Origin of the sequence: Streptomyces sp. NPDC001532 (assembly GCF_040298625.1) — a bacterium.
Lineage (GTDB): Bacteria > Actinomycetota > Actinomycetes > Streptomycetales > Streptomycetaceae > Streptomyces.
The window spans coordinates 1-56,099 of record NZ_JBEPAL010000055.1 but is presented as its reverse complement, the minus strand read 5'-3'; the positions used below and the strand labels follow the sequence as shown (position 1 = coordinate 56,099).

Below are 56,099 nucleotides of genomic sequence, written 5' to 3'. Positions count from 1 at the left end.
CCGGCCGGGTGGGGTTCCTCTTGAGCGGAGGGGAACCCCACCCGGCCGGACCGTGGGTGCGGGCGGATCAGACGTCCTGCCCGTTGCCGCCACCGCCGGGGGCGGCCTTGATGCTGGCGACGACCTGGTCGATCAGGTTCGCCTTCTGGTCCGTGTCCAGGCCGAAGCGCATCACGACCATCTGCCCGCTGTCGGCGGGTGACGGGAAGGCGAGCGACTGCACATAGCCGTCGGCGCCCTTGCTGGTGACCGCCTTCCAGCGGACCAGGTAGCCCTTCTGCCCCGCCACCGTCACCGGCGCCGAGGCCAGCACCTCGTGGGAGGTGATCTTCCCGTAGGTGGTGCCGCCGTAGGACTCCTCGGCGTTCGCGGCGATGTCCGCCTTGGCGACCGCCTCCGCGGTGCTGCCCTCGGTGCCCAGCGCCTCGGCGGGCGCCGAGTACGCGCCCCCCTTGGTGCAGGTCTCGGAGGTGTCGCCGGGGCAGGCGTAGGTGTCGTCGGACGTCATCTGGGCGCCCACGCTCATCGCCTGGCCGGTCCAGCCCGTCGGCACCGTGAGGCTGATCCCGTTGACGGGGTCGGACAGCGTGCCGCCGCCCTCCACCTCGGGCGCCTCCGGCTGGTCCGGCTCGGCCGACTGGCCGCCGTCCTGGCCGCCCGGGCCGCCGTCGCCGAACGGGTCGTCCTGGCCGCCGGAGCCGTCGTCCCGGCCGTCCGGTCCCTGCTGGGAGTCCGCGCGGCTCGCCTCACCGCCGTCGTCCTTGGTCAGCGCGTACACGCCGACGCCGATGCTCGCCAGCACCGCGGCGGCCACCGCGACCGCGATGCCCGTCCGCAGGCCCCGGCGCCGCCCGGCCGGCGGCTGCACCGGATATCCGGGATACCCGGGGTGCGCCGGATAGCCCGGATACCCGGCCTGGCCCGCGACCGTGGGCGGACCCGGCTGGTCGTTCGGGGGGCCGAACCCCGGTCCCGCCCCGGGGGCCGGCGGGCCCGCCGGAGCGCCCCAGGCGGCGGCCGACCCCACGGGACGGATCTGGTCCGTCCATGCCTTGCCGTCCCACCAGCGTTCGGTGGCGGGACCGTCACTTGTCTGCCCGGGGTCGGGGTACCACCCGGGAGGAGTCACCTGCGTCATGTCCCCACCGTATGAGTTGACGGTGAAAGCCGGATGAGAGGGACCACCCACGGCCCGGCGACAACGGACACACCGTCACGTAACGCCCCCGCGACGCGTCTCCCGCCCACGCCGCCGCGAGCCGGCGCCCCCGCCGCCGACCGCGCGACCGCGACGGAGCCCGGCCGGCGGTGCCCGGCCGCCGCGACGATCCGAACCGCCCGCGGCCCGCGAGCAGTCGACCGCCACGGCCACCCGCCGACGCGACCCGGAAGCGCCGCCCGGACCCACGCCGCGCCGCCCCCGCATACCCGCTGTCACCCCTGACGACAAGAGGTCGTACGACCCTCCACCACCAGCGGGCCCGGACGGCTACGCTCGCCCTGTACGTCGTTCGGGCGACTTGGGGAGGTAGCGGGATGACGGAGGTACGGCCGACGACGGCCGCCTCGGCTTCCCTGTGGGAGCGCGACCAGGAGATCGACGCCATCCGGCGAGCCGTCGACGCCCTGTGCACGGACCGCTCGTCCACCGGCAGCCTGCTGGTCCTGCGCGGCGAGGCCGGACTCGGCAAGACCACCCTGCTCGCCGAGACCCGCCGCATCGCCGAGGAACGCGGCTGCACGGTGTGGTCGGCCCGCGGCGGCGAGACCCTCCGGTCCGTCCCCTTCAACGTGGTACGGCAACTGCTCCAGCCCGCGCTGGTGTCGATGCTGCCCGAGGAGGCCCGCGACTACCTCGGCGACTGGTACGACATCGCCGGACCCGCGCTCGGCATAGCGGACCCCGGCGAACGCCAGGCCGACCCGCAGGGCGTCTGCGACGGCCTGGTCGCCGCCGTCCGCCGGCTCGCCCGGCGCGACTGGCCGCTGGTACTGCTCATCGACGACGCCCACTGGGCCGACCAGGAGACCCTGCGCTGGCTCGCCGCCTTCGCCGAACGGCTGCACGACCTGTCCGTGCTGGTCGTCGTCGCGCGCCGCCCCGGCGACGTCACCGGCGAACGCGCCCGCCACCTCGACGCGGTCGCCGCCGCCGCGGCCCAGTCCGTCACCACGCTCAGCGCGCTCACCCCGGACGCCACCGCCGGACTCCCCCGGGCCACCGTCGGCGCGCACGCCGACGGCGCCTTCTGCCGCGAGGTGTGGGCGGTCACCGCGGGCAACCCGTACGACACCGTCGAACTCCTCGCCAAGGTGCTCGACAGCGAGATGGAGCCCACCGAGGCCTCGGCCGGCGAACTGCGCGCCCTCAACCGCTCGGCCCGCGGCGGCGGCCTCGTCGCCCGCCTCGAAGGCCTCGGCGTCGACGCCACCCGGTTCGCCTGGGCCGCCGCCATCCTCGGCACCGGCATCACCGTCGACCTGGTGGCCCGGCTCACCACCATGCACCCCGAACAGGCCGAGCGCTGCGCCCACCTGCTGGGCACCGCCCGCATCCTCACCGCCCCCGACCCCGCGGGCGGCCCGGTCCTCCCCGGCGACCTGGAGTTCGTCCACCCGCTGATCGCCTCCGCCGTCTACAACTCCATCCCCGACGCGCTGCGCCGCGCCATGCACGGCATCGCCGCGCGGATCGTCACCGACCTCGGGCTCGGCGCCGCCGCCGCCTCCCGGCACCTGCTCCAGGTCCACCCGGACGACGACGCCGAACTCGTCGAGCAGCTGCGCGAAGCCGCCCGCGAACACCTCGCCGTCGGCGCGCCCGACGCCGCCCGCCAGTGCCTGGAACGCGCCCTCCAGGAGCCGCCCCGGCCCGAGGCCCAGGCCCACGTCCACTACGAACTGGGCTGCGCCACCCTGCTCACCGCGCCCGCCAAGACCATCGACCACCTCCGGACCGCGCTCGCCATGCCCGGCCTCGACGGACCCGAGCGCGTCGACGCCGTCTTCCGCCTCTCCCAGGCCCTGCTCCACAACGACGAGCTGGAACAGGCCGTGCGCACCGTCGAGGCGGAGGCCGCCCGCCACGAGGACGGGCCCGCCAGGATGCGGCTGCGGGCCGTGCAGTACATGTGGGAGGGCATCTACGCCGGCGAGTCCGCCACCCCGGGCCGCTCCGCCCGCCTCGCCGACCTCGCCCGTACCTGCACCGGCCGCGACAACTCCGAACGCGCCCTGCTCATCCTGCGCGGCTTCGACGCCATGACCCACGGCGAGAACGCGGAGGAGGTCGTCGAGGTCTGCGACCGCGCCCTCGTCAACGGCCGCCTCGCACCCGGCCTCAGCTGGACCGACACCGAGTGGGGCATCGAACTGCTGATGATGCTCGGCAGCTCCTACGCCTACACCGACCGCCTCGACCGCGCCGAGAACCTGTTCGCCGAGGCCCTGCGCAGCTACACCTCGGCCGGCTGGAGCGGCGGCCACCTCGCCCTCGCCCACGCCTTCCTCGGCCTCGCCTTCCGCCGCCAGGGCCGGCTGAAGGACGCCGAGAAGGTGCTGCGGGACTCCCTGCGGATCGCCGAACGCGTCGGCCGCGGACTGCCGTTGTACTGGTCGGCGACGTGCGGACTGGTCGACACCCTGCTCGCCCGCGGCCATGTCGAGGAGGCCTGGACGATCGCCGAGCAGTACGGCTTCGCCCCGCCCTACCCGTCGACCATCGTGCTGCCCGACACCCGCTCGGTCCGCGGCCGGCTGCTGCTCGCCGTGGGCCGCGTCGAGGAGGGCGTCAACGAACTGGAGGCCGCGGAGAAGGCCGCCGCCGCGCGCGGCGGCCACAACCCGGTCCTGGCGCCCTGGACCGTCGACCTCGCCCGCGCCCTCGCCGCCGTGGACCCGGCCCGCGCCGCCCGGCTCGCCGCCGACGCCCGCCGGCAGGCCGAGCGGTTCGGTACCGACACCGCGATCGGTGAGGCGCTGCGCTGTGCCGCCGCTCTGGAGACCGGTCAGCGGCAGGTCCGGCTCGCCGCGCAGGCGGTCACCTATCTGGAGGCCTCGCCCTGCCAGTACGAACACGCCGCCGCCCGCGTCGAGTACGGACTCGCGGCCCGCTCCACGACCGAGCTGAACCGGGGCCTGACCCTGGCGCGGTCCTGCGGCGCCGACGGTCTGGCGCGCCGGGCCGAAAAGGCGCTGGCGGCGCTGACGGGCGACCTCGGCTAGCGGCGCGCCCCCGCCGGCCGGACGGACGCCGGGGTCAGCCGGAGGCGCCGTCCTCCTCGGCCAGCACCCGCTGGGCCGCCGCGAACGCCGAGTTCGCCGCCGGCACCCCGCAGTACACCGCCGTCTGGAGCAGCACCGCGCCGATCTCGTCCGGCGTCAGCCCGTTGCGGCGCGCCGCCCGGACGTGCATCGCGAGCTCCTCGTAGTGGCCGTGCGCCACCAGCGCGGTCAGGGTGATCATGCTGCGCTCGCGGCGGCTGAGCGTCGGGTCGGTCCAGATCTCGCCCCAGGCGTAGCGCGAGATGAAGTCCTGGAACCGCGCGGTGAACGGCGTCTGCCGGGACTGCGCCCGGTCCACGTGCGCGTCGCCCAGCACCTCGCGCCGCACCTCGATGCCCCGCCGGGCGGCCCCGCCGAAGTGGGCCCGCAGCGCGGTCAGCACGGCCTCCGGGCACTGCGCGGGCGCCAGATGCGAGGCGCCGGGGATCTCGACCAGCGCCGCGCCGGGCACGGCGTCGGCGATCTCCCGCAGATGCGCGGGCGGCGTCGCCGGGTCCTCCCGGCCCGCGATCAGCAGCGTCGGCACGCCGATCTTGCCCAGCCGGTCGCGTACGTCGAACGCGGCCAGCGCGTCACAGCAGGCGGCGTACGCCTCCGGGTCCGCCTCCCGGTGGTCCCGCACCAGCCGCGGCACGCTGAAACCGGAGGTGAACCAGCGGTCGTTCGCGCTCTCCGCCAGCCCCGACAGCCCCTCGCGGCGGACCAGCGCGGCCCGCTCCTGCCACGGCCGGGCGCCGTTGAAGTGCGCCGACGAGCAGATCACGGCCAGCGACGACACCCGCTCCGGGTGGTGCAGCGCGAGATGCAGCCCGACCGCACCGCCCAGCGACACCCCGGCGTAGGCGAACCGGGCCACGCCGAGCGAGTCGGCGAGCGCCAGGACCAGCTCGGCGAGATCACCGACGGTCGCCCCGGCCCGCAGCAGTTCCGGGGCCGAGCCGCCGTGCCCCGGCAGGTCCCAGCGGATCACCCGGTGGGCGGCGGACAGCTCGGGCGCGACCTTGTCCCACAGGGCGTAGGAGGTGCCCAGCGACGGCCCCAGCAGCAGCGGTGGAGCGGAGGGCGCCCCTTCGGCACGGTGGTTGAGCAGCTTGTCGGTCACTCTCGCTCCAGGGCACGGTCGGTGAGGGCTCCCGCGGAGCCGGTGTAGCGGGTGGGATCGGTCAGGTCGTCGAGGTCGAGGTCCTTCAACTCCGGCTGCTCGGCGAGCAGTTCGGAGAGCGGGCGGCCCTCCGTGTAGGTGCGGCGGGCCACTTCGGTGAGCAGTTCCCTGGCGCGTGCCCGGCCCAGCACCGGCGCGAGCGCGGCGGCCAGCCGCTCGGAGGTGACCAGGCCGTGCGTGAGGTCCAGATGGGCCCGCATGACCTCGGGGTGCACCCGCAGTCCCTCGGTCAGCTCCACGGCGTCCCGCGCCGCGCCGCCCACCAGCCGCAGCAGATCCCGCAGCGGCTCCCACTCCGCGTGCCAGGCCCCGGCCGGCCGCTCGTCCTCCGCCGCCAGCGAGCCGTAGAGCGTGGCCGCGAGCTGCGGGGCGCGCCGGGCCGCGGCCGCGATCAGCGTGGACCGCACCGGGTTCGCCTTGTGCGGCATGGCGGAGGAGCCGCCGCCGCTGCCCTCGGAGACCTCCGCGATCTCGGTCCGGGCCAGGGTGAGCACGTCGACGGCGATCTTGCCGAGGGCGCCCGCCGTGAACGCCAGCGCACCCGCCAGGTCCGCGACCGGGGTGCGCAGCGTGTGCCACGGCAACACGGGTGCGGCCAGGCCCAGTTCACGGGCGTAGGCGTCGACCAGGGCCGGCGCGTCCGCCGCCCCGAAGGCGCCGAAGGCCGCCAGGGTGCCCGCCGCGCCGCCGAGCTGTGCGGGCAGCGCGTCTCGTACCGCCCGCAGCCGGTCCCGGGCGTCCAGCACCAGCGACCGCCATCCGGCCGCCTTCAGCCCGAACGTCGTCGGCACGGCGTGCTGGGTGAGCGTCCGCCCCGGCATCGCCGTGTCCCGGTGCGCGGCGGCGATCGCGGCCAGCGCCCGCTGGGTGCGCTCCAGATCCGCGAGCACCGGGTCCAGTGCCCGCGCGGCGACCAGCATCGCCGCCGTGTCCAGGATGTCCTGGCTGGTCGCGCCGCGGTGCACATAGGGGCCGTACTCCGGTCCGACCGCCGCGGTCAGCTCGGCGACCAGCGGGATCACCGGGTTCCCGCCGCCCCGGGCGCGCTCGGCCGTCGCCCGGACGTCGGGCCGGGCGGCACCGGCGGCCTCGGTGACCGCCGTCGCCGCCTCGGCCGGGGCCAGCCCGAGCGCCGCCTGGGCGCGGGTCAGTGCCGCCTCCGCGTCGAGCAGCGCCCGCAGATACGCGGTGTCGCTCGTCGCGGACGCGGCGGCGGAGCCGGCCCACCCGGGGGCGAGCAGACCGGTGTCGGGTACGTCGGATGTCACTGGAACTCCAGGAAGACCGTCTCGCCCTCGCCCTGAAGGCGGATGTCGAAACGGTAGGTGCCCTTGCCGTCGTCCTCGGCGATCAGCGTGCCGCGGCGCGTGTCGTCGAGCCGGGCCAGCAGCGGGTCGGCGGCCAGCGCCGCCTCGTCGCCGGGCAGGTAGACGCGGGTGTACAGGTGCACCAGCAGTCCGCGTGCGAAGACGCACACGCTGAGGTACGGGGCGCTGGTGCCGCGCGCTCCGGGGCGCAGGGTCCGCGCGGACCAGTGGCCGCCTGCGTCGGTCTGGACGCGGCCCCAGCCGGTGAACTCCACGCCGTTGCGGCCGAGGAAGCCGCCGCTGGCCGGGTCGCGGCGCATCGAGCCGTCCGTGCGGGACACCTGGCCGTCGGGGTCGGCGCCCCACAGCTCCACGAAGGCGTCCGGCAGCGGGGCGCCCGCGCCGTCGTAGACGTATCCCTGGACGGCGATGGTGTCCGGGTGGCCGAGGGGCGCGATGTCGCCGCCGCCGGGGAAGGGCAGCGCGTGTCCGTAGAAGGGGCCCACCGTGTGCGACGGGGTGGGCAGCACGGTCTCCGGACGGCTGGTGTCGATCCTCGTCATGGTGTCAGCGCCCCTCTTCCATCCAGGTGGCCCGCGGGCCGTCGAGCACGATGTCCCAGTGGTAGCCCATCGAGAACTCCGGCACCGACAGGCTGTGGTCGTACGTCGCGATCAGCCGCTGCCGCGCGGCGTCGTCCGTCACCGACTGGATGATCGGGTCGTACGGGAAGAGCGGATCGCTGGGGAAGTACATCTGCGTCACCAGCCGCTGGGTGAACGCGGTGCCGAAGACGGAGAAGTGGATGTGCGCCGGCCGCCAGGCGTTGAGGTGCTGGCGCCACGGGTAGGGGCCGGGCTGGATGGTGGTGAAGCGGTAGTGCCCGTCGTCGTCGGTGAGGGTGCGGCCCACACCGGTGAAGTTGGGGTCGAGCGGGGCGTCGTGCTGCTCGCGCTGGTGGGCGTACCGGCCCGCCGAGTTGGCCTGCCAGATCTCGACGAGCTGACCGCGCACCGGCCGCCCGTCGCGGTCCAGCAGCCGCCCGGAGACGGTGATGCGCTCGCCGATCGGCTCCCCGGTGTGCTGCCGGGTCAGATCGTTGTCGATCTCGGTGATGTCCCGCTCGCCGAAGGCCGGGGAGGACAGCTCCACCAGCTCCGGGTCCTTGCTCACGTCGATGGTGACGGGCGGCTGCTTGGGGTGCCGCAGCAGCGAGGAGCGGTACGGCGCGTAGTCGCGCCGCGGGTGGTGCTCGACCGGCGCGCCGTCGGCGACCCGCTTCTCGTACGCGGCGTGCTCGGCCGCGATCTCCTGGTCGATGTCGTGCTGGGTGAGAGTCATGGGGAGTCCCTGGGGCTTCCTGGGTGCTTAACGTTCGAGGACGAGGGCGAGGCCCTGGCCGACGCCGATGCAGAGGGTGGCGACGCCGATTCCGGAGCCCTTGCGGGCGAGCTGGTGGGCGACGGTGCCGGCGAGACGGGCGCCGGAGGCGCCGAGCGGGTGGCCGAGGGCGATGGCGCCGCCCTGCGGGTTGAGGATCCCGGTGTCGAACTCGGGCCATTCGGCGACGCAGCCGAGGACCTGGGCGGCGAAGGCCTCGTTCAGTTCGAGGGTCGACAGGTCGGCGAAGGTCCGGCCGGCCTTGGCGAGGGCCCGGTTGACGGCTTCGACGGGGGCGAGGCCGAAGTAGTGCGGGTCCAGGGCGGAGACTCCGGTGGCGGAGATCCGGGCGAGGGGTTCGCGGCCGGTGGCCTTCAGGCCTTCCTCGTCGACCAGCAGGAGGGCGGCGGCGCCGTCGTTGAGCGGGGAGGCGTTGCCCGCGGTGACGGTGCCGTTCTCCGCGCGGAAGGACGGCTTGAGCTTGGCCATCGCCGCCAGTGAGGCGTCGTGCCGCACGCTCTCGTCGGCGGCGAACACGACCGGCTCGCCCTTGCGCCGCGGGACCGGCACGGGAGCGAGTTCGGCGTCGAACACTCCCTCGGCCTGCGCCTTCGCGGCCTTGTGGTGGCTGGCGAGGGCGAACTCGTCCTGCTGCTCGCGGCTGATCTTGTGCTTCTCGGCGATGAGTTCGGCGGACTCGCCCAGCGGGACGGTCCACTGGGGCTCCATCCTCGGGTTGACCATGCGCCAGCCGAGGGTGGTGGAGTACAGCTCGGCGTGTCCGGCCGGGAAGGGCTTGTCGGACTTGGGCAGGACGTAGGGGGCGCGGGTCATGGACTCGACGCCGCCGGCGAGCGCGACGGAGGCGTCTCCGAGGGCGATGGCGCGGGCGGCCTGGATGACGGCTTCGAGGCCGGAGGCGCACAGCCGGTTCACGGTCACGCCGGGCACGCTGGTGGGCAGACCGGCCAGGAGGGCGGCCATGCGGCCGACGTTGCGGTTCTCCTCGCCGGCGCCGTTGGCGTTGCCGAAGTACACGTCCTCGATGCGCGCCGGGTCGAGGTCCGGGGTGCGGGCGAGGAGTTCGCGGATGGCGTGCGCGGCGAGGTCGTCGGGGCGGACGCTCGCCAGGGCGCCGTTGTAGCGGCCGATCGGGGTGCGGACGGCATCGACGACGTAGACGTCCCTCATGACGTGGTCTCCTCGCTGATACGGACCTTGGCGGCGGTCTTCGCCGTGATCTCCTCGGTGCTGACGCCGGGCGCGGTCTCGACGAGGACGAGTCCGTCGTCGGTGACGTCCAGGACGCCGAGGTCGGTGATGACGCGGTTCACGCAGGCCTTGCCGGTGAGCGGCAGGACGCACTCCTCGACGATCTTGGGGCTGCCGTCCTTGGCGGTGTGGGTCATGACCACGATGACCGTGCGGGCGCCGTGGACCAGGTCCATCGCGCCGCCGATGCCGGTGACCATCTTCCCGGGCACGGCCCAGTTCGCCAGGTCCCCGCGGGCGGACACCTGCATCGCGCCGAGCACGGCGACGTCGATGTGGCCGCCGCGGATCATGCCGAAGGACAGCGCGGAGTCGAAGAACGACGCTCCCGGCAGGACGGTGACGGTCTCCTTGCCGGCGTTGATGAGGTCGGGGTCGACCTGGTCGTCGGTGGGGTAGGGGCCGGTGCCCAGGATGCCGTTCTCCGACTCGAGGATCACCTCCACCCCCTCGGGAAGGTGGTTCGGGATGAGCGTCGGCAGGCCGATGCCGAGGTTGACGTACTGGCCGTCCGTCAGCTCCCGGGCGGCCCGTGCGGCCATCTCTTCGCGTGTCCAGGCCATCAGTCGGTCACCGTCCGCCGCTCGATCTTCTTGTCGGCCGCCTGCTCGGGGGTCAGGGCTGTCACCCGCTGGACGAAGATGCCGGGCAGGTGCACCGCGTCCGGTTCGATCTCGCCGGGCTCCACGAGTTCCTCGACCTCGGCGATCGTGACCCGTCCGGCCATCGCCGCGAGCGGGTTGAAGTTGCGCGAGGACTTGTTGAACACCAGGTTGCCGTGCCGGTCGCCGCGGGCCGCCCGCACCAGCGCGAAGTCGGTGCGGATGCCGCGCTCCAGCACGTACTCGGTGCCGTCGAACTCCCGCACCTCCTTCGCGGGCGAGGCCAGCGCCACTTTGCCCCGGCCGTCGTAGCGCCAGGGCAGTCCGCCGTCGGCTACCTGGGTGCCGACACCGGCGGGGGTGTAGAAGGCGGGGATGCCGGCGCCGCCGGCCCGCAGGCGTTCGGCGAGGGTGCCCTGCGGGATCAGCTCGACCTCCAGCTCACCGGCCAGGTACTGGCGGGCGAACTCCTTGTTGGCGCCGATGTAGGAGCCGGTCACCCGCGCGATCCGCCCGGCGGCCAGCAGCACCGCCAGCCCCGACTCCATCGCCCCGCAGTTGTTCGAGACCACCGACAGACCGGTGACCTCCCGCTCGTGCAGGGCCTGGATCAGCACGTTCGGCACACCGCTGAGGCCGAAACCACCCACCGCCAGCGAGGCGCCGTCACCGACATCGGCCACCGCCTCCGCGGCCGTGGCCACCACCTTGTCCATCCGAGAAGTCCCATCTCTGCCGAGCGAACCAGCACCAGATTAATCAGGGCACTGACTATTTCCGCGAGCTTGGCCCACACGGTGCCATCGGAGGACTCACCCGTCAAGACCTGCGGTGATGGGGGGAGAGTAGGAGTGTGTGGTCTCGGGAGAAGGGGTTATCGCGCGGTATCGTTCAGTGCACCAACGAAAATGACGAACGCGGAACCGGGAGCGCACATGGCCGCGGTGGACCTCAGCACGCACCTCGGGCATCTGACCCGGCGACTCCAGCAGGCGCACCACCTGCTGTGGAACACGATGGTCTCCGAGGAGACCACCTCTCCGCAGTTCGCCGTCCTGAACACCCTCGTCACCGAGCCGGGCCTGGACCAGCGCACGGTGGGGGAGCGGGTGGGACTCGACCGGTCCACCATCGCCGAGGTCATCGGCCGGCTCGTCGGCCGGGGCCTGCTCGACAAGGTCCGCGATCCGCAGGACGGCCGGCGCTTCCTGCTGCGGCTGACCGACGAGGGTGCGCGCGCCCAGCGCAAGCTGGCGGTGCGCGCGGCCCGGATGAACCAGGTCTTCCTCGCCCCGCTCTCCGACGAGGAGCGCACCCAGTTCCTCGGCCTCATCCAGCGTGTCTCGGACGCGGCGGAAGGGCTCCGCAACCCCGCGGAGCCCGTCACCGCCCAGCGCTGAGCGCCGTCGGCGCAAGCGGTCGGGTGCCGACCGGCGGTCAGACGCCGATCGGCGGTCAGGTGCCGACGCGCGGTCAGATGCCGACCGGCGGTCAGGTGCCGACAAGTGGTCAGGTGCCGACGAACACCACCCACACCTGGCCCTCGGCGAAGTTCAGCGGTGCGCCGTCCGGCGTCGAGAACGTCGTCCCGTCGGTCGCCCGGACCCGCTCCCACACGGCGTCGTACGCCTTGCCGTCGCGCAGCACCTCAGCCCTGCCCGCGCCCACCGTCTCGGTGTACGGCGTGTTGTTGCCGCGGAAGTCGTAGAACTCCGACTCGCGCACCTTCACGTGCTGCACCACCACGGTCGCCGGGGCCATCGGGCCCGCGTCGGTGGTGGTGGCGGCCGTGCCGTCCATCGTCACCAGCCAGCGGTCCCGGCTCTCGGACCAGGTGAAGGTGAAGCGGGCCGCCGGGTACGCCACGGTCCGCGAGGCCTGAGGCGCGCCGCCCGCGGGCGCGGGGCCGTAGCGGAAGCCGGTGGTCAGCGCGTCCGCGCCGGACGCGGTGGCGATCAGCCGGTCGGGGCGCAGATACAGATTGTGCGGGGCGGGCCGGCCCTCGCCCCGGAGGTAGGCCCCGGACGTCCGGCCGGGCGGCTCCGCGTTCAGCGGGGCCCCCTCGATCAGCGGCAGCAGCTTGCTCTGCGCGCCGGAGAAGGCGAGCGTCGGCCGCTCGAACTGGCGCAGCAGCTCCAGATCGGCCTCCCGGGCGCTGCGCACCGGCCCGACGAGCTTGGGCAGCTCGGTCGCGTACACCGCCATCAGGCGGCTCATCCCGCCCTCGACCTGCTCGACGTAGACCACGTCCGCCGCGTTCAGACCCGTGTGCGGCCGGGCCCGGCGGGCGTTGTCGATCTTCACGGCGAGAACCGAGCCCTCGATCGCCGTGGTCGGCGGGTCCTCCGTGTCGCGTGTGTCGCGGGAGGTGCCGCGGCTGTCGTCGGACGGGGAGCCGCCGCCCGAGGTGCAGCCCGCCGTCAGCGAGACCGTCATCGCGGCGGCCAGAAGTGCCGCCGTCACACCGACGCGCCTCAGGCGCGCTCTTCGTCCTGTGCCCACCGTCGCCACCCGCCCAGTCCTGTGCCCTTGATTGTGCGCTTATAGGTTCAGCGCTGGCCATACCCGGTCACACCGGACGACGCGCGGCGAGTACGCCGATGGGCCCGCACGGAACACCCCGATGGGCGCACCTCGCGGATCTCGTCATGGTTCGGCGTATTGCGTCCGGGTACCCGGGCCGCGCCACCGCAGGACCAGCCCCGGTGCGACGGAGGGAGCGCGGGCGATGAGGGCAGTGACATGGCAGGGCAAGAGGGATGTGCGCGTGGAGAACGTGCCCGATCCACGGATCGAGGAGCCGACCGACGCGATCATCCGCATCACCTCCACGGGTTTGTGCGGCTCCGACCTGCACCTGTACGAGGTGCTCACCCCGTTCATGACGCCAGGCGACATCCTCGGCCACGAACCCATGGGGATCGTCGAGGAGGTCGGGCCCGGAGTGCCCGACCTGAAGGCCGGCGACCGGGTCGTCGTCCCGTTCCAGATCGCGTGCGGCAACTGCTGGATGTGCCTCAACGCGCTGCCCACCCAGTGCGAGACCACCCAGGTCCACGGCGAGGGCATGGGCGCCGCCCTGTTCGGCTACACCCGGCTCTACGGCGCGGTCCCGGGCGGCCAGGCCGAGTACCTGCGGGTCCCGCAGGCGCAGTTCGGCCCGATCAAGGTCCCCGAGGGCCCGCCCGACGACCGCTTCCTCTACCTCTCCGACGTCCTGCCCACCGCCTGGCAGGCCGTCGCCTATGCCGACATCCCGCCCGGCGGCAGCATCGCCGTCCTCGGCCTCGGGCCCATCGGCGACATGGCCTGCCGGGTCGCGCAGGTGCGCGGCGCCGGACGGGTGTTCGGCGTCGACCTGGTCCCGGACCGGCTGGAGCGGGCCCGGGCACGCGGCGTGGAGACGTACGACCTGAAGAGCTTCGACAGCGAGAAGGAACTGGTCGCCGCCATCCGCGACGAGACCGACGGGCGCGGCCCCGACGCCGTGATCGACGCGGTCGGCACCGAGGCGCACGGCAGCGTCGTCGCCAAGCTGACCCAGTCGGCCGCCGCCATGCTGCCGCGCTCGCTGAGCGGACCGCTCGCCGAACGCTTCAGCGTGGACCGGCTCGCCGCCCTGCACACCGCGATCGAGCTGGTCCGCCGCGGCGGCACGCTCTCGCTGGTCGGCGTCTACGGCGGCATGGCCGACCCGCTGCCGATGCTCACCCTGTTCGACAAGCAGCTCCAGATCCGCATGGGCCAGGCCAACGTGCGCCGCTGGAGCGACGACATCATCCCGTACCTGACCGAGGAGGACCCCCTCGGCGTCGAGGACTTCGCCACCCACCGGGTGCCGCTGGAGGAAGCCCCGCACGCGTACGAGATGTTCCAGCGCAAGCAGGACGGCGCGGTGAAGGTGCTGATGCGGCCCTGATCCGGCCCGCGCGGTTCGGCGGCCCGCCGCGGGACGGCGGCCGCCGGGCTCAGCCGCCGGGCTCAGCCGCCGGACTCGGCCGCCGGGCTCAGCCGCCGGGCTCAGCCGCCGGACTCGGCCGCCGGGCTCAGCCGCCCGTGCCGAGGATCTCCGCGAGGTCGTAGCGCACCGGCTCCTCCAGCTGGGCGTAGGTGCAGCTCTCCGGTGTGCGGTCCGGCCGCCAGCGGCGGAACCGGGCCGTGTGCCGGAAGCGGGCACCGTTCTCCATGTGGTCGTACGCCACCTCCACGACCCGCTCGGGCCGCAGCGGCACCCAGGACAGGTCCTTCTTGCCCGTCCAGCGGCTGGGCGCGCCGGGCAGCCGCGCCGTCTCGTGCGCGGCCTCCTGCGACCACGCCGCCCACGGATGCCCGGCGACGTCGTCCAGGCGCAGCGGCTCCAGCTCCTCGACCAGCTCGGCCCGCTTCTTCATGGAGAACGCGGCCGACACGCCCACGTGCTGGAGCACCCCCAGCTCGTCGTAGAGCCCGAGCAGCAGCGAGCCGACCACGGGGCCGCTCTTGTGGAGGCGGTAGCCGGCCACCACCACGTCCGCCGTCCGCTCGTGCTTGATCTTGAACATGGCGCGCTCGTCCTGGCGGTAGCGCAGCCCGCGCGGCTTGGCGATCACCCCGTCCAGCCCCGCCCCCTCGTACTGCTCGAACCACTGCCGCGCCACCTCGATGTCGGTGGTCGCGGGAGCCAGGTGCACCGGCGCCGTCACCCCGGACAGCGCCCTGACCAGCAGCTGCCGCCGGTCCTCCAGCGCCACCTCCAGCAGTGACTCGTCGCCGAGGGCCAGCAGGTCGAAGGCGACGAAGGAGGACGGCGTCCGCTCGGCGAGCATCCGCACCCGTGAGTCCGCCGGGTGGATCCGCTCGGTCAGCGCGTCGAAGTCCAGCCGTCCCTCCCGCGCGATCACGATCTCCCCGTCCAGCACGCACCGCTGCGGCACCCGCTCCCGCAGCGCCTCCACCAGCTCGGGAAAGTACCTGGTCAGCGGCTTTCCGGTGCGGCTGCCCAACTCCACCTCGGCCCCGTCCCGGAACACGATCGCCCGGAACCCGTCCCACTTCGCCTCGTACTGCATGTCGGGCGGGATCTTTGCCACCGACTTGGCGAGCATCGGCTTCACGGGGGGCATCACCGGCAGCTCCATGGTCCGACTCTACGAGCCGTCCCTGGCGTCCGCCTGTTGTGCGCCACGTCCGTCCGAATCCGTCCCACCTGGGCATTCGCCGCCGAGACGGGGTGAGACGCCCGGGACCGCGGCTGCCGGAGCTCAGGCCGCCGAGGCGCGGAAGGTGCTGGGGCTCAGACCCTTGTGGCGTTCGAACGCGGCACTGAAGCCGAAGGCGTCGGCATAGCCGACGGACCTGCCGATCTGGGCGATGCTCAGGTCGGTGTCGGTCAGCAGCGTCTCGGCCTCGTCCATACGGCACTCGGTGAGGAAGACGAGGGGCGGGCGGCCCATCAACCGGGTGAAGCGCTTGGCGAACAGCGCCAGGGAGACGCCCGCTCGCGCGGCCGGCGACGCCACCGTCCAGGACTCGGCGGGCCGGTCGGGGAAGGCCTCCAGGGCGGGGGCGAGCACCGGATCGGTGAGGCCCCGGTACCAGCTGGGCGCGTCGTCGCCGGCCTGGAGGGGATGCGGACCGTCCTGGAGACCAGTCTGAGCGACGGGATCGCCTACTACTGCGGCTTCTCGCAGTCCACCGTCGGCCTGCTCACCGACGCGGAGGAACGCCCGCAGCGCATCGAAGCCGAGGGCAACCTCCTGGTCGGCGACGCGGTCGCGGGCGCCGAGCGGGAGGCGCAGTACGCCGATCTCGACCGGCGCGCACAGGAGTTCGTGGAACGGCTCGTCGCCGAGGAACTCGCGGCGGCCTGACCGCCGGGGCGGCACGTGGGGGCGTGCCCGAGAGGCGTACCAGGGAGACGTACGGGGTCGTGGCGGCCTGTGAGCGGTGGTGTCCGGTATGCGAGGAACGGGCGGTACGCCTACCGTGGCTCGCATGGGAGAAGCGGTGGAACTCGAGGCGGGCGGCCGGACCGTGCGGCTGTCCAACCCCGGCAAGATCTTCTTCCCCGAGCGCGGATTCACCAAGCTGGACCTCGCCCGCTACTACCAGGCCGTCGGCCCCGGCATCCTGCGCGCCCTGCGCGACCGTCCCACCACCCTGGAGCGCTACCCCGACGGAGTGACGGGCGAGTGGTTCTACCAGAAGCGGGCGCCCAAGAGCATGCCCGACTGGATCCCCACCGCCCACATCACCTTCCCCAGCGGCCGCAGCGCCGACGAGATGTGCCCCACCGAGGAGGCCGCCGTGCTGTGGGCCACCCAGTACGGCACCCTCACCTTCCACCCCTGGCCGGTCCGCCGTGACGACGTCGACCGCCCCGACGAACTGCGCATCGACCTCGACCCGCAGCCCGGCACCGACTACGACGACGCCGTCCGGGCCGCCCACGAACTGCGCGCCGTGCTCGACGAGTTCGGCGGACTGCGCGGCTTCCCCAAGACCTCCGGCGGGCGCGGACTGCATGTCTTCGTGCCGATCGAGCCGCGCTGGACCTTCACCCAGGTCCGCCGCGCCGCCATCGCCGTCGGGCGCGAGATGGAGCGCCGGATGCCCGACCAGGTGACCATCAAGTGGTGGAAGGAGGAGCGGGGGCAGCGGATCTTCCTGGACTACAACCAGACGGCCCGGGACCGGACCATCGCCTCCGCCTACTCCGTACGGCCCCGCCCGCACGCCCCCGTCTCCGCGCCGCTGCGCTGGGAGGAGGTCGGCGAGGCGCACCCCCGTGACTTCGACCTCGCGACCATGCCCGCGCGCTTCGCCGAGGTCGGCGACGTGCACGCGGACATGGACGAGCACCGCTACTCCCTGGAGGCCCTGCTGGAGCTGGCCGCCCGGGACGAGCGCGACCACAGGCTCGGCGACCTGCCGTACCCGCCGGACCACCCCAAGATGCCCGGGGAGCCCAAGCGGGTACAGCCCAGCCGCGCCCGCAAGGAGCGGCCTACAACTCCCTGATCCGGATGTCCCGGTACGACACCACGTCCGTGGTGCCGTGCACCTGGAGCCCGAGGTAGCCGGAGGCGAAGCGCCGCCCGTCGGTGCCCGGGTCGTCGGCGCGGGGCGGGGAGAAGTCCTGGCCGCCGAAGTTGTCGAACTCGTTGATCAGCACACCGTTGCGGTAGACCGAGTAGTGCTGGTCGACCACGCGGATCTCGTAGTCGTTCCAGGTGCCCTTCTGCGTCACGCCCGCGCCGGCCAGGCCGACCCGGTCGAAGCCGTAGACCGACCCCGTCTTGTACATGTCGCCGTCGGGCCGGTCGAACACCTGCACCTCGTGGCCGTACTTGATGGCGACCCACTCCGGGCGCGGCTCCTCGGGGTGGTCGTGGACCCACGGGAAGCGCACGAAGACACCGGAGTTGGCGTTGCCGGTGCCCGGAGCGTCGTCGCGCCACTGCAGGCGCAGCGAGAAGTCGCCGTACTTGCGCTGCGGGAACCACAGCATGCCGAGGCCCGCCTTTGTCGTGCCGCTGGTCATCGACCCGTCGGCGTTCAGGGTGAAGGAACCGCCGCCGACGTGCTGCCAGTCGGCGAAGGAGTCCGCGGTGCCGTCGAAGATCGTGCGGTAGCCCTCGGTCTGGCCGGGCCTGCCGATGCCGGACTGGCGGGCCGCCCGCTGGATCGCGGTGTACTCCCGCTGGTCGACCACCCCTTCGCGCAGCAGCCGGTCGAGGACCGTCTTCACATGCTTGAGGAACAGGGCCTGCGAGGACCACTCCTTCTCGTCCTCGATCAGCTCGTTGATCCGGCACCGGTTGTCGGTGACCCGGTTGGGGACGCCCGAGTCGACCGTTCCGACGATGACCGTGCGGCGTTCGTCGTACTCCGGGCAGCCGGGGGCCGGGACCTGGCCGGAGACCACGGTGAAGCTCACCGTGCGGGCGGGGGAGGTGTTGCCGGCCTTGTCGGTCGCGCGGTAGGCGACGGTGTGGGCACCGGCCCGGTCGACGATGAGCGGTGTGGTGTATGCGATGTACGGTCCACTGTCGAGCGAATACTCGATCCGGTCGACGCCCGACCCACCCGTGTCCGTCGCGCTCACGGTCACGGTGGCCCGGCTGACGTACGCGCCGTCGGAGTTGCGGCTGCCGTCCACGGTCACACCGGTCACCGGTGCGGTGGTGTCCTCGGGCGGCGCGGCGGCCACCGTGAACTCCACGCTCTTCTCGGCGGCCATGTTGCCCGCCTTGTCGGTCGCCCGGTAGCGGACGGTGTGGGTGCCGGCCTGGTGCACCATCACCGGCGCGGTGTACGGCTGCCAGGCACCGGCCGCGCCGATCGCGTACTCGATGGTGTTCACCCCGGACCCGGTGTCCGAGGCGGTGACGGTGACCGTGGCCATGTCGACGTAGGTGCCGTCCGGGTTGCGGTCGCCGCTGACGGTGGCCGAGGTCTCCGGCGCGGTGGTGTCGTCCGACGGCGGCGCGACGACCGTGAACTCGACGCTCCGCTCCGTCGAGACGTTGCCCGCCTTGTCGTAGGCGCGGTAGCGGATCGTGTGGGTGCCGACCTGGTCGACGACGACGGGGGCGGTGTACGGGAGCCAGTCACCGCTGTCGCCGACCGCGTACTGCACACGGTCGACACCGGAGCCGTCGTCCGTCGCCCGGACGGCGACGCTCGCCGAACCGACGTACTGCCCCTGTGCGTTCCGCGTCCCGGAGACCTCCGCCGACGCCTCCGGCGGTGTCGTGTCCTCGCCGCCGCCCTCGCTCACCACGAGGATGCCCTGCATGGCCCCGTGGCCGGGGATCGTGCAGTGGTAGAAGTAGCGGCCGGGGGAGAGGGTGACCTCGGCGGTGTGCCGGCCGGCCGTGTCGTCGTTGGGGCTCGCCAGGATGTTCAGCGGGACGTCGCCGTTGAACTCCGGGTCGCTGGTGGCGAAGGTCAGCGTGTGCGGCATGCCGGTGGTGTTGCCGGTGGCCGCGCTGTTCTCGAAGACGATCGTCGCCGGACCCGCCACCGCGGTCGTGGGCGCCGAGGTGTACTTGGTGATGTCGTCGCCGGCCGTCCAGGTCAGCACCTGGGCGGCGGCGGGAGCGGGCGGTTCGCTCTGTCCTGCGGCCACCGGGGCGGTCCGCACGCCGAGCAGCAGGAGCAGCCCCGCCAGCAGGACGGCGACGGCTCGCGGCCGGCGTTCCACGATCCTCACGACTGGGACCCCCTCGCGAGCCGGTCGGCGGCCGGCGTGGGACCGCCGCCGGTGTACGTCACCCGCCACAGGGCGGACTTGGCGTCCGAGGTGAAGAAACCGCGGCCGTAGTCGAGCAGGTACAGCGCACCGTCCGGACCGAACTTCCAGTCCATGAGGTTCTTGATGCCGTCGTTGCCGATCGGCACGATCCGCTTCAGCGACTCCGAGTGCACCGGCAGTCCGCCGTCGCCCTGCGTCAGCGGGTCCATCAGCACCGCGTTGCGTGGCTGGTCGGCGTCGTAGAAGTCACCGACGAACCACTTGCCGTCCCAGTACCGCGGCCACGCCACCGCACTGGTGGGCGAGTCGTCGTCGTGGCGGTAGACCGGCCCGTTCATCGCGGCCTGCCCGCCGCCCTTCAGCCAGGGCAGCGCGTACATGGCCTGCTCCTGCCGGTAGGACGGCACTCCGTTCGCGTCACGCGGGAAGTCGGGCCCGCCACCCTGCGGGGAGTACCAGATGTTGTTGCCGGTGACCGGCGGCAGGTCGACCAGCCCGTCGTTGTTCGGCGACTCGTTGCGCGGGTGGTCGCAGTCGTACCAGCCGAGCGGCTGCGTCGGATCCGGCAGGTTCCGGTCCCGGTACGGCTGCTTGTTGCCCATGCAGTACGGCCAGCCCCGGTTGCCCGCCTCGGTGATCACGGCGAACGTGTCGTACTTGGCCGGACCCCACACCGGCGACGGCGCCGAGGCGTCCGGGCCGACCCAGCCCGCGTACAGGACGTCGGTGCTCTTGTCGACGAAGATCCGCGCCGGGTTGCGCACCCCCATCACATAGATCTCGCCGCGGGTCTTGCCGCCGCCCTCGTCGGTCTCCCGGCCGGTGAAGAGGTTGCCGTCGGGGAGGGTGTAGGTCCCGTCGGGCTCCGGGTGGATGCGCAGGATCTTGCCGTTGAGGTTGTTGGTGTTGCCGGCGGTGCGGCGCGCGTCGGCGAAGGACACGCCCCGGAAGTTCGGCTGCGGGTTGTTGCCCGAGTAACCACCGCTGAAGCCGCTGGAGTTGTTGTCGCCGGTGGCGATGTACAGATTGCCCTGGGAGTCCCAGGCCATCCCGCCGCCGGCGTGGCAGCAGCTGTGGATCTGCACCGGCCACTTCAGCAGCACCTTCTCGCTGCCGAGGTCCAGCTTGTCCGTCGCGCGGTCGAGGGTGAAGCGGGAGACGCGCCGCTCGGCCGTTCTGGTCGCGCGGTCGATCCCCGAGTGCGGGGTGTAGTGCAGGTACACCCAGCCGTTCTCCGCGAAGCGCGGGTCCAGCTCGATGCCGAGCAGGCCCTCCTCGACCTTGACCAGCTCGTCGCCGCCGCCCTTGTTGCCGAAGACGGTCAGCTCGCCCGCCAGGGTCACCTGTCCGGTCCTCGGGTCGTAGACGTGGATCTGGCCCTTGCCCTTGCCGATGTCCGGGTCGTTCCAGTCGGTGACCACCGGCCGGGAGGAGTCGGCGCCGCCGCGGCCGATGTAGAACACCCGCCCGTCAGGGGCGGTGACCAGGCCGTGCGGCTCACCGATCTGGTCGTTCTGCCCGGGCTGGTTGGGCCGGGTCAGGCGCTCGGCCTTGTAGTTGCCGCTGATGGTGGCCTTGCAGTCGGCGCGCACCAGCCGCGTGGTCCACAGCAGGGCGCCGCGCAGATGGGCGCGGAAGTCGGTCTCGTCGTAGGACGACACGGTGCCGCCCATGCCGGTGTAGAAGGACCGGCCGCCGTCGTAGTCACGGCACCAGCTGACCGGATGGTCCCAGCCGTTGGCGCTCGCCCCCGGCTGGTAGGTCGACTCCCTCACACGGGCGACCGTATGCACATCGCCCGAGGGGTTCTTCACCCAGTTCAGCCACCGGTCGGGGCGCTTCCACCGCACCGGCAGATCCTTGGTGGCCGGATGCCCGCGGTCGCCGACCTCGACCGTCGCCCGCTGCACCGCGGTGGGGCTGGAGGCGGCCGGCCGGGCGCCGATGAGCCCGGTGAACCAGTCCGAGTACGGCTCCGCGCGGGCCGCGTCATGGATGCCGACGAAACCGCCGCCGGCCTCCAGGTAGGTCTCCAGGCCCGCTTCCTGCTCCGGGTCGAGGACGTCACCGCCGCCGGTGAGGAACACGACGGCGTTGAACCGCCCGAGCCTCCTCCCGTCGGTGAAGACCGAGGCGTCGTCGGTGGCCGTGACCGTGAAACGCTGGTCGGCCGGACCTGACAGCCCGATCCGCTCGATCGCCTCGATCCCGGCGTTCACGAGCGGGGACTCGTCCCCGGCCGCCGCGGATCCGTAGAAGATCAGCACGCGTACATTCGCGCCGCCCGGCGGCGACTTGACGGACATCGTTGTCAGCGACGGTTCCGGCGCCGGCCGCGCACTCGCGGCGGAGCCGGAGAGCAGACCGGCGGTGACGAAACCGGCGGTCAGGACGGCCGTCACGGCCCGCCTGCCGGTCGTCGACCGTCGTAAGAACCTGGGTCGTTGGTGCGACGTGGACCGCACGTGGTCACCCACCCCTCCTCGGTCACAGCAACAGCGCCAAGGAAGCTAGACCTCTTTGCTCGGTTCGCCAATAGGTATGACCGGGATCGAACGAACTTTGTCCTGGGTGTGGATAAACACCGGAACCCCCGCTACCGTCTCGAATTCCGTACCGGAGTGGGGAGTTCGGCATGGACAGACGTGGCTTCAACCGGCGGATCCTCCTGGGCGGCGCGGCCGTCGCGACATCGTTGTCGTTGGCCTCCGAGGCCACCGGCGCGAGTGAGCCGGCGAGAACGGCCCCGGCCGGCGGCCAGGTGAGACGCATCCGGCTCTACGCCGAGAGGCTCGCCGACGGGCAGATGGGCTACGGCTTCGAGAAGGGCGGCGCGACGATCCCCGGGCCGCTGATCGAGCTCAACGAGGGCGACACCCTGCACATCGACTTCGAGAACACCATGGACGTGCCGGTGAGCCTGCACGCGCACGGCCTGGACTACGAGATCTCCAGCGACGGCACCAGGATGAACAAGAGCGACGTCGAACCCGGCGGCACCCGCACCTACACCTGGCGCACCCACGCCCCCGGCCGCCGCAAGGACGGCACCTGGCGGGCGGGCAGCGCGGGCTACTGGCACTACCACGACCATGTCGTCGGCACCGAGCACGGCACCGGCGGCATCCGCAAAGGCCTCTACGGGCCGGTGATCGTGCGCAGACAGGGCGACATCCTCCCGGACGCCACCCACACCATCGTCTTCAACGACATGCTGATCAACAACAAGCCGGCGCACAGCGGCCCGAACTTCGAGGCCACGGTGGGCGACCGCGTCGAGTTCGTGATGATCACGCACGGCGAGTACTACCACACCTTCCATATGCACGGGCATCGCTGGGCCGACAACCGCACCGGCATGCTGACCGGCCCCGACGACCCCAGCCAGGTCATCGACAACAAGATCGTCGGCCCGGCGGACTCCTTCGGCTTCCAGGTGATCGCGGGTGAGGGCGTCGGCGCCGGGGCCTGGATGTACCACTGCCATGTGCAGAGCCACTCCGACATGGGGATGGTGGGGCTGTTCCTGGTGAAGAAGGCGGACGGGACGATCCCGGGGTACGAGCCGCACGAGCCGCACACGACGTCGCGGGAACAGTCGTCCGCGTCCGGGGAGCCCCGCCAAGGCATGTCCCACTCCGGTATGTCCCACTCCGGGCACGAGCACTGACGCCGGTCACCGCACCGGACGTTGCGCCGGTCATCGCGCCGGACCTTGCGTCGGACGTTGCGCCGGTCATCGGGCCGGACGTTTTGCGCCGGTCATCGCGTCGGTCGGGAGGCCGGTCACGTCAGCCGATGTCCAGGACGCACCACTCGGTGGCCGGTTCCTCCTGGACGTAGAGGCGCGGTCCGCGTGAGACCACCCGGCGGCGGCCCAGCGGGTCGCCGTCCGGGCGGACCAGCCGGCTCTCGGCCAGCGGTTCCACGGCCGTGTCGGTGAGACGGGAGTCGACCAGGCGGTCGCGCTGCTCGCCGCGACGGCCGAACAGCACCACGCGTTCGGCGTGCACGGCGAACCCGACGACCGACCTTATGGGGTTCTCCCGCACCCGGACCCTGTGGTCGGCGCCGATCTCCAGCAGCGGGAAACGGGTGTACGGGCAGACCCAGGCGGTCCGCCCGGACACGTTCAGCGCGTAGCAGTCGGAGATCGCGTCCGCGCCGTCGGCGGGCCGGTACTCCCAGACGCTCTCGCCCGTGGCCGTCCAGTGCCGTACGCCGGGCGCGCTCAGCGGATCGCCGAAGACGCCCTCGTCGAAGTAGCCGACCCACAGGTCGCCCGCCCCGTCGGTGAGGAAGTGCTCGATGGCGTCGCCGACCCGGAACGTCCACGAGGGCCGGCCCAGCGCGTCGAACACCTGCACCTGCTGGTCGCCCCCGCGGGACCGCGCGTCCGCCACGGCGAAGCCGCCGTCCGGGAGAGCGGCGAGGTGGGGGAAGCGAGCGGTGACGGTACTCAACCGCGTCTCCCGGGGCTGCCCGTTCCCGACGGTGACCACCACGGCGTCGTAGGGATCGGCCGGGGCGCCCCGTGGTCTCCGCCGTCCGACGAGCCAGTGCGCGAGACCGTCCGCGTCCACCGTGCTGTGCAGCACGTCCCGGTCCCGGTAGGCGCGCGGCAGTCGTGCGTACGGTGCGAGCCGCGTCTCGGCGGGCCTACTCGGCATGGGCCTTTCTCTTCGTCATGCCGTGATCATCACCGGGTGCTGCCGTGGAGGCAATGGGTTTACGTGCGCGTCGGAGGTGCCCGTCGGGGGGTGTGCGTCGGCCGTGCCCGTCGGGGGTGCCGGTCGGTCGTGGCGGCGGGGGTGCCCGTCGGTTGTGCCTGCCGGCGGTGCTGGTCGGTCGTGGCTGTCGGGGGGCGCGTCGGGGGTGCTCGTCGGCAGTGCCGGTCGGTCGTGGCCGTCGGGGGGGGGGAGGAGGAGGAGGAGGAGGAGGGCGCGTCGGCCGTGCCCGCAGGCCGTGCTCGCCGATCGCAGCCGCCTCCGTGCCGGCCGGCCGTGGCCGCCGATCGCAGCCGCCGCAGTGCCGTAGACCATGCTCATCGACCGCGCCCGGTCGGCCCCGGTGGCCCGCGGCTATCCTGATCGGCAACCGCCCAGGAGGAGTCGTTCAGTGACCGAGGCAGCGTCCCGTCCCACGTTGGAGGCCGTGGCCGCGCGGGCGGGAGTGTCGCGGGCCACCGTCTCCCGGGTCGTCAACGGCGGGGACGGAGTGCGCGAACCCCTCGTCGAACGGGTCCGGCGGGCGGTCGAGGAACTGGGCTACGTCCCCAACCAGGCGGCCCGCAGCCTGGTGACCAGACGGCACGACGCGGTCGCCGTCGTCATCGCCGAACCGGAGGCCCGGGTCTTCGCCGACCCCTTCTTCGCGCTGCAACTGCGCGGCATCAGCAAGGAGTTGACGGCCCACGACAACCAGCTGGTGCTGCTGCTGACCGAGGGCCGCGACGACCACTCCCGCGTCGGCCGCTATCTCGCGGGCGGCCATGTCGACGGCGCCCTGGTGTTCTCCCTGCACCTCGACGACCCGCTGCCCGAGCTGATCCAGGGTGCCGGAGTACCGACCGTGTTCGGCGGGCGGCCCGGCTGGAGCGATGCCACGAAGCGGGCCGTGTACGTCGACAGCGACAACCGCGGCGGCGCCCGCGACGCCGTGCGCCACCTCGCCGGCCTCGGCCGTGGTCGTATCGCGCACATCACCGGGCCCCTCGACCAGACGTCGGCGGCGGACCGGCTGGACGGCTACCGGGACGTGGTGCCTGACGCCGATCCCCGGCTGATCGTCGAGAGCGACTTCACGCCGGCCGGCGGAGAGCGGGCCATGCGTGAACTCCTCGACCGCGTGCCCGATCTGGACGCGGTGTTCGCCGCGAACGACCTCACCGCGGCGGGCGCGCTGCGGGTCCTGCGGGAGCGGGGCCGCCGGGTGCCCGAGGACGTCGCCGTGATCGGCTTCGACGACATGCTGCCCGTGGCCGAGCAGACCGACCCGCCGCTGACGACGGTCCGTCAGGACATAGAGGAGATGGGCCGGTTGATGGCCCGCCTGTTGCTGCGCCGCCTCGACCGCCGCACCCCGGACGACGACAGCGCACCGGACCCCTCGACGGGCGTGGTACTGCCCACCACGCTGGTGCGGCGCGCCTCGGCGTGAGGCATGGCGCCGCGTGACGCAGGGCGCCGCGAGGCCCACGGCCCCGCCCGCTAACGGCGGCGCGCGGCCCACGGCCCCGCGTGATACGCGGTGCGCGTGGCCGGCGGCGCCGGCCTGATGCAGGGTGCCGCGTGACGCACAGCCCCGCGCGACCCGCAGCCCCCCGTTGCCCTGCCCGCGCCGCGTGACACTGCACGCCCGCCCAAGCCCCCGCCCCGCCTGACGCTCCGCCCCCGCCCAAGCCCCCACCCCGCCTGACACTCCGCGCCCGCCCGCCCGGCTCACCGGGCAGGCCCCGTTCACTGCTCCGACGGCAGGCTCTTGATCACCGCGAAGCGGGCGCCGTACGGATCGGCGAGCTTGGCGATGCGGCCCACGTCCTGGACGTCGGTGGCCGGCATCCGGACCGTGCCGCCCAGTTCCTCGGTCCGGGCGGCCGTGGTGTCGGCGTCGGCCACCTCGAAGTACGGGAGCCAGTAAGGGCCGGCCTCCGTCGGGTCGTCGATCAGCGGCACGATCCCGCCGAACATGGAGTCCTCGCCGCCGCCCGAGGGGTTCAGCGCGGTGTAGACGCCGCCGGGGAATTCGGTGCCGGAGGTCTCCAGGCCCAGCACCGCGTGGTAGAACGCGGCGGCCGCCGGCAGATCCGGGGTGTACAGCTCGACCCAGCACAGCGAGCCGGGCTCGCCCGCCACGTCGATGCCCTCCGTCCGCCCCGGCTGCCAGAGGCCGAACGGCACGCCCGCCTTGTCGGACAGGATCGCCATCTTGCCCTCGCCCATCACGTCCATGGGCCGCAGGAGCACCCCGCCGTGCGCCATCTCGGCCGCCTCCGTGGTGGCCTCCGCGTTCGAGCTGCGGAAGTACACCGTCCAGGCCGGCGGGCCCTGCTCCGGGGTGGTCCGCATCCCGCCGGCCGCGGTTCTGCCGTCCAGCTGGAAGAAGCCGTAACCTCCGGCCTCCGGCCCCGCCGACGCGAAGCGCCAGCCGAAGAGCGCGCCGTAGAAGGCGATCGCGCCCTCCATGTCGGGTGCGCCGACGTCGAGCCAGTTGGGAGCGCCGTCGACGAAACGAGTGGTGAGCATCTTCGCCCTCCTCGGAAGGGGCCAGTTGCCTCTTCTGCCGAGTCTCGCACCGCCCACTGACAACCGCCGCCGAAACCACCGCGCCGGTCACTCTCGGTCGCCGCAACGGTTCTCCCGGTTGCCGGACCGTTCCGCGCGCCGCCGTGCGCCGGGGCGGGCGGGCACGGCATCATCGGGGCGGCCCGGGGCCTGGAACGCCGCGTTGATCCGGCGTTGATCGAACGTTTTTCGCCGTCCGGCACGCTCATGGCCATGCACTTCGACACGATCACCCCGGCCTCTCCCACCTGGCAGTCGCAGGCCCTGTGCGCGCAGACCGGGGCGGACTTCTTCTTTCCCGAGCCCGGCAGCTCGGTGCGTGAGGCGAAGCGCATCTGCGGGATGTGCGACATGCGTGCCGCCTGCCTCGACTACGCCCTCGCCAACGACGAACGCTTCGGCGTCTGGGGCGGCCTGTCCGAGAAGGAACGCCTCCACCTGCGCCGCACCTCCTCCTGACCCCTCGCCGCCGCACCCGGTTAGGATCCTCGGGCGCCGCCCGGGACCTCCGGACGGGGCGGGGCCCTGGGGAGCAGCGGCGGACTCGCCGCCTTCCCGAGGCGGTCACGCCGGTCCGCACCCGGCCGGGGCCCGAACGGATCCGGGGGGTGGGGCGGATGACGGACGCGGTCACGGAGGAGGAGCTGGCGGCTTTCCACCGGGTGGTGGGCAAGCTGCGGGCCCTGCCCGTGGACGATCCCGTACGGCTGCGCACCGAGCAGGTCGCCGCCTCCTACGCCCGGGACGGCCGGCTGCGGCGCCGCAAGGCCCGCGATGCCGAGGCCTCCGCCGCCGACGCCTCGGTGATGGCCGCGACCGCGACCGGCGCCCTGGACCGGCGCGAGGACGCGCCGCTGGCCGCCCGGGACGCGCCCGGCTCCGGGGGCGTCCTCGCCAGGCCGCGCGGCTGCTACGTCTGCAAGGCGCCCTACCGTGAGGTCGGCTCCTTCTACCACCGGCTGTGTCCGCGCTGTGCCGCCGACAACACCGCCCGCCGTGCCCTGGCCACCGACCTCCGAGGCCGCCGGGCCCTGCTGACCGGCGGCCGGGTGAAGATCGGCTTCCAGCTGGCGCTGATGATGCTGCGGGACGGCGCGGAGGTCCTCGTCACCTCCCGTTTCCCGCACGACGTGCGGCGCTTCCGGGCCGCGCCGGGCAGCGGACGGTGGCTGGACCGGCTCACCGTCCTCGCCGTGGACCTGCGCGACCCCCGCCAGGTGCTGGGCCTGTGCGAGGAGTTGCGGCAGGAGGGCCGGCCACTGGACATCCTCGTCAACAACGCAGCGCAGACCGTGCGGCGCCCGCCGGAGTCGTACGCGCTGCTGGCCGCCGGTGAGCGCGACGCACTGCCCGAAGGCGCCCGGCCCGCGCCGGGGTTCACGCCGATGCGGATGATCGAGGGCGGCGCCGCGGCCCTGCCGGTGGTGCTGCGGGAGGCCGACGAGGCCGGACTGCTGCCCGACCCGGCCCCGGAGAACTCCTGGTCGGCGCGGCTCGGCGCGCTCGACCCGGCCGAGGTCCTGGAGGCCCAGCTCGTCAACGCCCTCGCCCCGGCGCTGCTCTGCGACCGCCTGCTGCCGCTGCTGCTCGCCTCCGCGCATCCGCGCCGCTACGTCGTCAACGTGACCGCCGTCGAGGGCCGGTTCGCGGTGCGGAACAAGACGGCGGGGCATCCGCACACCAACATGGCCAAGGCCGCGCTGAACATGCTCACCCGCACCAGCGCCGCCGAACTCGCCGGTCACGGCGTGCACATGTGCGCCGTCGACACCGGCTGGATCACCGACGAGAACCCGGCCCCGAAGAAGGCCCGCATGGCCGGCGCCGGGTTCCGCACCCCGCTCGACGTGGTGGACGGCGCGGCCCGCGTCTACGACCCGATCGTCCGCGGCGAGGCCGGCGACCCGGTGTCCGGGGTGTTCCTGAAGGACTACCGCGAGGCCGCGTGGTGAGCGGCGGCCGGCGCTCGGGCGTCGCCCCGCCTCCTCCCGGTGCCGCTGTGGGTCCGGGAGGGGGCGGGGGCGGCTGTCAGGCTCCCGCGCGGGCGGCCATCCGGGCCTTGCGGGCCGCGAGCTTCTCGTCGAACTTCGCGGCCTCGGCGTCGAGGCCGCCCATGTACAGGCCCAGTTCCTCCTGCGCCTGCATGCCCTCCGGGCCGAGGCCGTCGATCTCCATGATCTTCAGGAAGCGCAGCACGGGCTGGAGGACGTCGTCGTGGTGGATGCGCAGGTTGTAGACCTCGCCGATCGCCATCTGCGCGGCGGCCCGCTCGAAGCCGGGGATGCCGTGGCCCGGCATGCGGAAGTTCACCACGACGTCGCGGACCGCCATCATGGTGAGGTCGGGGGCGAGTTCGAAGGCCGCCTTGAGCAGGTTCCGGTAGAAGACCATGTGCAGGTTCTCGTCGGTCGCGATGCGCGCCAGCATGCGGTCGCAGACCGGGTCACCGGACTGGTGACCGGTGTTGCGGTGCGAGATGCGGGTGGCGAGCTCCTGGAAGGCGACGTACGCGACCGAGTGCAGCATCGAGTGCCGGTTGTCGGACTCGAAGCCCTCGCTCATGTGGGACATGCGGAACTGCTCCAGCTTGTCCGGGTCCACCGCGCGCGAGGTGAGCAGGTAGTCGCGCATCACGATGCCGTGCCGGCCCTCCTCCGCCGTCCAGCGGTGCACCCAGGTGCCCCAGGCGCCGTCACGGCCGAAGAGGCTCGCGATCTCGTGGTGGTAGCTGGGCAGGTTGTCCTCGGTCAGCAGGTTCACCACCAGCGCGATCCGGCCGATCTCGGTGACCTTGGAGTGCTCCTTCTCCCAGGCCTCGCCGTCCTCGAAGAAACCGGGGAAGTTGCGGCCGTCGCTCCACGGCACGTACTCGTGCGGCATCCAGTCCTTGGCGACCGCCAGATGCCGGTTCAGTTCCTTCTCGACCACTTCCTCCAAGGCGTACAGCAGCCGTGCGTCGGTCCAGACGGAAGAGCTGCCGAGGTGGGAAGAGGTGATCGTCACGGGTACTCCAGGGGGACGGGCTTCGACGTACGGGTGCCCCGGCGGGCGGCGCCGGAACCTACGGGATCGTAGGCTACGAACCCGTAGGTTACGAAGCCGTAGGTTAAGTTCACCGTAAAGATCGCTGATCAGGCACTCTTCCCCGGGTGTCCCCGGTGTGCCGCGCGGCCCCGGGACTCGCAGGTCCCGAGGCCGAACCGGTGACGGGCACGCCCGTCAGGCGTACAGCTCCCGCAGCCGCACCGAGAGACATGTCACACAGCCTTCCAGCTTCTCGAACTCCCCGATGTCCACCAGGACCGGCTCGTAACCGAGGTCGGCGAACAGCTCCGCGGTCTTCGGCGCACTCGCCGCCATGAGCAGCTTGTACCCGCCGAGCAGCACCACATGTGCCCCGGACTCCTCCGGCACGTGCAGGAAGCGCCCGAACAGCGACGGCGCGTCCATCAACGGGATGCGCCCGATCACCGTCCCGTCGGGCAGCGCGGTGACCGCCGACTTCAGATGCAGCACCTTGCTCACCGGGACGGCCACCACACGCGCGCCCAGCGGCTCGAAGGCCGCCCGCAACTGCTGCACGCCGGCCGCGTTGGTACGGCCGCCGCGGCCCACGTAGATCGTGTCGCCGATCTTCAGGACGTCACCGCCGTCCAGCGTGCCCGGCTCCCAGATCCAGTTCACCGAGCAGCCGAGGCTCGCGACGACCTCCTCCACGCCGGCGGTCTCGGGGCGGCGCGAGTCGGCGCCGGGGCGGGTGATGAGGGCGACGTTCCGGTACATGACCACGGTGTCCTCGACGAACACCGAGTCCGGGCAGTCGTCGGCCGGGTCGACCTCGACGGTCTCCCAGCCGTGGGTGCGCAGCGCCTCGGCGTACGCCTCCCACTGCTCGACCGCGCGGTCGAGGTCGACCTCCGTCCGTGCGACGTGCGTGACGAGGCCTTCGGCCAGGCGAGGGCTCGGGCGGCGGATGAGGGCCTTCTTGCTGGGCACGAGGGTCTCCGAATCGGATGGGTGTTCCTGGTCGTGGCCGCGACCTGTCGAGGGGCCGGCGCACATCACGCAGACCATTGTCGACATGTCGCGCCGACCCATTGTCGACAAGGACGGCCCGGCGTGGCGGGTACGACCGCGCCGGGCACGGGATCACCGCCGGACCGTCACATCGCCGGACCGCCACCCCGCCGCCCGCGCCGTCAGGCGGGGTCCCCGACGGCCTCCGGCGTGGTCTCCGTGAGCTCCCCGTCCAGCCGCAGCCAGCGGGTGATGCCGATGGACTCCAGGAACGGCAGGTCGTGACTGGCCACGATCAACGCCCCCTCGTACGACTCCAGGGCCGTGGTGAGCTGCCGCACGCTCGCCATGTCCAGGTTGTTCGTCGGCTCGTCCAGCATCAGCAGCTGCGGGGCCGGCTCGGCCAGCATCAGCGCGGCCAGCGCCGCCCGGAACCGCTCGCCGCCGGACAGGGTGTCCGCCTTCTGGTCGGCCCGCGCGCCCCGGAACAGGAAGCGGGCCAGCCGCGCCCGGATCCGGTTGTTGCCGGCGCCCGGCGCGAACCGGGCCACGTTCTCGGCGACGGTCAGCTCGCCGTCGAGGACGTCGAGGCGCTGCGGCAGGAACCGCAGCGGCACATGGGCCGTCGCCTCGCCCGCCACCGGCGCCAGTTCCCCGGCGACGGTGCGCAGCAGCGTCGTCTTGCCCGCGCCGTTGCGCCCGATCAGCGCGATCCGCTCCGGCCCGTGCAGATCGAGACCGCCCGCCACCCGCGCGCCGTACGCCAGTTCCAGCTCCCGCAGGGTCAGCACGGCGCGGCCCGGCGGCACGGCCGTGAACGGCAGGTCGACGCGGATCTCGTCGTCGTCCCGGACCGCCTCCACCGCCTCGTCGAGCCGTTCCCTGGCCTCCGCCAGCTTCTCCTCGTGCATGATGCGGTGCTTGCCGGCGGACTCCTGCGCGGAGCGTTTGCGCGCCCCCATGACGATCTTCGGCTCGCGTTTGCTGTCCCACATCTTCTGGCCGTACCGCTTGCGGCGGGCCAGCTTCATATGGGCGTCGGCCAGTTCCCGCTTCTGCTTGCGGAAGTCGGCCTCGGCGACCCGCACCATTCGCTCGGCCGCCTCCTGTTCGACGGCGAGCGCCTCCTCGTAGGCGGACAGGTTCCCGCCGTACCAGGTGATCTCCCCGGAGCGCAGATCGGCGATCTGGTCGACGCGTTCGAGGAGTTCGCGGTCGTGGCTGACCACGACCATGACACCCGGCCAGGGGTCCACGGCCGCGTACAGCCGCCGGCGGGCGAACAGGTCGAGGTTGTTGGTCGGCTCGTCCAGCAGCAGCACGTCCGGGCGGGCGAGCAGCAGCGCGGCCAGCCGCAGCAGCACCGACTCGCCGCCGGAGACCTCGCCGATGGTGCGGTCCAGGCCGATGTGGCCGAGGCCGAGCTCGCCGAGGGTCGCGAGCGCGCGCTCCTCCACGTCCCAGTCGTCGCCGAGCGTCTCGAAGTGCGCCTCGGAGGCGTCACCGGCCTCGATGGCGTGCAGCGCGGCCCGGCGGCCGGCGATGCCCAGCGCCTCGTCGACCCGCAGGGCGGTGTCGAGGGTGACGTTCTGCGGCAGGTAGCCGACCTCGCCCGCCACCCGCACGGTGCCGTCGGCGGGGGCGAGTTCAGCGGCGATCAGCTTCAGCAGGGTCGACTTCCCGGAGCCGTTGACGCCCACGAGCCCGGTGCGGCCGGGGCCGAAGGCGGCGTCGAGGCCCTCGAAGACCGAGGTGCCGTCGGGCCAGGTGAAGGACAGGGAGGTGCAGGTGATCGAAGTATGCATACGGGCCTCGCGGTTGCGTGATGCGGTCAGGGCAACGCGTGTCGAGACACCGAAGGGCGGCGACCAGCACGGAATCGGCGAGGGCACGGGAAAAGCCCTGTTCCGCAGGGACGGCTCGAATGCCGAGGTCGCACGCAGCGCACACACGGGTGGTGTGTGACGTGGTGTCTCAGGACCTCAGACGAGCAACGTCCTTCTCCAATCGGCGGCAACAGGACCGCCATCGACGGTACGAGGGGCCGTGAAGGGTGTCAACGCAATTACCGCGCGAGGCACGCCACGTCCCGGCCGCCCCGACCATGATCATGTCCGTCTTCCGGCCGCCATGGCCATGTCGGATTCCTGCCGGACCGGGCACCGCCCCGGCTGGTTGAGTGAGCCGTATGACCCACCACACCACGCTCCGCGACCGAGCCCTGGCCTTCCGCTCCCTGCACGTCCCCGGCCGGCCGCTGGTCCTGCCGAACGCCTGGGACCTCCCCAGCGCCCGACTGGTCGAGGAGGCCGGTGCCGCCGCCGTGGCCACCACCAGCGCCGGCCTCGCCTGGGAGCTGGGCGCGCCCGACGGCGACCGGCTCGACCGCGACCGGGCCCTCGCCGCCGTCGCAGGGATCGCCGGAGCGGTCGGCGTGCCGGTGAGCGCGGACGTCGAGAGCGGCTACGCGGCGGACCCGGCGGGTGTCGCCGACACCGTCCGCGCGGTGCTCGCGGCGGGGGCCGTCGGGATCAACATCGAGGACGCGCTGTACGAGCCGGGCGAAGAACCGCTGCGGCCGGTCGCCGAGCAGGCCGAGCGGATCGCCGCCGCCCGCGCCGCGGCCGACGAGGCGGGGGTGCCGCTGTTCCTCAACGCGCGCGTGGACACCTTTCTGCGAGGTGCCGGGGGAGTGGACGCCACCCTGGAGCGGGCCGCCGTGTTCCGGGCCGCGGGCGCCGACGGGATCTTCGTCCCCGGGGCCGTCGACCCGGGGACGGTGAAACTGCTCGTCGACGGCGTCGACGGACCGCTGAACGTGATGGCGGGCCCCGGCGCGCCGACCGTCGCCGAGCTGGCCGCGCTCGGCGTCGCACGGGTCAGCGTGGGTGCCGGCCTCGCCCAGGCCGCGCACGCCCTGGTCCGCCGCGCCGCGCGGGAGCTGCTGGACGCGGGGACGTACGACGCGCTGGCCGAGGGAGTGGACTATGGCGAGCTGAACGAGCTGCTGGGGCGGTAGGCCCCGTCGTTCGGATCAGGCCCCGTCGTTACGATCGGCCGTCGTCGTTCGGATCAGCCGTCGTCGTTCGGATCGGCCCGGCCGTGGCCAGGGGGCGGGCGCGGGTCAGCAGGCGTCCCGCATCAGCACCGCCAGATCGTGGTCCAGGTCGAGATGCGCGTGCTCCAGGCCCTCGGGGACCAGGTGGCGGGTGGCCTCCAGGAACCGGCGCACCTCGCCCGAGCGGACGTGCACGACGGCGGTGCCCTCGGGGGCGTGGAACTCCAGGACGGTGCGGTCGTAGCCGTACGGCCGCACCCGGACGTCCCCGTGGCCCTCGGGGGCCTCCAGGCCGGCGGCGAGGAGTTCGCGGGAGAAGGTCCAGCAGACCTCCACACCCTCCAGCGTGGCCTGGGCAGGGAAGGTCATCCGGACCGCGAACGGATCGCGCCGGTCGTAGTACAGCGTGGCCGGGATGCTCGGCATCCGCGGCGCGGCGGCGACGAGGCGGGCCTCGACGGGCTGCTCGATGACGGTGGACAACGCCTTGCTCCCTTGTGACGGCGGCCGGACGGACTTCCGGGACGAGGCCGGGCACTGGGAGAGACGTCGGAATCGGCGGGTCCGTGCACCCCCGTGCCGAGTGACCTCCGTCACCGTGTTCCATCACGGCCGTGATTCAGTCATGCGAATGTGCCGCAAGACGGCTCATGTGGTGCGTTACGTTCCGCGCTTGCCGGTGCGCACGGCCTCTGGACGGCCCTCGGGAGGTCCGCTGGCTTCGCCCGCCATGAGGCGCTTGGGGAGCACGCGAGGGACGGCACCGGCGGCACAGGAGGCAGGGGCGGGACGGCAGCGACGGCAGCGACGGCCTGGACGGCCGGGTCGGGCCGGGCGGGCGCTGCGGGTGATCGCCGCCGCGGCGGCGCTGGCCGCGCTGACGGCCCTCCCCGCGCGGGCGCACGACACGGCGCCCCGGACCCCGCACTGGGAGCTGAAGGACACCGGCACCACCGACGTGCGCTTCCGCGGGCTCGCCGCCGTCGGCCGGGACGTCGCCTGGGTCTCCGGCACCGGCGGCACCGTCCTGCGCACCACCGACGGCGGGGCGAGCTGACGGAACGTCTCGCCGCCGGGTGCGGACGAGCTCCAGTTCCGGGACATCGAGGCCTTCGACGCCCGCCGCGCGGTGGTGCTGGCCATCGGCGAGGGCGAGGCGTCCCGGGTGTACCGCACCGACGACGGCGGCGCGAGCTGGACGGAGACCTTCCGCAACACCGACGCCCGCGCCTTCTACGACTGCATGGCCTTCTTCGACCACCGCCACGGCCTGGCCATGAGCGACCCCGTGGACGGCAGGTTCCGCATCCTGTCCACCGGCGACGGCGGCCGCTCCTGGACCGTGCTGCCCGACTCGGGCATGCCACCGGCCCTGGACGGCGAGGCCGGGTTCGCGGCGAGCGGGCAGTGCCTGGTCACCGCCGGGCCCCGTGACGTCTGGCTGGCCACCGGCGGGGCCGCACGCGCGCGGGTGCTGCACTCCGCCGACCGCGGGCACACCTGGACGACCGCCGACACCCCGATCCCGGCCGGCGACCCGGCCCGCGGCGTCTTCGCGCTCGCCTTCCGCGACCGCGCCCACGGCCTCGCGGTCGGCGGTGACTACCGGCCCGACCGGATCTCGCCCCACGCCGGCGCCCGCACCACCGACGGCGGCCGCGACTGGCTGCCCGCCGCCACGCCCCCGCCCGCCTACCGCTCCGGAGTCGTCTGGCTCCCCGGCCGCCGCGCCGCCGCCCTGGCCGTCGGTCCCACGGGCACCGACCTCACCATCGACGGCGGCCGCAGCTGGCGCACGGTCGACACGGGCTCGTACGACACCGTGGACTGCGCGCCCGGCCGCGGCTGCTGGGCCGCCGGGGAGAAGGGCCGGGTGGCCCGCCTGGCGCACTGATCGCGCGCGGCACGTGGTGTACCCCACGATGTGGGTACTCGCTCACGCACCGTGAGACGGAAGGAGCGGACATGCCACGCGGTTCGAGCCCCAAGCGGGAGCGCCAGTACGAGCACATCAAGGAGAGCGCGGAGGAGCGGGGCGAGAGCACCGGACGCGCCAAGGAGATCGCGGCGCGCACCGTGAACAAGGAACGCGCCCGCTCCGGCGAGTCCAAGACCGCCAGCCGCACCTCCACCGAGGACATGTCGTCCGGCAAGCGAGGCGGGCAGCGGTCGGGAAAGGGCTCCCAGGGGCCTACGTACGACCAGCTGTACCAGGAGGCCAAGAAGCGCAACATCCATGGCCGTTCGGACATGAACAAGCAGCAGTTGCAGCGCGCGCTCGGCAAGTGAGAGGTACCGCGTACGCTCGTTGCCACGATGACGACGACCGTACGCATTCCGGCGGGCTGGCCCGCGACCGAGGAAGAGGCCCGTGCCGTCCAGGACGAGCTGCGGGCACGAGTGGTGCTGGACGAACCCGGGCCGCCGCCCGGCACGGGACACGTCACGGGCGTCGACGTCGCCTACGACGACGCGCGTGACGTGGTCGCGGCGGCGGCCGTCGTCCTGGACGCGCAGACCCTTGAGACGGTCGCGCAGGCCACGGCGGTGGGCCGGATCTCGTTCCCGTACGTGCCGGGCCTGCTCGCCTTCCGCGAGATACCCACCGTCCTGGCCGCCCTCGACGCCCTGCCGTGCCCGCCCGGCCTGGTCGTCTGCGACGGCTACGGCCTCGCCCACCCCCGCCGCTTCGGCCTCGCCAGCCACCTCGGCGTCCTCACCGGCCTGCCCACCATCGGCGTCGCCAAGAACCCCTTCACCTTCACCTACGACGAACCGGCCGCCCCGCGCGGCTCGTCGGCCCCGCTCCGCGCGGACACCGGGGAGGAGGTCGGCCGCGCCCTGCGCACCCGCGCCTCCGTCAAACCGGTCTTCGTCTCCGTGGGCCACCGGGTGACCCTCCCCGACGCCTGCGCCCACACCCTCGCCCTCACCCCCGAATTCCGCCTCCCGGAAACCACCCGCAGAGCGGACGCCCTGTGCCGCCGGGCCCTGCGAGAGGCGACGGAGGAGCCGGCGGCGAGCCTCGGACCGACGGGTACCTGAGTACGGCGACTGAGTACCCGTACGGATGTTCCCGGGGCGTCGGGGTCGGCAAGGTGGGGGCATGACCTCGCATCGTGCTCCCAAGCCCCTCGCCGACCCCGAGCGTCCCGTCGAGCGGGCGGTGAACGCCGCGCTGGTGCTGGCCGTGGTCGCGGGGCTCGGGTGGATCGTCGGGATGATCTACACCGTGGTGCAGTGGCCGCTGTAGGGCGGCCGGTTCAGCGGCGGGCGGCCACCCGGAAGGTGATGCCCGCCGCGCGCAGGCGCTCGGTGAGCGCGTCGCCCATCGCGACCGCCGTGGTGACCTGTCCGGCCGTCGCGGGCAGGTCGTCGAAGGCGAGGGAGAGCGCCGCCTCGGCGAACATCTTGGCCGTCTCGTCGTAGCCGGGATCGCCGCCCGCGACCTCCGTGTACACCCGGCGGCCGCCGCCCTCGCCGACGAACCGCAGCGAGAACCAGCTCCGCGCCCGCTTCTGCGCGCTCGGCCCGTCGCCGGGCTTGAGCCGGCCGGACAGCCAGCGCCGCGCGGGCGGCACCTGGGCCGCCACGGCGAGCGCGGAGACGGCGGCGACCCCGCCCACGGCGAACGGCAGCCGGCGGACGGCGGCGTAGTGCCGGTAGCGGAAGTCGGGGCCGTAGCGCTCCAGCGCCCGCGCCGAGCGGCGCACGATCTGCGGGTCGATGGTGGGCAGCGGCAGCGCCCACGCGCCGACCTCGGGCGCGAACCGCGGACCGCCCACCGGGGCCGTGGCCCGGCGGGCAACCAGCCGGGGTTCGTGCCGGCGGCGGTCCCGCGCGGCGGCCGCCAGCTGCGGTCCGCGCGCGAACTGGTTCAGCGCGGAGGCGAACGTGCCGCCGGAGAACGCCGCGTCCACGGTCACGAACCCGTCCACCGTCAGCGGCACGCCCTCGGGCAGCTGCCGGACCGTGAAGTACACGCCGAGGTCGTGCGGCATGGAGTCGAAGCCGCAGGCGTGCACCAGCCGCGCCCCGGTCTCCCGCGCGCGGGCGTCGTGCCGGACGTACATCAGGTCCACGAACTCCGGCTCGCCGGTGAGGTCGAGGTAGTCGGCGCCGGTGTCCGCGCAGGCCGCGACCAGTTCCTCGCCGTAGGTCACGTACGGGCCCACCGTCGTGGCCACCACCCGCGCCTGTTCCGCGAGTCGCCGCAGCGAGGCGGGGTCGGCGACGTCGGCGCGCAGCACGCCGATGCCCGCGCCGCCGGGCAGCCGCTCGCGCAGCCGGTGCAGCTTCTCCTCGCCGCGGCCCGCGATCGCCCAGCGCAGCCCCTCGGGCGCGTGCGCGGCCAGGTACTCCGCGGTGAGCGTCCCGACGAAGCCGGTCGCCCCGAAGAGCACGATGTCGTACGGACGGTCCGCCTTGTTCAGCCTGCTCATGACACCTCTCGCTCGTCGTCGAGCCCTCGCAGCCCGCGCCGCTGTCGGTGGCTGAGGCTAGCGTGAAGGATGCGGAGCCCGACGACGAGCCCGGAGGTGGACGATGGCGGTGGCCGCGAGCGCCCTGAAGAAGTGGGAGAAAGTACGCGACTTCGCCCTGGGGCTGCCGGGTGCCGTCGAGGAGTTCCCGTGGGGCGAGTCCGTCGCGAAGGTCAACAAGAAGGTGTTCGTCTTCTTCGGCGTGGACGACGGCAGCCATCCGCTGGGCGTCACCGTCAAGCTCCGCGACGACACCGCCCACGCGCACGCGCTGACCTTTCCGGGCGCCGCGCCCGCTGGGTACGGCCTCGGCAGGTCCGGCTGGGTGAGCCTCCCGCTGGAGGAGAGGGGCGCCCCCTCGGCGGAGCTGCTGCGCGACTGGGTCGAGGAGAGCTACCGCGCGATCGCCCCGAAGCGCCTGATAGCGGACCTGGACGCGCGCTGACGGCGGACCCGGACGCGCGCTGAGCCCGCGCCGCCGCGGTGCCGCGTGCCCATAATGGGCTAAGCGCTTGCTCTTTCAGGTCTTGTGTCGACTGAAACGTGTTCTTACCATCACCGGTGTTACATCAGTTGTGTCACAGTGAGGGGGCTGGATGGCCACGGCCAGGACGTCAGCGCACGGACCGCTCTCCGGCGTCCGCGTGGTCGAGCTGGCCGGCATCGGCCCCGGACCCTTCGCCGCCATGTTCCTCGCCGATCTCGGCGCCGACGTGGTCCGCGTCGACCGCCCCGGCGGCCCCGCCCTCGGCATCGACCCGGCCTTCGACATCACCAACCGCAACAAGCGCTCCGTGATCGTCGACCTCAAGGCCCCCGACGGCCCCGGCCTGGTGCTCGACCTCGCCGCCCGCGCCGACGTCCTCATCGAGGGCTACCGCCCCGGTGTCGCCGAACGGCTCGGCGTCGGCCCGGACCCCTGCCACGCCCGCAACCCGCGGCTCGTCTACGCGCGGATGACCGGCTGGGGCCAGCAGGGCCCGCTCGCCGACCGCGCCGGCCACGACATCGGGTACATCGCGCTCACCGGCACCCTCGGCATCATCGGCGCCCCCGGCGAGCCCCCGGCCGTCCCCGCCAACCTGCTCGGCGACTACGCGGGCGGCTCCCTCTACCTGGTCGTCGGCGTCCTCGCCGCCCTCCACCACGCCCGCGCCACCGGCACCGGCCAGGTCGTCGACGCCGCCATCGTCGACGGCGCCGCCCACCTCTCCACGATGATCCACGGCATGCTCGCCGCCGGCAGCTGGCAGGACCACCGCGGCGCCAACCTCCTCGACGGCGGCTGCCCCTTCTACGGCACCTACGAGACGGCCGACGGCCGGTACATGGCCGTCGGCGCCCTGGAGCCGCAGTTCTACGACCGGTTCACCGAACTGCTCGGCCTCGACGACCAGGCCCCGCCCCGCCACGACATCACCCGCTGGGACGAACTGCGCGACCTCGTCGCGGCCCGCTTCAAGTCCCGCACCAGGGACGAGTGGACGGCCGTCTTCGAGGGCTCCGACGCCTGCGTGGCGCCCGTGCTGTCGCTGCGCGAGGCCCCGCACCACCCGCACCTCGCCGCCCGCGGCACCTTCACCGACCACGGCGGCATCCCCCAGCCCGCCCCCGCGCCCCGCTTCTCCGCGACCCCCACCGCCGTCCGCACCGGCCCGGCCCGGCCCGGCGCCGACACCGAAACCGTGGCCCGCGAGTGGGACGTGCCCCGACTCGGCTCGCCGGCGGCGGCCGCCGAGCCCCGGAACCCGCAGTGACCACACACCCTCAGTGAAAGGCCTCCTCGTGACCACCGAAGCGTACGTGTACGACGCGATCCGCACCCCGCGCGGACGCGGCAAGGCGAACGGCGCCCTGCACGGCACGAAGCCCATCGACCTGGTCGTCGGACTCATCCACGAGATCCGCGCCCGGTTCCCCGGCCTCGACCCGGCCGCCGTCGACGACATCGTCCTCGGCGTGGTCGGCCCGGTCGGCGACCAGGGCTCCGACATCGCCCGGATCGCCGCCATTGCCGCGGGCCTGCCCGACACGGTCGCCGGAGTGCAGGAGAACCGCTTCTGTGCCTCGGGCCTGGAGGCCGTCAACCTGGCCGCCGCCAAGGTCCGTTCGGGCTGGGAGGACCTGGTCCTCGCCGGCGGTGTCGAGTCGATGTCCCGGGTGCCGATGGCCTCCGACGGCGGCGCCTGGTTCAACGACCCGATGACGAACCTCGCGGTGAACTTCGTGCCGCAGGGCATCGGCGCCGACCTGATCGCCACCATCGAGGGCTTCTCCCGCCGGGACGTCGACGAGTACGCGGCCCTGTCCCAGGAGCGGGCGGCCGCCGCCTGGAAGGACGGCCGCTTCGAGCGGTCCGTCGTCCCCGTGAAGGACCGCAGCGGCCTGGTCGTCCTCGACCACGACGAGCACCTGCGCCCCGGCACCACCGCCGACTCGCTCGCCAAGCTGAAGCCGTCCTTCGCGGACATCGGCGACCTGGGCGGCTTCGACGCCGTCGCGCTCCAGAAGTACCACTGGGTGGAGAAGATCGACCACGTCCACCACGCGGGCAACTCCTCCGGCATCGTGGACGGCGCCGCCCTCGTCGCCATCGGCTCCAAGGAGGTCGGCGAGCGCTACGGCCTCACCCCGCGCGCGCGGATCGTCTCCGCCGCCGTCTCCGGCTCCGAGCCCACCATCATGCTCACCGGTCCCGCCCCCGCCACCCGCAAGGCGCTCGCCAAGGCCGGCCTGACCATCGACGACATCGACCTCGTCGAGATCAACGAGGCGTTCGCGGCGGTCGTGCTGCGCTTCGTGAAGGACATGGGCCTGTCCCTGGACAAGGTCAACGTCAACGGCGGCGCCATTGCGCTCGGCCACCCGCTGGGCGCCACCGGCGCGATGATCCTCGGCACCCTCGTCGACGAACTGGAGCGCCAGGACAAGCGGTACGGCCTCGCCACCCTCTGCGTCGGCGGCGGCATGGGCGTCGCCACCGTCGTCGAGCGCATCTGAATCCCCGGCGGAACCCACAGACTTCTACGGAGACATCTGTCATGACCGAGAGCACCACGATCCGCTGGGAACAGGACGACACCGGTGTCGTCACCCTCGTCCTCGACGACCCCGACCAGTCCGCGAACACCATGAACAAGGCCTTCCGGGCCTCGCTCGCCGCGGTCACCGACCGCCTGGAGGCCGAGAAGGACTCCATCCGCGGCATCGTCCTCACCTCCGCCAAGAAGACCTTCTTCGCCGGCGGCGACCTGCGCGACCTGATCCGCGTCACCCCCGAGACGGCCCAGGAGCTGTTCGACGGCGGCATGGCGATCAAGCGCGACCTGCGCCGCATCGAGACGCTGGGCAAGCCGGTCGTCGCCGCGATCAACGGCGCCGCCCTGGGCGGCGGCTTCGAGATCGCCCTCGCCTGCCACCACCGGATCGCCCTCGACGCGCCCGGCTCCAAGCTCGGCTGCCCCGAGGTGACCCTCGGCCTGCTCCCCGGCGGCGGCGGTGTCGTCCGCACGGTCCGTCTGCTCGGCATCGCCGACGCCCTGCTGAAGGTGCTGCTCCAGGGCACCCAGTACACCCCGCGGCGCGCCCTGGAGAACGGCCTGGTGCACGAGGTGGCCGAGACCCGCGAGGAGCTGCTCGCCAAGGCCCGCGCCTTCATCGACGCCCACCCCGAGTCGCAGCAGCCCTGGGACCGGCCCGGCTACCGCATCCCCGGCGGCACCCCCGCCAACCCCAAGTTCGCGGCCAACCTGCCCGCCTTCCCGGCCAACCTGCGCAAGCAGACCGGCGGCGCGCCCTACCCGGCCCCGCGCAACATCCTCGCGGCGGCCGTCGAGGGCTCCCAGGTCGACTTCGAGACCGCCCAGGTCATCGAGGCCCGCTACTTCGTGGAGCTGGCCGCCGGCCAGACCTCGAAGAACATGATCCAGGCGTTCTTCTTCGACCTCCAGGCCGTCAACTCCGGCGCCAACCGCCCGCGGGGCGTCGAGCCGCGCCAGGTCCGCAAGGTCGCCGTGCTCGGCGCCGGGATGATGGGCGCGGGCATCGCCTACTCGTGCGCCCGCGCGGGCATCGACGTCGTCCTGAAGGACGTCTCCCTGGAGGCCGCCCTCAAGGGCAAGGGCTACTCCGAGAAGCTGTGCGCCAAGGCCGTCTCCCGCGGCCGTACGACGCAGGAGAAGGCGGACGCGCTGCTCGCCCGCATCACGCCCACCGCCGAGGCGCAGGACCTGGCCGGCTGCGACGCGGTCATCGAGGCCGTCTTCGAGGACACCGCCCTCAAGCACAAGGTGTTCCAGGAGATCCAGCACGTCGTCGAGCCGGACGCGCTGCTGTGCTCCAACACCTCCACCCTGCCGATCACCGCGCTCGCCGAGGGCGTCGAGCGCCAGGCCGACTTCATCGGGCTGCACTTCTTCTCCCCGGTGGACAAGATGCCGCTCGTCGAGATCATCAAGGGCGAGCGCACCGGCGACGAGGCGCTGGCCCGCGCCTTCGACCTGGTCCGGCAGATCAAGAAGACGCCGATCGTGGTCAACGACTCGCGCGGCTTCTTCACCTCCCGCGTGATCGGCCACTTCATCAACGAGGGCGTGGCGATGGTCGGCGAGGGCATCGAGCCCGCGTCGGTGGAGCAGGCCGCCGCCCAGGCCGGCTACCCGGCCAAGGTGCTGTCGCTGATGGACGAGCTGACGCTGACCCTGCCGCGCAAGATCCGCAACGAGACCCGGCGGGCCGTGGAGGAGGCGGGTGGCACCTGGACCGCGCACCCCGCCGAGGCGGTCATCGACCGCATGGTCGACGAGTTCGACCGCCCGGGCCGCAGCGGTGGCGCCGGGTTCTACGACTACGACGAGAACGGCAGGCGCGCCGGTCTGTGGCCGGGGCTGCGCGAGCACTTCACCGAGCCGGGCCGCACGATCCCGTTCGAGGACATGCAGGAGCGCATGCTCTTCGCGGAGGCGCTGGACACCGTCCGGCTCCTCGAGGAGGGCGTCCTGACCTCCGTCGCCGACGCCAACATCGGCTCGATCTTCGGCATCGGCTTCCCCGGCTGGACCGGCGGCGTGCTCCAGTACATCAACGGCTACGACGGCCACGCCGGGGCAGGTGTCGGGCTGCCCGGCTTCGTGGCCCGCGCGCGGGAGCTCGCCGAGCGCTACGGCGAGCGGTTCACGCCCCCGGCGCTGCTGGTGGAGAAGGCCGGGCGCTCAGAGCGGTTCAGCGACTCAGACCGCGTCTGACCGGGAGATCGACTCGCCCAGCTCCTCCCGGAGCGAGCGCTGGAAGGTCGTCAGCAGCGCCTGGACGACCAGCGGGTGCATGTGCGCCGACAGGGACCGCGCGTCCCGGGCGTCACGCTCCGACAGCTCGCCCCGGAAGAGCTGGGACAGCTCGTGGGCGGCGGCGCGCGAGTGCTCGATGAGCACCTTGCGCGCCGCCAGGATCGCCTCCTGGGACACCGGCGCGTCCAGCAGCCGGACACCGAGCCGCAGCAGGCCCAGATCGACGCGGTACCCGTCGGGGTCCGGCCGCACCACATCCATGGCGACCAGCCGGTCCAGCTCCTCGTCGGCCAGCGCCCGGCCCGCCCGCCGCTCCAGCTCCGCCCGCTCCACCGTCTCCACGGTGTCCGGCGCCCAGGAGGCCACCACCGCGCGGTGGACGGCCAGATCGTGCGCGCTCAGGTCCGGCGGGAGCTGCCGCAGGTACCGCTCGATCGCGGCCAGGGTCATCCCCTGGTGCTGGAGCTCCTCGATGAGCGCCAGCCGGTCCAGATGCCGCCTGCCGTAGTGCCCCACCCGCCGCGGGCCGATCACCGGCGGCGGCAGCAGCCCCCGGGTGCTGTAGAACCGGACCGTCCGCACCGTGACACCGGCCCGCGCGGCCAGCTCGTCGACGGTGAGGGTCGGGTCCTCGGCGTGGCTTGTCATGTGCAGCAGTATCGCTGTCTCACCAGTCGTGTGAAACCCGTGATCGACCGTGATCGTCCGTGATCATCTTGTGAGAAGTCACGCTCTGTGACGTGAACCACCGCATACCGCTCCGGCCTCGTGGGAAGGTGCTGCCTCGGTCTGTGCCGCGACACCCAGGGTGGTGCGGGCCGAGTCAGGTACGCACACCCGGGCGGCACACCGGCCGGGCGCACCAGGAAGTGGAACCACCCGTGAGCAAGGACGTTGTGGACACGGCACGGATCGCCGCACCCCCGAAGGCGGACCAGGCGCCCGCGGACGCGGGCGACGCCGGTTACAGCAAGGACCTCAAGGCCCGCCACGTCAACATGATCGCCATCGGCGGCGCGATCGGCACCGGACTCTTCCTCGGCGCCGGCGGCCGCCTGCACAACGCGGGCCCCGCGCTCGCGCTGGCCTACCTCGTCTGCGGCGTCTTCGCCTTCTTCGTGGTCCGGGCCCTCGGCGAGCTGGTCCTCTACCGGCCCTCGTCGGGCTCCTTCGTGTCGTACGCGCGCGAGTTCCTCGGCGAGAAGGGCGCGTACGTCGCCGGCTGGATGTATTTCCTGAACTGGTCGACGACCGGTATCGCCGACATCACCGCCATCGCGCTCTACACGCACTACTGGAGCCTGTTCACCGACATCCCGCAGTGGGTGCTCGCGCTGGCCGCGCTGGCCGTGGTGCTCGCGGTGAACCTGATCTCGGTGAAGATCTTCGGCGAGATGGAGTTCTGGTTCGCGATCATCAAGGTTGCCACCCTCGTCGGCTTCATGCTGATCGGCATCTTCCTGCTGGCCACCCAGCACGAGGTCGGCGGCCGGACCCCCGGCATCAGCGTGATCACCGACAACGGCGGGATCCTGCCGCACGGCCTGATGCCGGTGGTCCTGGTGATGCAGGGCGTGATCTTCGCGTACGCCGCGCTGGAGCTGGTCGGTGTCGCCGCCGGCGAGACCGCCGAGCCGGAGAAGGTCGTCCCGCGCGCGGTGAACTCGATCATGTGGCGGGTCGGCCTGTTCTACGTCGGCTCGGTCGTCCTGCTGGCCCTGCTGCTGCCCGGCTCGGTGTACTCCGCCGACCAGAGCCCCTTCGTCACCGTCCTGTCGAAGATCGGCGTCCCGGCCGCCGACGACGTGATGAACCTGGTGGTCCTCACCGCCGCGATGTCCTCGCTGAACTCCGGCCTGTACTCGACGGGGCGCATCCTGCGCTCCATGGCCATGGCGGGCTCCGCGCCGAAGTTCACCGCCCGGATGAACCGCAGCCAGGTGCCCTACGGCGGCATCCTGCTGACCTGCGCGGTGTGCGTCCTCGGCGTCGGCCTGAACTTCGTCGTGCCCAGCCAGGCCTTCGAGATCGTGCTGAACGTCGCCTCCCTCGGCATCATCAGCACCTGGGTGATCATCATGATCTGCCACCTGGTCTTCGTCCGCCGCGCGGAGGCGGGCCTGGTCCGGCGGCCGTCCTTCCGGCTGCCCGCCAGCCCGGTCACCGAGATCGCCACGATCGTTTTCCTCTTGGCCTGCCTCGGCATGATGGGGAACGACCCCGAGGTCGGCCGCAAGACCCTGCTGCTCATCCCGCTCATCGCCCTCGCGCTGATCGGCGGCTGGTTCGGCGTCCGCCGCCGGGTGTCCCAGGGCGCCGCGCAGGAGCCGGGCGGGCTCAGCGAGTAAACCGAGGGCCGCTGTCAGTGGCGGCGCCTACGGTGGCGTCATGTCGGAGATCGCGTATGTCCGGGGTGACGCCACCGCGCCGTCGGTGAAGGGCGTCAAGCTGATCGCCCATGTCTGCAACGACATCGGCGGCTGGGGCAAGGGCTTCGTCGTGGCCGTGTCACGGCGCTGGCCCGGGCCGGAGGCCGCCTACCGCGCCTGGCACCGCGACCGCGCGGCGAACGGCTTCGGCCTCGGCGCCGTCCAGTTCGTCCAGGTCGAGCCGTACATCTGGGTGGCCAACATGGTCGGCCAGCGCGGCATCCGCACGGGCAGCAAGGGCGTCCCCGTGCGGTACGAGGCGATCGACACCGCCCTCGGCCGGCTCGCGGAGAAGGCCCTCGAACTCGGCGCCTCCGTACACATGCCCCGCATAGGGTGCGGTCTGGCCGGCGGCAGGTGGTCCCGCGTGGAACCGCTGATCACCGAGCGCCTGGTGCGCCGCGGCGTCCCGGTGACGGTGTACGACCACGGCGAGGGCCGGAGCTGAACGAGCGGCCGGGTGGGGTGGCTGAAGCGAGCGGCGGGCCGGGATGGTTGAACCGAGCGGCCGGGCGGGGTGGCCGAACCCAGCGGCGGGTTGGGGCGGCCGAAGCGAGCGACCCGCAGGGGCGGTTGAACCGAGTGGCCGGGCAGGGTGGCCGAACCGAGCGGCGGGTCGGCGGAGCCGAACCCAGCGGCCGGCCGGAGGAACCGAACCTAGCGACCCGCCCGGGTGGCTGAACCGAGCGACCCGGGCGGGGTGGCCGAACCCTGCGGTCGGCCGGGCGGCGCCGCCGCGCCCCCGGCCGGCCGCAGGGCCGTCTAGTGGTCCGACCCGTGCTCGTGCACGTCGTTCGTCGCCGCGATCTTCTTCCACGACCGCGGCTGCGCGGGCGCCTTCGCGGTCCGTGCGATCGAGGCGTCCCGCGCCGCCGGAGCGGCCGGCTTCGACGGCTGGTACAGCCAGGTGTCGAAGAGCGCCGCCAGCGGCTTGCCGGAGACCTCCTCCGCGTACCGCTGGAAGTCGGCGACGGTCGCGTTGCCGTACGCGTGCCGCTGCGGCCAGCCCTTCAGCAGCGCGAAGAAGTCCTCGTCGCCGATCTCGTTGCGCAGCGCCTGGAGCGCCAGCGCGCCCCGGTCGTACACGGCGATGTGGAACTGGTTCTCCGGCCCGGGGTCACCCGGCTTCACCGTCCAGAACGGGTCGTCGGCCGCCCGGGAGGCGTACACGTAGTCGGCGATCTCCTGCGCCGTCCCCTCGCCCTCGTGCTCGGACCACAGCCACTGCGCGTACCGGGCGAAGCCCTCGTTGATCCAGATGTCCTTCCACCCGGCCACGGACACCGAGTCGCCGTACCACTGGTGGGCCAGCTCGTGCACCACGACCGAGGTGTTGGAGCCGCCCGCGAACTGCCGCGGGCTGTAGAACGGCCGGGTCTGCGTCTCCAGCGCGTACCCGGTGTTCGTGTTCGGCACGTACCCGCCGAGGGCGTTGAACGGATACGGCCCGAAGTAGCCGGTCAGCCAGTCGGCGATCTCACCGGTGCGCTCGATGCTCGCCCGCGCGGCGCCGTAGTGGCCGCCGAGGTCCTTGCTGTAGGCGTTGACGACCGGGATGCCGCTCTCGGTGGTGCCGGTCGTGACGTCGAACCGGCCGACGGCCAGCGTGGCGAGATAGGTCGCCTGCGGCTTGTCGGAGCGCCAGTTCCAGCGGGTCCAGCCGAGGCGTGAACTCGTCGACTGGAGCGTGCCGTTGGAGATGGCCTGGGTGCCGTCCGGCACCTGTACCGACACGTCGTAGGTGGCCTTGTCCAGCGGGTGGTCGTTGCTGGGGAACCACCACCAGGCGGCCTCGGGCTCGTTCGCCGCGACACCGCCGTCCGGGGTGCGGTGCCAGCTGGTGAAGCCGTACGCCTGCTCGGCCGACGGCACGCCGCTGTAGCGGACCACGACGGTGACGGCCGTGCCCTTGTCCAGCGCCTTCTTCGGGGTGATCTCCAGCTCGTGCTCGCCGGAGGCACGGAACGCCGCGACGCCGCCGTTGACCCGTACCTCGCTCACGTCGAGCAGGAAGTCCAGGTTGAACTTCGACAGGTCCCGGGTGGTGCGGGCGAGCAGCGTCGCCGTGCCCTCCAGGCGGTCGGTGGCCGGCTGGTACTTCAGCCGCAGGTCGTAGTGGGAGACGTCGTAGCCGCCGTTGCCGTACGCCGGGTAGTAGGGGTCGCCGATACCCGGAGCGCCGGGGGAGTGGCTCGCGGCCGATGCCGGGATCGCCAGCAGGAGGGAGGCCGCGGCCAGCGCGCCCGGCGCGGTGATTCTGCGGTGCACGTCAGCTCCAAGTCCTAGGGGTGGAAGAACTGTTCGGAGCCTATTCAGTCCCTGTGGCCCCGCAGGTGTCCACGGCCGCTCCTGTCACACGATCGCCATTCGGCCGTCACGATCGGCCCCGGACCAGGGGCGGATTCCGGCCACGGAGCCGCCCGGTGACCGTCATCCGCCCCCTTCTGCACGAGAGTTGACCCATGTACCGTCCGCGGCATGCCGATACGCACGCGCTTCACGATCTGGAGACCGCTCGCGACCGCGGCCACCGCCGCCCTGATGGCAGGCTTCCTCACCCCCGCCACGGCCCAGGCGGAACCCCGCGCCAGCCGGCCCGTCTACTCCTACGACGACGCCGTCCGCGAGGCCGTCTGGGTGGACACCGGCCTCGACGGCGACGGCGACGGGCGCACCGACCGCGTCGCCGTGGACATCGTCCGCCCGCGCGAGGCCGCCGCACAGGGCCGCCGGGTCCCCGTCATCATGGACGCCAGCCCGTACTACTCCTGCTGCGGGCGCGGCAACGAGAGCCAGCGCAAGACCTACGACGCGGACGGCCGCGTCGTGCAGATGCCGCTGTTCTACGACAACTACTTCGTCCCGCGCGGCTACGCCTTCGTCGGCGTCGACCTCGCCGGCACCAACCGCTCCGACGGCTGCGTGGACGTCGGCGGCCGCTCCGACATCCAGTCCGCCAAGGCCGTCGTCGACTGGCTGAACGGCCGCGCCAAGGCGTACACCACCCGCACCGGCACCGCCCGCGCCAAGGCGAACTGGACCAACGGCCGCACCGGCATGATCGGCAAGAGCTACGACGGCACCATCGCCAACGGCGTCGCCGCCACCGGCGTCGAGGGCCTGGAGACGATCGTCCCGATCGGCGCCATCTCCTCCTGGTACGACTACTACTTCGCGAAGGGCGCCCCGCTCTACGACTCCGGCCCCGACTGGCTGTCGAACTACGTCGAGAGCCCCGACGCCCGCGCCCGCTGCGCCGCCGTCCAGCAGCGCCTCGTCGACGGCGCCCCGCGCACCGGCGACCGGACGCCGCTGTGGACCGAGCGCGACTACGTCAAGGACGCCGCGAAGGTGGACGCCAGCGTGTTCGTCATCCACGGCATGCAGGACCTCAACGTCCGCGCCAAGCACTTCGGCCAGTGGTGGGACGCGCTCGCCCGCAACGGCGTCGAGCGCAAGATCTGGCTCTCCCAGACCGGCCACGTCGACCCCTTCGACTTCCGGCGCGCCACCTGGGTCGACACCCTGCACCGCTGGTTCGACCACGAACTCCTCGGCTACGACAACGGCATCGACGACGAGCCGATGGCCGACCTCGAACGCGCGCCCGACCAGTGGGTCACCTCCACGGTCTGGCCGCCCGCGGCCACCGCCACGACCACCCTCAAGCCCGCCGCCGGCGACCGGCCGGGCGTCGGCACCCTCGGTCTGCGCACCGGAACCGGCACCGAGACCTTCACCGACGACCCGCGGCTCGACGAGACCGACTGGGCCGCCCACGTCGACCAGCCGACCCCCGGCAAGGCCGGCTTCAGCACCGGCCCGCTCACCCGAGACCTGCGCCTGTCCGGCTCCTCCAAGGTCACCGTGACCGCGACACCCAGCACGTCCTCCGCCCACCTCAGCGCCGTCCTGGTGGACCTCGGCCCCGACACGATCCGCGACTACGCCGCCGCCGGCGAGGGCATCACCACCCTCACCGACCGCAGCTGCTGGGGCGCGAGCACCACCGGCGACAGCGCCTGCTTCAAGGAGACGGCGACCCGGACGGCCGACGTCGACTACACGATCGTCAGCCGCGGCTGGGCCGACCTCGGCAACCACGCCTCCGCCACCGGCACGCCGCTCACCCCGGGCAAGCGGTACACGATCACCCTCGACCTGGCCGCCACCGACCACGTCGTCCCGGCCGGACACCGCCTCGCGCTGATCGTCGCGGGCACCGACAAGGACCTCATCGACCCGCCGGACACCACCCCGACGCTCACCCTCGACCTGGCCCGCAGCTCCGCGCGCGTCCCGGTCGTCGGCGGCCCGGCCGCCTTCGCCCGCGCCACCGCCGGCACGGCCACCGCCGCACCCGCCGCCACACCGCTCGACGGCGTACGCGAACCGGGAACGGCGCAGCGCCTTCCGTGATCGCCTAGGCGGAGGGGGCACCGGCCAGCCCGGCGGCCTCCTCCGCACAGCCCCAGGCCACGGTGACGCCCGCGCCGCCGTGGCCGTAGTTGTGCACCAGCGCCCGGCCGTCCGGCAGCGTCCGCCGCTCCAGCCGCACCGCGTCCCGCGCGGGCCGCAGCCCCACCCGGTGCGCCAGCACCCGCGCCTCGGCGATCTCCGGCCGCAGCGCCGCGCACCGCCGTACGATCGCCGCCGCCACCGCCGGATCCGGCTCCGCCGCCCAGGCGTCCTCCTCGGCGGTCCCGCCGAGCACCAGGCGGCCGGGCTGCGGGAAGAAGTAGGCCAGGTCACCCGCGGCGTCCTTGGTGACCAGCCAGGTGCGGATCCCGGGGTTCTCCACCACGACCAACTGCCCGCGCACGGGCCGGACCGACGGATCCGGGACCAGCGACCGGGCGCCCAGGCCCGTGCAGTTGACGACGACCCCCGCGTCGGCCTCCGCCAGCGAGGCCACCGCACGCTCCTCCACCGTCCCGCCGGCCGCTTCCAACCGCCCGCGCAGATACGGCAGATACGCCGCCATGTCGACCAGCGGCAGCCGCGCCCACAGCCCGGACCCGGCGTACTCCGCGGGTGTGGCCGGACGCAGTCCGGGCAGCCGGGCCGCCGCCCAGCCGCCGACCTCGTCCAGGTCCGTCTCGCCCAATACCCCTTCGACCATCCGTACGCCCGTCGCCTCCGGCCGCCCGGCCAGCTCCTCGTACACCGACAGCGAGCGCAGCGCCCACGCCCGCGCCGACGCGACCGGCCGGATCCGGTACGGCCACCACAGCGCGCCGGCAACCGCCGAGGTGGTCCGCTCGACGGGCTCCCGCGTCCACACCCGGACCCGGCGGCCACGCTCGGCGAGCACCACGGCCGTCGTCAGCCCGATGACACCGCCGCCCACGACGACAACCTCGTCCCTCACGTCACTGTCCACGCCCGGACGGTAGCGGAATGTGTCATGCCGCGCTCAGGACGGTGTCGGACTGGGGATACTCACAGCATGTCTGCCGCGTATGCGACCTTTGGCCTGGCACCGGCGATGCGCGCCGGAGGCGTCCTCGCGGACGGCGCGTACCAGGTGCACCGGGATTTCGTGGACTTCGTCGTCGACGGACGCCCGCTGCTCCACCAGCTCTCCACCCTGGACGCCGTCTCCCCGCTCGCCGCCGACGTGCCGCCCGCCATCTTCACCGCGCAGGTGCGCAGCCTCCTGCTGGAGGCCGACGCACCCCTGCCCGACGGGCGGTACATCGTCTACGGCTGCCCCGAATGCGCCGATCTCGCCTGCGGAGCCGTCACCGCGGCCATCGAACGGGACGGCGACGACTACGTCTGGCGGGACTTCGCCTGGCAGACGCGGGAGCTGGCCGACCTGGAGCTGGGCGGCTACCACGGCATAGGGCCGTTCCGGTTCCGCGGCGAGGAGTACCGCGCGGCGCTGTACGCGCTGCTCGACGGCACCGCGCCCGGCACCGACCGCCGCCGGGTGCTGCTCATCGGCGCCCGCGTCGCGCTGCTCGCCAAACTCGCCGCGGCCCTGCGCACCATCGGCATCGGCGCCGACATCGCCCACGACACCGACCACGTCCCCGCCGAGGAACTGCGCGGCTACGGCGCCGTCGTCTTCGGCCGCACGGTCGGCCCCGGCGAACGGGCCGCCGTCTGCCGCGCCTTCGAACGCGCCGGCGTCGACGTGCCCTACGTCGACGGCCTCGCCCCGATCGTCCCCCTCCTCGTCGCCCAGATAGAGCACGCCCTCGACCGCAGCCCCGCGGACCGGCGCCGCCTCACCCGGCTGATCGCCGCCGGCGGAGAGGCGGGCGTCGAGGTCACCACCCCGTGCCGGGTGGTGCTCACCGCCTACCGCGTCGACCGGCTCTACCGCACCCACGCCCGGGAACTCTTCGACGGCGTGCTCGAACCCGGCCGCCACCGCATCGCCCTGGACGCCAGAGCCGTCAAGGGCGAGGCCTTCGTCGTCGCCCGCACCACCGGAAGCGTGCTGGTGGAGGCCATGGCACGGTGAGCCGGACGGGCCGGGGCGCGGTGCGCCGCGGCGGCCCGCCCCGGGGGGAAACCGGGGCGACCGGGCCGCGGGGCGGCCGTTAGGATCGGCGGTCTGATGACTGCCACCCTCGTCGCCAAGAACCTCGCCGCCGGTCACGGCGACCGCTCCCTGTTCACCGGGCTCGACCTCGTCGTGGGCCCGGGGGACGTGATCGGCCTGGTCGGTGCCAACGGCGCCGGCAAGTCCACCCTGCTGCGCCTGCTCGCCGGGCTCGACACCCCCGAGCAGGGCGAGCTGCGGCTCTCCCCGCCCACCGCCTCCGTCGGCCATCTGCCGCAGGAGCCGGAGCGCCGGCCGGGGGAGACCGTGCGGGAGTTCCTGGCCCGCCGCACCGGCGTGGCCGCCGCCCAGCGGACCATGGACGAGGCGACCCAGGGACTGGTCGACGGCACCCCCGGCGCCGACGACGCCTACGCGGCGAGCCTGGAGCGCTGGCTCGGCCTCGGCGGCGCCGACCTCGACGAGCGCGCCGAGGAGGTCGCCGACTCCCTCGGCCTCGCCGTCGGCCTCGACCAGCCGATGACCTCGCTCTCCGGCGGCCAGGCCGCCCGCGCGGGCCTCGCCTCCCTGCTGCTGTCCCGCTACGACGTCTTCCTCCTCGACGAGCCCACCAACGACCTCGACCTCGACGGCCTGGAACGCCTGGAGCGCTTCGTCGGCGGCCTGCGCGCCGGCACCGTCGTCGTCAGCCACGACCGCGAGTTCCTCACCCGCACCGTCACCAAGGTCCTCGAACTCGACCTGGCCCAGCGGCAGATCAACCTCTACGGCGGCGGCTACCAGGCCTACCTGGAAGAGCGCGAGACGGCCCGCCGGCACGCCCGCGAGGACTACGAGGAGTACGCCGACAAGCGCGCCGCCCTCCAGGACCGGGCCCAGATGCAGCGCTCCTGGATGGACAAGGGCGTCAAGAATGCCCGGCGCAAGGCCGGCAACGACAACGACAAGATCGGCCGCAAGTTCCGCAGCGAGGCCAGCGAGAAGCAGGCCGCGAAGGCCCGCCAGACCCAGCGCATGATCGAGCGCCTGGACGTCGTCGAGGAGCCCCGCAAGGAGTGGGAGCTGCGCATGGAGATCGCCTCCGCGCCCCGCTCCGGCGCGGTCGTGGCCACCCTGCGCGACGCCGAGGTGCGGCGCGGCGGCTTCGTGCTCGGCCCGGTCTCGCTCCAGATCGACTGGGCCGACCGGGTCGCGGTCACCGGTGCCAACGGCGCGGGAAAGTCGACCCTGCTCGCCGCGCTGCTCGGCCGGGTTCCGGTGGACGCCGGGCACGCGGCGCTCGGCTCCGGCGTCCTGGTCGGCGAGGTCGACCAGGCGCGCAAGCTGTTCCACGGCCCGCAGAGCCTGCTGGACGCGTTCGGCGCGGCCGTCCCGGACACCGAGCCCGCCGAGGTGCGGACCCTGCTGGCCAAGTTCGGGCTGAAGGCGGACCATGTGCTGCGGCCCGCCGCCGGCCTGTCACCGGGCGAGCGCACCCGCGCCGCGCTCGCCCTCCTCCAGGGCCGCGGGGTCAACCTCCTCGTCCTGGACGAGCCGACGAACCACCTCGACCTGCCCGCCATCGAACAGCTGGAGTCGGCCCTCGACGCCTACACCGGCACCCTGCTGCTGGTCACCCACGACCGCCGCATGCTCGACGCGGTCCACGTCACCCGCCGCCTGGAGGTCGCGGACGGCAAGGTGACCGAGCGCTAGCAGGGGTGCCGGGGCGACACCTCAGCGCTTGCCGCGCAGCAGGGCGCAGACGAAGTCCTCCTGCACGGCGCGCAGTTCGCGCAGCAACTCGGGCTTGACCTGCCGGTTGATCTGCGTGGTCGCGGAGAAGGTCAAGGACCTGCTGCCGTCCGGCGTCGCCGCCATCAGCTGCGTGTAGCCGGGGAAGTTGCCGGTGTGGCCGAGCACCACACCGCACCGGGTGGTGTACCGGAAGACGGCGAGCCCCGCGTCGTTGCGCCCCGGCCCGGCGGGCTCGGAGGCGCCGGGGATCCAGCGGCGCTGCTCGCGGACCTCGTCCCGGCCGTACAGCGCGCCCGAGGCGTAGCCGCGGATGAAGCGGGTCAGATCGGCGGGCGTGGAGACGATGCCGCCGGACGCCCAGACGCCCGACGCGCTCAGGATCTCGCTGACGTCCTCCGGCGGCTCGCCCGGCGTCACGTCGTACCCGTGGAGGTACGGCTCGGGCAGCCGGTAGCCCTGCGGCAGGCTGGTGTTCCGCAGGCCCAGCGGCCGGTACACCAGCTCCTTCAGCAGCCGCTCGTACCGGGTGCCGGTGGCGGCCTCCGCCATCAGGGCGACGGCGATGTTGTCGGAGTTGGAGTACTGGTACCGGCTGCCGGGCCGGAAGCGCAGCGGCTCGTCGGCGATGAAGTCGAGCAGCCGGCGGGAGTCGAAGCGGTGCCGGGGGTCGGCGAGGAGGATCTCCAGGAACTCCGGGTCCTCCGAGTAGTCGGGCAGCCCGCTGGTGTGGTGGAGCAACTGGCGCAGCGTCACCGCGCCCCAGGCGCGCGGCAGCCGGGGCAGCCGCTCGCGCAGCGTGTCGTCGAGGCTCAGCTCGCCCCGGTCGACCAGGGACAGCGCGACCGCGCCGCTGAACGCCTTCGCGGTGCTGGCGATCCGCATGTGGTCGTCCACCTGGGGCTTGCGGTCGGTGCCCAGCTCCGCGACGCCGGCGCGGACCACCCGGGTGCGGTGTTCGTCGCGCAGCACCGCGATGATTCCGGGCGGACCGCCGGGCGCGCGGACCAGGGCCTCCAGCTGCCGCCGCAGCACGGCGTCGGAGTGCGGAGCGGGGGACGGCTCGGCGACGGCCGAGGCGGTGGGGGTCAGCAGGGCCGCGACCAGCGCGGCCACCCCAAGGCGGGCGCCAAGCCGCGCACGGCGGCGGGAAGGGGCGGAAAGGATCGGCATCGGCTCTCCGAACGGGGCGAAACCGGACAGTGTGCGTCCAGCTTCACCGCGCTCCGGTCCCGGCGGCCGCCCGTGCTGCTGCATCCGGCCCAACGACCGGGCCGAGCCCAACGACCGGGCCGAGCCCAATGACCGGGTCGAGTCCAACTGCCGGGCCGAGCCCCGCGGCGGGGCCGCGTCCCACGGCTCAGCCGAGCCGTCTCGCCAGCTCGGGATAGTCGGCCACGAAACCGTCCGCGTCGAGGACGATGTCGCTGCGGAACGTCCCGGAGGCGTACCGGACACGGCTGCCGGTGCCGGTGCCGGTGACGGTGCCGGCCGGGCCGAGAGGTGTGTACGTCTGCCGCGACGGCCGTACGGCCAGGTCCGGGACCGACACCCAGGCCATCAGGAACTCCCGCTCCACGGCGCCCGGCCGGTGCAGTCCGTGCCGCAGCACCGGCAGGGTGTTGGTCAGGGGACACAGACCCAGGTCGCAGTCGAGCGCGCCGTCGGCCTCCGGCAGCGGCCGCCCGTCGGCGGTCCAGCGGCCGTGGCCGTCGTGCCGCAGGTCGAGCGTCCGCACCCGGTCGGCGGTCTCCACGGTCACCGCCAGCCGCCGGGTCACGAAACCGTCGGCCGAGTCGAGCTCGTACGTCACCCAGTACGGCTCCGGCACCGTCCCGACCGCCCGGCCGCGCGCCCGCAGCCCGTCCCGGCCCACCTCGGCCCAGACGGTCTCGTACCCCCGGCTCGCTATGACGTCCCAGGTCAGTACCCGTTTCGTGGTCATGGCGCCACCCTAGGGTGTGCGCCGGGCCCGGGCCCCGCGGCCGTGCCGGGGTCCGGGCCCGGCCGGGTCAGCCGCGGCCGCCCTTCTTCGGGTCGAGCAGGCCCG

Annotated in this window: 46 protein-coding genes and 2 pseudogenes; 23 read left to right on the top strand and 25 right to left on the bottom strand. The window is 73.1% G+C overall.

Going from position 1 to position 56,099, the window contains the following annotated elements; all coding sequences use genetic code 11:
• Positions 1 to 67: 67 nt before the first annotated feature.
• Positions 68 to 1,138 (bottom strand): DUF2510 domain-containing protein, encoded by a 1,071-nt coding sequence (locus ABT232_RS34150; protein WP_351847540.1) that lies wholly within the window; start codon positions 1,136 to 1,138, stop codon positions 68 to 70.
• Between the two features lie 398 nt (positions 1,139 to 1,536).
• Between ABT232_RS34150 and ABT232_RS34145 the strand changes: the two genes are divergently transcribed.
• Positions 1,537 to 4,224: an ATP-binding protein gene (locus ABT232_RS34145; protein ID WP_351847537.1), complete on the top strand. Its 2,688-nt coding sequence runs from the start codon at positions 1,537 to 1,539 to the stop codon at positions 4,222 to 4,224.
• Positions 4,225 to 4,258: 34 nt separating this feature from the next.
• On the opposite strand, the gene pcaDC is transcribed toward ABT232_RS34145, so the two are convergent.
• From pcaDC to ABT232_RS34110, 7 genes are read right to left on the bottom strand one after another with little or no spacing between them, the layout of a single operon-like run.
• Positions 4,259 to 5,386 (bottom strand): bifunctional 3-oxoadipate enol-lactonase/4-carboxymuconolactone decarboxylase PcaDC, encoded by a 1,128-nt coding sequence (gene pcaDC, locus ABT232_RS34140; protein WP_351847534.1) that lies wholly within the window; start codon positions 5,384 to 5,386, stop codon positions 4,259 to 4,261.
• Positions 5,383 to 6,714, bottom strand: a complete 1,332-nt coding sequence (gene pcaB / locus ABT232_RS34135) for a 3-carboxy-cis,cis-muconate cycloisomerase (protein WP_351847532.1) — start codon at positions 6,712 to 6,714, stop codon at positions 5,383 to 5,385. Before pcaB ends, pcaDC begins: the two co-directional genes overlap by 4 nt.
• Positions 6,711 to 7,316, bottom strand: a complete 606-nt coding sequence (pcaG, locus tag ABT232_RS34130) for a protocatechuate 3,4-dioxygenase subunit alpha (protein WP_351847530.1) — start codon at positions 7,314 to 7,316, stop codon at positions 6,711 to 6,713. The genes pcaB and pcaG overlap by 4 nt, the downstream gene beginning before the upstream one ends.
• Positions 7,317 to 7,320: 4 nt before the next feature.
• Positions 7,321 to 8,094, bottom strand: a complete 774-nt coding sequence (pcaH, locus tag ABT232_RS34125) for a protocatechuate 3,4-dioxygenase subunit beta (RefSeq protein WP_351847528.1) — start codon at positions 8,092 to 8,094, stop codon at positions 7,321 to 7,323.
• A 27-nt stretch (positions 8,095 to 8,121) separates the two neighbouring features.
• Positions 8,122 to 9,324 carry a thiolase family protein gene (locus tag ABT232_RS34120; RefSeq protein WP_351847525.1) on the bottom strand — a complete coding sequence of 401 codons (1,203 nt, stop codon included), beginning with the start codon at positions 9,322 to 9,324 and terminating at the stop codon, positions 8,122 to 8,124.
• Entirely contained in the window at positions 9,321 to 9,968 is a 648-nt protein-coding gene (locus ABT232_RS34115; RefSeq protein ID WP_351847523.1) for a CoA transferase subunit B, read from the bottom strand. Before ABT232_RS34115 ends, ABT232_RS34120 begins: the two co-directional genes overlap by 4 nt.
• On the bottom strand, positions 9,968 to 10,723 hold the full coding sequence (locus tag ABT232_RS34110; protein ID WP_351847522.1) for a CoA transferase subunit A: 756 nt from the start codon (positions 10,721 to 10,723) through the stop codon (positions 9,968 to 9,970). Before ABT232_RS34110 ends, ABT232_RS34115 begins: the two co-directional genes overlap by 1 nt.
• Before the next feature lie 219 nt (positions 10,724 to 10,942).
• Between ABT232_RS34110 and ABT232_RS34105 the strand changes: the two genes are divergently transcribed.
• Positions 10,943 to 11,407, top strand: coding sequence for a MarR family winged helix-turn-helix transcriptional regulator (locus tag ABT232_RS34105; protein WP_351847520.1), 465 nt, complete (start codon positions 10,943 to 10,945; stop codon positions 11,405 to 11,407).
• Positions 11,408 to 11,516: 109 nt separating this feature from the next.
• On the opposite strand, the gene ABT232_RS34100 is transcribed toward ABT232_RS34105, so the two are convergent.
• Positions 11,517 to 12,443 carry a DUF3048 domain-containing protein gene (locus ABT232_RS34100; protein ID WP_351847546.1) on the bottom strand — a complete coding sequence of 309 codons (927 nt, stop codon included), beginning with the start codon at positions 12,441 to 12,443 and terminating at the stop codon, positions 11,517 to 11,519.
• 292 nt (positions 12,444 to 12,735) lie between these two features.
• On the opposite strand from ABT232_RS34100, the gene ABT232_RS34095 reads away from it, so the two are divergent.
• Complete coding sequence (locus tag ABT232_RS34095; protein ID WP_351847518.1) at positions 12,736 to 13,926, top strand: zinc-dependent alcohol dehydrogenase; 1,191 nt, start codon at positions 12,736 to 12,738, stop codon at positions 13,924 to 13,926.
• A 127-nt stretch (positions 13,927 to 14,053) separates the two neighbouring features.
• Here ABT232_RS34095 and ABT232_RS34090 read toward each other — a convergent pair whose 3' ends face one another.
• On the bottom strand, positions 14,054 to 15,124 hold the full coding sequence (locus ABT232_RS34090; protein WP_351847515.1) for an ATP-dependent DNA ligase: 1,071 nt from the start codon (positions 15,122 to 15,124) through the stop codon (positions 14,054 to 14,056).
• 123 nt (positions 15,125 to 15,247) lie between these two features.
• A pseudogene (locus tag ABT232_RS34085) lies at positions 15,248 to 15,607 on the bottom strand (helix-turn-helix transcriptional regulator); the annotation flags it as partial.
• Positions 15,608 to 15,613: 6 nt separating this feature from the next.
• Here ABT232_RS34085 and ABT232_RS34080 point away from each other — a divergent pair.
• Both ABT232_RS34080 and ligD read left to right on the top strand, forming a co-directional pair.
• Positions 15,614 to 15,856 (top strand): hypothetical protein, encoded by a 243-nt coding sequence (locus ABT232_RS34080; RefSeq protein WP_351847510.1) that lies wholly within the window; start codon positions 15,614 to 15,616, stop codon positions 15,854 to 15,856.
• A gap of 124 nt (positions 15,857 to 15,980) precedes the next feature.
• Complete coding sequence (ligD, locus tag ABT232_RS34075) at positions 15,981 to 17,006, top strand: non-homologous end-joining DNA ligase (protein WP_351847507.1); 1,026 nt, start codon at positions 15,981 to 15,983, stop codon at positions 17,004 to 17,006.
• Here ligD and ABT232_RS34070 read toward each other — a convergent pair.
• Positions 16,993 to 19,203, bottom strand: coding sequence for an OmpL47-type beta-barrel domain-containing protein (locus tag ABT232_RS34070; protein WP_351847504.1), 2,211 nt, complete (start codon positions 19,201 to 19,203; stop codon positions 16,993 to 16,995). The two genes, ligD and ABT232_RS34070, sit on opposite strands and share 14 nt — an antisense overlap.
• Positions 19,200 to 21,647: a ThuA domain-containing protein gene (locus ABT232_RS34065; protein ID WP_450871808.1), complete on the bottom strand. Its 2,448-nt coding sequence runs from the start codon at positions 21,645 to 21,647 to the stop codon at positions 19,200 to 19,202. Before ABT232_RS34065 ends, ABT232_RS34070 begins: the two co-directional genes overlap by 4 nt.
• A 233-nt stretch (positions 21,648 to 21,880) precedes the next feature.
• On the opposite strand from ABT232_RS34065, the gene ABT232_RS34060 reads away from it, so the two are divergent.
• Complete coding sequence (locus tag ABT232_RS34060) at positions 21,881 to 22,915, top strand: multicopper oxidase domain-containing protein (RefSeq protein WP_351847501.1); 1,035 nt, start codon at positions 21,881 to 21,883, stop codon at positions 22,913 to 22,915.
• A 121-nt stretch (positions 22,916 to 23,036) separates the two neighbouring features.
• On the opposite strand, the gene ABT232_RS34055 is transcribed toward ABT232_RS34060, so the two are convergent.
• Positions 23,037 to 23,915: a hypothetical protein gene (locus tag ABT232_RS34055; RefSeq protein WP_351847498.1), complete on the bottom strand. Its 879-nt coding sequence runs from the start codon at positions 23,913 to 23,915 to the stop codon at positions 23,037 to 23,039.
• A gap of 448 nt (positions 23,916 to 24,363) precedes the next feature.
• Between ABT232_RS34055 and ABT232_RS34050 the strand changes: the two genes are divergently transcribed.
• Positions 24,364 to 25,404: a LacI family DNA-binding transcriptional regulator gene (locus ABT232_RS34050; protein ID WP_351847495.1), complete on the top strand. Its 1,041-nt coding sequence runs from the start codon at positions 24,364 to 24,366 to the stop codon at positions 25,402 to 25,404.
• A gap of 299 nt (positions 25,405 to 25,703) precedes the next feature.
• Here ABT232_RS34050 and ABT232_RS34045 read toward each other — a convergent pair whose 3' ends face one another.
• Entirely contained in the window at positions 25,704 to 26,489 is a 786-nt protein-coding gene (locus ABT232_RS34045) for a VOC family protein (protein ID WP_351847493.1), read from the bottom strand.
• Between the two features lie 252 nt (positions 26,490 to 26,741).
• Between ABT232_RS34045 and ABT232_RS34040 the strand changes: the two genes are divergently transcribed.
• Together ABT232_RS34040 and ABT232_RS34035 are read left to right on the top strand one after the other, a co-directional pair.
• A complete protein-coding gene (locus ABT232_RS34040; RefSeq protein WP_351847491.1) occupies positions 26,742 to 26,987 on the top strand; it encodes a WhiB family transcriptional regulator in 246 nt (81 codons plus the stop codon).
• Between the two features lie 158 nt (positions 26,988 to 27,145).
• Positions 27,146 to 28,480, top strand: coding sequence for an SDR family NAD(P)-dependent oxidoreductase (locus ABT232_RS34035; protein WP_351847489.1), 1,335 nt, complete (start codon positions 27,146 to 27,148; stop codon positions 28,478 to 28,480).
• 76 nt (positions 28,481 to 28,556) lie between these two features.
• Here ABT232_RS34035 and ABT232_RS34030 read toward each other — a convergent pair whose 3' ends face one another.
• The 3 genes from ABT232_RS34030 to ABT232_RS34020 all read right to left on the bottom strand — a co-directional run bounded on the left by ABT232_RS34030 (position 28,557) and on the right by ABT232_RS34020 (position 32,350).
• The gene (locus tag ABT232_RS34030) at positions 28,557 to 29,531 is read right to left on the bottom strand and encodes an acyl-ACP desaturase (RefSeq protein WP_351847486.1); all 975 of its coding nucleotides are present in this window, start codon (positions 29,529 to 29,531) and stop codon (positions 28,557 to 28,559) included.
• Between the two features lie 216 nt (positions 29,532 to 29,747).
• The gene (ddaH, locus tag ABT232_RS34025) at positions 29,748 to 30,524 is read right to left on the bottom strand and encodes a dimethylargininase (protein WP_351847483.1); all 777 of its coding nucleotides are present in this window, start codon (positions 30,522 to 30,524) and stop codon (positions 29,748 to 29,750) included.
• Positions 30,525 to 30,727: 203 nt separating this feature from the next.
• Positions 30,728 to 32,350, bottom strand: coding sequence for an ABC-F family ATP-binding cassette domain-containing protein (locus ABT232_RS34020; RefSeq protein WP_351847481.1), 1,623 nt, complete (start codon positions 32,348 to 32,350; stop codon positions 30,728 to 30,730).
• A gap of 383 nt (positions 32,351 to 32,733) precedes the next feature.
• On the opposite strand from ABT232_RS34020, the gene ABT232_RS34015 reads away from it, so the two are divergent.
• Positions 32,734 to 33,564, top strand: a complete 831-nt coding sequence (locus tag ABT232_RS34015) for an isocitrate lyase/PEP mutase family protein (protein ID WP_351847478.1) — start codon at positions 32,734 to 32,736, stop codon at positions 33,562 to 33,564.
• 105 nt (positions 33,565 to 33,669) lie between these two features.
• On the opposite strand, the gene ssgD is transcribed toward ABT232_RS34015, so the two are convergent.
• A complete protein-coding gene (gene ssgD, locus ABT232_RS34010; protein WP_351847475.1) occupies positions 33,670 to 34,086 on the bottom strand; it encodes a spore wall synthesis regulator SsgD in 417 nt (138 codons plus the stop codon).
• A 247-nt stretch (positions 34,087 to 34,333) separates the two neighbouring features.
• Between ssgD and ABT232_RS34005 the strand changes: the two are divergent.
• From ABT232_RS34005 to mmpA, 4 genes and pseudogenes are all read left to right on the top strand, one after another.
• Positions 34,334 to 35,497: pseudogene (locus tag ABT232_RS34005) on the top strand (WD40/YVTN/BNR-like repeat-containing protein).
• 71 nt (positions 35,498 to 35,568) lie between these two features.
• Entirely contained in the window at positions 35,569 to 35,892 is a 324-nt protein-coding gene (locus tag ABT232_RS34000) for a plasmid stabilization protein (RefSeq protein ID WP_351847472.1), read from the top strand.
• A gap of 27 nt (positions 35,893 to 35,919) precedes the next feature.
• Entirely contained in the window at positions 35,920 to 36,648 is a 729-nt protein-coding gene (locus ABT232_RS33995) for an endonuclease V (protein ID WP_351847470.1), read from the top strand.
• A 61-nt stretch (positions 36,649 to 36,709) separates the two neighbouring features.
• A complete protein-coding gene (gene mmpA, locus ABT232_RS33990; protein WP_351847468.1) occupies positions 36,710 to 36,856 on the top strand; it encodes a morphogenic membrane protein MmpA in 147 nt (48 codons plus the stop codon).
• A gap of 10 nt (positions 36,857 to 36,866) precedes the next feature.
• On the opposite strand, the gene ABT232_RS33985 is transcribed toward mmpA, so the two are convergent.
• Positions 36,867 to 38,045 carry a saccharopine dehydrogenase family protein gene (locus ABT232_RS33985; RefSeq protein ID WP_351847465.1) on the bottom strand — a complete coding sequence of 393 codons (1,179 nt, stop codon included), beginning with the start codon at positions 38,043 to 38,045 and terminating at the stop codon, positions 36,867 to 36,869.
• 103 nt (positions 38,046 to 38,148) lie between these two features.
• Here ABT232_RS33985 and ABT232_RS33980 point away from each other — a divergent pair, with 103 nt between their 5' ends.
• From ABT232_RS33980 to ABT232_RS33965, 4 genes are all read left to right on the top strand, one after another.
• Positions 38,149 to 38,529: an MmcQ/YjbR family DNA-binding protein gene (locus tag ABT232_RS33980; RefSeq protein WP_351847463.1), complete on the top strand. Its 381-nt coding sequence runs from the start codon at positions 38,149 to 38,151 to the stop codon at positions 38,527 to 38,529.
• A 151-nt stretch (positions 38,530 to 38,680) separates the two neighbouring features.
• Positions 38,681 to 39,841 (top strand): CaiB/BaiF CoA transferase family protein, encoded by a 1,161-nt coding sequence (locus ABT232_RS33975; protein WP_351847460.1) that lies wholly within the window; start codon positions 38,681 to 38,683, stop codon positions 39,839 to 39,841.
• Positions 39,842 to 39,869: 28 nt separating this feature from the next.
• On the top strand, positions 39,870 to 41,084 hold the full coding sequence (locus ABT232_RS33970; protein WP_351847458.1) for an acetyl-CoA C-acetyltransferase: 1,215 nt from the start codon (positions 39,870 to 39,872) through the stop codon (positions 41,082 to 41,084).
• Positions 41,085 to 41,125: 41 nt separating this feature from the next.
• Positions 41,126 to 43,327 (top strand): 3-hydroxyacyl-CoA dehydrogenase NAD-binding domain-containing protein, encoded by a 2,202-nt coding sequence (locus ABT232_RS33965; protein ID WP_351847455.1) that lies wholly within the window; start codon positions 41,126 to 41,128, stop codon positions 43,325 to 43,327.
• Here the strand turns inward: ABT232_RS33965 and ABT232_RS33960 are convergent.
• On the bottom strand, positions 43,313 to 44,017 hold the full coding sequence (locus ABT232_RS33960) for a MerR family transcriptional regulator (RefSeq protein ID WP_351847452.1): 705 nt from the start codon (positions 44,015 to 44,017) through the stop codon (positions 43,313 to 43,315). The two genes, ABT232_RS33965 and ABT232_RS33960, sit on opposite strands and share 15 nt — an antisense overlap.
• Positions 44,018 to 44,250: 233 nt before the next feature.
• Here ABT232_RS33960 and ABT232_RS33955 point away from each other — a divergent pair, with 233 nt between their 5' ends.
• Together ABT232_RS33955 and ABT232_RS33950 are read left to right on the top strand one after the other, a co-directional pair.
• Positions 44,251 to 45,717, top strand: a complete 1,467-nt coding sequence (locus tag ABT232_RS33955; protein WP_351847450.1) for an amino acid permease — start codon at positions 44,251 to 44,253, stop codon at positions 45,715 to 45,717.
• A gap of 40 nt (positions 45,718 to 45,757) precedes the next feature.
• Positions 45,758 to 46,246, top strand: coding sequence for a macro domain-containing protein (locus tag ABT232_RS33950; protein ID WP_351847448.1), 489 nt, complete (start codon positions 45,758 to 45,760; stop codon positions 46,244 to 46,246).
• Positions 46,247 to 46,560: 314 nt separating this feature from the next.
• Here the strand turns inward: ABT232_RS33950 and ABT232_RS33945 are convergent, their stop codons facing one another.
• Positions 46,561 to 48,066 (bottom strand): M1 family metallopeptidase, encoded by a 1,506-nt coding sequence (locus ABT232_RS33945; RefSeq protein WP_351847445.1) that lies wholly within the window; start codon positions 48,064 to 48,066, stop codon positions 46,561 to 46,563.
• Positions 48,067 to 48,276: 210 nt separating this feature from the next.
• On the opposite strand from ABT232_RS33945, the gene ABT232_RS33940 reads away from it, so the two are divergent.
• Positions 48,277 to 50,217, top strand: coding sequence for a Xaa-Pro dipeptidyl-peptidase (locus ABT232_RS33940; protein WP_351847442.1), 1,941 nt, complete (start codon positions 48,277 to 48,279; stop codon positions 50,215 to 50,217).
• A gap of 4 nt (positions 50,218 to 50,221) precedes the next feature.
• Here ABT232_RS33940 and ABT232_RS33935 read toward each other — a convergent pair whose 3' ends face one another.
• Positions 50,222 to 51,181, bottom strand: a complete 960-nt coding sequence (locus tag ABT232_RS33935; RefSeq protein WP_351847440.1) for an FAD-dependent oxidoreductase — start codon at positions 51,179 to 51,181, stop codon at positions 50,222 to 50,224.
• Positions 51,182 to 51,247: 66 nt separating this feature from the next.
• Between ABT232_RS33935 and ABT232_RS33930 the strand changes: the two genes are divergently transcribed.
• Both ABT232_RS33930 and ABT232_RS33925 read left to right on the top strand, forming a co-directional pair.
• Positions 51,248 to 52,273 (top strand): oxidoreductase, encoded by a 1,026-nt coding sequence (locus tag ABT232_RS33930; protein WP_351847438.1) that lies wholly within the window; start codon positions 51,248 to 51,250, stop codon positions 52,271 to 52,273.
• A 96-nt stretch (positions 52,274 to 52,369) separates the two neighbouring features.
• Positions 52,370 to 54,010, top strand: coding sequence for an ABC-F family ATP-binding cassette domain-containing protein (locus tag ABT232_RS33925; RefSeq protein ID WP_351847436.1), 1,641 nt, complete (start codon positions 52,370 to 52,372; stop codon positions 54,008 to 54,010).
• Between the two features lie 21 nt (positions 54,011 to 54,031).
• Here the strand turns inward: ABT232_RS33925 and ABT232_RS33920 are convergent, their stop codons facing one another.
• Together ABT232_RS33920 and ABT232_RS33915 are read right to left on the bottom strand one after the other, a co-directional pair.
• Positions 54,032 to 55,222: a serine hydrolase domain-containing protein gene (locus ABT232_RS33920; RefSeq protein ID WP_351847434.1), complete on the bottom strand. Its 1,191-nt coding sequence runs from the start codon at positions 55,220 to 55,222 to the stop codon at positions 54,032 to 54,034.
• Between the two features lie 187 nt (positions 55,223 to 55,409).
• The gene (locus ABT232_RS33915; RefSeq protein WP_351847430.1) at positions 55,410 to 55,994 is read right to left on the bottom strand and encodes a putative glycolipid-binding domain-containing protein; all 585 of its coding nucleotides are present in this window, start codon (positions 55,992 to 55,994) and stop codon (positions 55,410 to 55,412) included.
• Between the last annotated feature and the right edge of the window lie 105 nt (positions 55,995 to 56,099).

What these genes read in the sequence shown, in the direction of transcription:
- ABT232_RS33960 (WP_351847452.1), bottom strand. Translation starts at nt 44,017, where the DNA reads ATGACAAGCCACGCCGAGGACCCGACCCTCACCGTCGACGAGCTGGCC.
- ABT232_RS34150 (WP_351847540.1), bottom strand. Translation starts at nt 1,138, where the DNA reads ATGACGCAGGTGACTCCTCCCGGGTGGTACCCCGACCCCGGGCAGACA.
- ABT232_RS34090 (WP_351847515.1), bottom strand. Translation starts at nt 15,124, where the DNA reads ATGGAGCTGCCGGTGATGCCCCCCGTGAAGCCGATGCTCGCCAAGTCG.
- ABT232_RS34015 (WP_351847478.1), top strand. Translation starts at nt 32,734, where the DNA reads ATGACCCACCACACCACGCTCCGCGACCGAGCCCTGGCCTTCCGCTCC.
- ABT232_RS33950 (WP_351847448.1), top strand. Translation starts at nt 45,758, where the DNA reads ATGTCGGAGATCGCGTATGTCCGGGGTGACGCCACCGCGCCGTCGGTG.
- pcaG (WP_351847530.1), bottom strand. Translation starts at nt 7,316, where the DNA reads ATGACGAGGATCGACACCAGCCGTCCGGAGACCGTGCTGCCCACCCCG.
- ABT232_RS34060 (WP_351847501.1), top strand. Translation starts at nt 21,881, where the DNA reads ATGGACAGACGTGGCTTCAACCGGCGGATCCTCCTGGGCGGCGCGGCC.
- ABT232_RS33940 (WP_351847442.1), top strand. Translation starts at nt 48,277, where the DNA reads ATGCCGATACGCACGCGCTTCACGATCTGGAGACCGCTCGCGACCGCG.
- ABT232_RS34000 (WP_351847472.1), top strand. Translation starts at nt 35,569, where the DNA reads ATGCCACGCGGTTCGAGCCCCAAGCGGGAGCGCCAGTACGAGCACATC.
- ABT232_RS34115 (WP_351847523.1), bottom strand. Translation starts at nt 9,968, where the DNA reads ATGGCCTGGACACGCGAAGAGATGGCCGCACGGGCCGCCCGGGAGCTG.
- ABT232_RS33925 (WP_351847436.1), top strand. Translation starts at nt 52,370, where the DNA reads ATGACTGCCACCCTCGTCGCCAAGAACCTCGCCGCCGGTCACGGCGAC.
- mmpA (WP_351847468.1), top strand. Translation starts at nt 36,710, where the DNA reads ATGACCTCGCATCGTGCTCCCAAGCCCCTCGCCGACCCCGAGCGTCCC.
- ABT232_RS34100 (WP_351847546.1), bottom strand. Translation starts at nt 12,443, where the DNA reads ATGACGGTCTCGCTGACGGCGGGCTGCACCTCGGGCGGCGGCTCCCCG.
- ABT232_RS34120 (WP_351847525.1), bottom strand. Translation starts at nt 9,324, where the DNA reads ATGAGGGACGTCTACGTCGTCGATGCCGTCCGCACCCCGATCGGCCGC.
- ABT232_RS34055 (WP_351847498.1), bottom strand. Translation starts at nt 23,915, where the DNA reads ATGCCGAGTAGGCCCGCCGAGACGCGGCTCGCACCGTACGCACGACTG.
- ligD (WP_351847507.1), top strand. Translation starts at nt 15,981, where the DNA reads ATGGGAGAAGCGGTGGAACTCGAGGCGGGCGGCCGGACCGTGCGGCTG.
- ABT232_RS34035 (WP_351847489.1), top strand. Translation starts at nt 27,146, where the DNA reads ATGACGGACGCGGTCACGGAGGAGGAGCTGGCGGCTTTCCACCGGGTG.
- ABT232_RS33920 (WP_351847434.1), bottom strand. Translation starts at nt 55,222, where the DNA reads ATGCCGATCCTTTCCGCCCCTTCCCGCCGCCGTGCGCGGCTTGGCGCC.
- ABT232_RS33975 (WP_351847460.1), top strand. Translation starts at nt 38,681, where the DNA reads ATGGCCACGGCCAGGACGTCAGCGCACGGACCGCTCTCCGGCGTCCGC.
- ABT232_RS34095 (WP_351847518.1), top strand. Translation starts at nt 12,736, where the DNA reads ATGAGGGCAGTGACATGGCAGGGCAAGAGGGATGTGCGCGTGGAGAAC.
- ABT232_RS34040 (WP_351847491.1), top strand. Translation starts at nt 26,742, where the DNA reads ATGCACTTCGACACGATCACCCCGGCCTCTCCCACCTGGCAGTCGCAG.
- ABT232_RS33980 (WP_351847463.1), top strand. Translation starts at nt 38,149, where the DNA reads ATGGCGGTGGCCGCGAGCGCCCTGAAGAAGTGGGAGAAAGTACGCGAC.
- ABT232_RS33985 (WP_351847465.1), bottom strand. Translation starts at nt 38,045, where the DNA reads ATGAGCAGGCTGAACAAGGCGGACCGTCCGTACGACATCGTGCTCTTC.
- ABT232_RS34045 (WP_351847493.1), bottom strand. Translation starts at nt 26,489, where the DNA reads ATGCTCACCACTCGTTTCGTCGACGGCGCTCCCAACTGGCTCGACGTC.
- ABT232_RS34105 (WP_351847520.1), top strand. Translation starts at nt 10,943, where the DNA reads ATGGCCGCGGTGGACCTCAGCACGCACCTCGGGCATCTGACCCGGCGA.
- ABT232_RS34020 (WP_351847481.1), bottom strand. Translation starts at nt 32,350, where the DNA reads ATGCATACTTCGATCACCTGCACCTCCCTGTCCTTCACCTGGCCCGAC.
- ABT232_RS33915 (WP_351847430.1), bottom strand. Translation starts at nt 55,994, where the DNA reads ATGACCACGAAACGGGTACTGACCTGGGACGTCATAGCGAGCCGGGGG.
- ABT232_RS34080 (WP_351847510.1), top strand. Translation starts at nt 15,614, where the DNA reads ATGCGGACCGTCCTGGAGACCAGTCTGAGCGACGGGATCGCCTACTAC.
- pcaH (WP_351847528.1), bottom strand. Translation starts at nt 8,094, where the DNA reads ATGACTCTCACCCAGCACGACATCGACCAGGAGATCGCGGCCGAGCAC.
- ABT232_RS33930 (WP_351847438.1), top strand. Translation starts at nt 51,248, where the DNA reads ATGTCTGCCGCGTATGCGACCTTTGGCCTGGCACCGGCGATGCGCGCC.
- ABT232_RS33995 (WP_351847470.1), top strand. Translation starts at nt 35,920, where the DNA reads ATGACGACGACCGTACGCATTCCGGCGGGCTGGCCCGCGACCGAGGAA.
- ABT232_RS33965 (WP_351847455.1), top strand. Translation starts at nt 41,126, where the DNA reads ATGACCGAGAGCACCACGATCCGCTGGGAACAGGACGACACCGGTGTC.
- ABT232_RS34110 (WP_351847522.1), bottom strand. Translation starts at nt 10,723, where the DNA reads ATGGACAAGGTGGTGGCCACGGCCGCGGAGGCGGTGGCCGATGTCGGT.
- ABT232_RS34145 (WP_351847537.1), top strand. Translation starts at nt 1,537, where the DNA reads ATGACGGAGGTACGGCCGACGACGGCCGCCTCGGCTTCCCTGTGGGAG.